Below are 55,448 nucleotides of genomic sequence, written 5' to 3'. Positions count from 1 at the left end.
CGGCGGCAAGTTCCTGCGCGGCAACGCCCTCTGCATGAACGTCGTCTACACCGACACCTGCCCGTTCCCGGAGAACCTGCCGCCCCCGCCCGCCGCCGGCCCGGGCGGCGGTTCCGGCAAGGGCTCCGGCGGGGGCTCCGCGGGCGGCGCGGCGGTGACCGGCGACAAGGCGAAGCTCACCCCGGCCCAGCAGCGGGTCTTCCAGGCGATGGTCAAGCTGGCGTTCCTCGGCGGCCAGAACGGGGGCGGATGATGGCGCGCGCGGATGGCGGGAGAAGCCGGGCGAAGGACGCGTTCACGCGGTCGTTCCGGGACCGCAGCCCGGTGGCGATCGCCGCGGTCACGATCCCGGCGCTGGCCGCACTGGTGATCGCGGCCTACGCCTACGGCACCCTCGGCCTGTTCCAGGGCGGCTACACCGTCAGCGGCGTCTTCGCCGGCACCGGCGGCCTGCAGAAGGGCGCCGAGGTCCAGCTCGCCGGCGTCAAGGTCGGCAAGGTCACCGGCATCCGCCCCGACTTCCGCGACGGCCACGTCGTCGTCACCTGGAAGGTCGACTCCGGGATCAGGCTGGGGCCGCGGATGCACGCCGACATCCGGCTGTCGAACCTGCTCGGCGGCCAGTACGTGCGGCTGTCGGGACCGGTCGCCCGGCCCTACCTGAAGACGCTGCCCGACGGCCGGCGCCGCATCCCGCTGGACCGCACCAGCATCCCTTACACACTGAGCAACACGCTCGGCTCCGCGTCGACCATCGCCGGGAAACTGGACGCGCGGTCGGTCGACCGGCTGCTCAGCGAGGCCGCCAAGGTGAAGCTGCCCTCCCGGCAGGAGACCGCGAAGATGCTCGCCGACCTGAGGAAGGTCAGCGCCGCGCTGAACGACTCCTTCCCGCAGGTCGCCGCCATCATCGCCAATAGCGGCAAGCTGAGCGGCGCGCTGGCGTCCAAGGACCGGCAGCTCACCCAGTTGCTCGACTACGGCGACGCGCTCCTGAAGGAACTGGCCGAGCGGCGCGACGACCTCGCCGCAGCGCTCGGCAGCGGCAGCCGGGTCGTCAAGACCCTCGACGACACCCTCGCCACGCACCAGAAGCAGCTGAACACGGTGCTCAACGACTTCCACCTCGCCGCGCAGACGATGGCCGGCGACAACCTGCCGTCCATGAACGTCGCGCTCGCCTGGTTCGGGCCCGCGTTCTACGGGCTCGGCACCGCCGGCAGCCGCGCCGGCCGGTGGATGGAGGGCGGATTCGTCGGGTTCGGCCCGGTCCAGCCCGGCGTGGTCGGCCCCCAGCCGAACTTCAACCCGCCCAACTACCCGCTCGTCCCGACGGGACAGGTCGGAGGATGAGGATGCGACCGCCGCCCCGTCCGCTCGCCGCCGCCCTGGCCGCCGCGCTCGGCGCCGCCCTCGGCGGCTGCTCGGTGCTGACGAGCCCGCTGTCGTCCACGCCGTCCTACCACGTCACCGCCTACTTCACCCGGGCCGTCTCCTTCTACCCCGGCTCCCGGGTGCAGGTCATGGGCGTCAACGTGGGGAAGGTCGACTCGGTCACCCCGCTGAACGGGCAGGTCCGCGTCGTCGCCTCGATCGACGGCGACGTGCCGCTGCCCGCGACGGCCACCGCCGCCATCGTGCCGCTCAGCCTCATCGGCGAGCGCACGCTGACGTTCAGCCCCGCCTGGCACCGCGGCCTGCCCCGGATGCGCGACGGCGCCGTCCTGCGGACCGACCGGACGCAGGTCCCGGTCGAGGTCAACGACGCCCTCAAGTCGTTCGGCCGGCTCCTCGACAACGTCGACCCCGCCAAGGCCGACACCGCGCTGGGCAACGCCGCCGGCACCCTCGATGGCAACGGCGCCGCCTTCAACCAGGCGTTCCAGCAGGCCGGGCAGCTGGTGAACAGCCTCGCCGGGCAGGACGAGCAGCTCCTCAAGGTCGCGCGGAACCTCGACCGGCTCGCCGGGATCGTCCGCGGCCGGGAGAAGACGCTCGGCAGGCTCGTCAGCGACTTCTCCAAGGCGTCCACGATGCTGGCGGACGAGCGGGCGAGCATCCGGACGCTGGTCGAGGCGATCGCCGACCTCGCCGAGCGCGGCGACGTGCTGATCAAGATGCACCAGGACACCCTGCCCGCCGACCTGCGGAAGACCGCGCAGGTCAGCCTCACCCTCAAGGGCAGCGCCGACACGCTCGGCGGGGTGCTGCAGGCGCTGCCGAACATCGGCTTCCAGTTCGTCAACGCCTACGAGCCGGAGAACCACGCGATCGTCCTGCGGGTCACCCTCGACAACTTCGCGCGCTCCTACCTGGCCGCGATCCTCAAGGAGCCCACGATCGACGAGAACGTGCCGTGCCCGCTCCCGCCCCCCTACTCCAACTGCCAGTAGGAGCCACCGTGCGACGAACCCTCCTGCGCACCGGGACGCTCGTGCTCTGCTCGGTGCTGGCCGGCTGCGCGGCGCTGTCCGGCTGCTCGGTCCAGACCCTGCACGCGCCGAAGGGGCCGCTCACCCTCACCGCCGACTTCACCGACGTGCAGAACCTCGTCGCCGGGCACAGCGTCAAGGTCGCCGACGTCGCCGTCGGCTCCGTCACGAAGATCACGCTGGTGGACGCCGGGACCGGCTACCGCTCCCGGGTCACCATGTCGATCAGGAAGGGCGTGCACATCCCCGCCGGGACGACCGCCAAGGTCACCACGACCTCGCTGCTCGGCGAGAACTACGTGCGGCTCCAGCCGCCGCCGGGCCGGGCGCTGAACCAGGGGCCCTTCCTCGCCGACCACGCCCGCCTCGCCCAGACCACCACCAGCCCCGGCTTCGAGGACATCGTCGGCAAGGCGGCCCCGCTCGTCGGCGCCCTGGCCGACGGCGACGCCCCCGGGCTGCTGCGCACCGCGAGCACCGCCTTCGCCGGCCGCGGCCCGCAGCTCAACGCCATGATCGCCAACGCCGACACGCTGCTGACGACCTTCGGCGCCCGCCGCGAGCAACTCGGACAGGCCGTCGACGATCTCGCGGACCTCGGCAGGAAGCTCGCCGCTCACGAGGGCTCCCTGAAGAGCCTGCCCGGACGGGTCGCCGACGCCACGAAGCTGCTCGCCGACGACCGGCAGAGGATCCTCACCGCCGTGCACGGGCTGTCCGACCTCGCCCGGACCGTCAACGACACCGTCCTCATCGGCCACACCGACCAGCTCCGCCGGCTGATCGAGCAGATGGGCCCCACCCTCCAGGTGCTCGCCTCCGACAAGACCAAGCTCGGCACGCTCATCAACCGCCTCCAGGAGTTCGTCACGCGCATGCCCCGGCAGGTCTACAACGGGCAGCTCCTCACCTATCCGGTGATGGACTTCAACGGCTCGGCCACCCGGGGCGCCGGCCGGACGCCGTCGTCGCTGGCCGACCTCGTCCGGCTGCTGGGACCGCAGCGGTGACCCGCCGGATCCGCGTCAACCTGGCGGTGTTCGCGCTGCTCGGCCTCATCCTGACGGTGTGGGCGGTGCGCAACGTCCTCGGCTTCGACCCGTTCTCCCGCCCGTACCGGCTCAGCGCGCAGTTCTCCGACTCGCGGGGCCTGCAGCCCGGCTTCGACGTGACCTACCTCGGCGTCGCCATCGGCAAGATCCACTCCGTGCGGCTGGACGGCGGGAAGGTCGTCGTCCGCCTCGCCATAGACAAGGGGGAGCGCGTCCCGCAGGGTGTCACCGCCACGGCCGCCCTCAAGTCCGCGATCGGCGAACCGTACGTGGACCTGGAGCCGGCGGCCGGCCGGGCGGGCGCGCCCCCGATGCGTCCCGGCGACGTCATCCCGCTGTCCAGGACGAGCGTCAGCGAGAGCTACGGCGACCTGTTCGCGTCGGTGACCAAGGCCGTCAACGGCCTCCACCCGGCCAACCTCAGGATCGTCACGCGGGAACTGGCGCAGGGCCTGGACGGGCGCGGGGACACCCTCCGGCTCACCGTCGACGGCGCCTCGCAGCTCGCCCGCACCTTCGCCGGCAACACCGCCACCCTCGACAGCCTGATCACCGACCTGGGCTCGCTGACCGGCGTGCTCGCCGGGAAGCGCGCCGACCTCGCCGCCGGGATCAGCGCCACCGCCGACCTCACCTCCTCGCTCGCCGACGTGAACGACTCGCTCGTCCGGATCCGCGAGACCACCCCCGACCTGCTGACGCGGACGGCCAAGGTGCTGCGCGAGTCCCGGCCGGCCGCGCAGTGCATGCTCGGCGCGCTGAACGACGCCCTGCCGGTGCTGCTGTCGCCCGGCAACGTGTCCGCCCTCTCCCGGGGGCTGCAGTGGTCGCCCCAGCTGGCGTCCGCGATGCGGGGCGTCATCACCTTCGTCAACGGCCTGCCCAACCTCAACATCAAGTTCATTCTCACGCTGACGCCGGAGAAGGGCGCCGTCGAGTACCGCAACCTCACCCCGCTGCCGTCGATCCCGCGCATCCCGTCCTGCCCCGGCGTGGACCTGCCCGCCCAGCAGAGCCCTCCGCTGAAGAAGGCGGAGACGACCGGCGCGAGCGGTGCCGGGACGGCCGCGAGCACACCGACCGCACCGGGCGCGGTGGCCGCCCGCAACGCCGCGAACACCGAGCACCACGGGCCGCCGGTGTGGCTGGTCTACGTGCCGCCCGTCGTGGCGGGCCTGGTCCTGCTGCGCGTCCTCATGAGCATGCTCGGACTGGCCTGGCGTCCGATCTGGAGAAGGAGAAGCCGATGAAGACCAAGGCCCCGGCCCCCGGCACGGTCGACGAGGACCTTCTGGAAGACGAGGATCTTCTGGAAGACGGCGAGGAATACGAGCGGGTCTACGTCGTCGTCAGGAAGAAGAGCGCCGCCGCCGATCCCGGAGATGAACGGACGACCAAAGCAGCGGCGGACGAGCCGACCGACGACGCCGAAGAAGCGCCCGCGGAGAAACCGCCGCCGCGCCGCTTCACGCGCAAGGCCGCGACCGCCCCGGCGGGCCGGATCCCCGACGTGCCGCCGAAGGTATGGGCCGCGTCCCTCGCGAGGGGACCGTTCGGCGGGAGAAGCCGCCGCAGGACCATCGCGATGCGCGTCCTGACGATCGTCCCCGCCCTCGCGCTGGTCGCGGTGAGCGCCCTCCTCTGCGTCGTCTGGCAGCAGAAAGGCGACCTGTCCGCCGACGCCCGGCGGCAGCGCGACCTGGCGGCCAGCGCACGGAAGGTCGCCGACGTCTTCTTCAACTGGGACTACCAGCACATGGCCCGGTCGTTCGCCGCGAAGTACCCGTTGCTCACCAAGGCCGCCGCCGACGCCATCCGCCCGACCGCCGACACCCTGACCAGCTACTTCACCACCAACAAGGTCAGCTCGCGCGCCACCGTCACCGGCGTCTACCCCGGCGCCGTCAAGCACGGCGCCGCCAACGTCATGGTGGTCATCAACACCAAGGTGACGACGGGCAAGTCCGTGCGGGCCAACAGCGGGGCCACCGTCGCCCTCAGCATGAAGCTCGTCTCCGGGAAATGGCTGGCTGGTAACATCACGCTGCTGAGCCAGGGTGTGGAGTCCGCCACCGACGAGAACGGCAAGCCGCTCTCCGGCGGGACCGGCTCCTCCGGGTCGCCGGGCGCTGTCCCCTCGGCGCGGCCGTCGCACTGATCGCGCGGCCGGCCGGTGCCCCGCGACGCCGCCCCCGGCCGGACGTCGGCTTCCTTACGGCTCCTATGGGAGCGTCCGCTGTGAAAGGCACTGATGCGCACGCACGGGTGGCGAGGCGACCCTCCCCGCGACGACGACGAGGCCCGGCGGCGGATCATCGAGGCGCTGATCCGGTGCGTGGACCGCCACGGCGCGCGCAAGACCGGGTTCACGCAGGTCGCCGAGGAGCTCGGCGTCACCCGCGCGACGGTGTACCGGTACTACCGCAACATCGACGAGCTGATGAAGGCGGCGGGGTTCGCCGCGGCCGCCGAGTTCGAGGCGCGGATCGCGGCCGAGATCGGGCCGCTGACCGACCCCGCCGAGATCCTCGTCGAGGTCTTCGCCCGGGCCGTGGAGCTGCTGCCCCGCGACCCGCACGTCGGCATGATCTTCGCGACCGGGCGCGCCACCAGCTTTGGTCCCGACATCCTCTCCGCCGGCGCCCTCGACGAGATGAAGGTCTTCCTGTCCCGGCTCGACATCGACTGGGCGGCCCTCGGCTACGACGACGAGGAGCTCACCGGCCTCTCCGAGTTCTTCATGCGGCTGCTCTACTCCTACCTCTCGGTGCCCGAGGCCACCGGGACCGATCCGCGCCCCTTCCTGCGCCGGTGGCTGTCGCCCGCCGTCCTCGCCCGGGCCGGCCGCACCGCCGCGCCCTGACCCGTCCCTCCGGACGGCGGCACCGTCCCGCGCCGCCGGCCGATCCCCGTTCACCGCATGCATTCCGGGTCGGCTCGGCAAAAGGTTCGCCAACGCGAGAGTCCGGCCGCCCGTGACGGTCACGAAAGAGGTGGGCCGCCAGAACGGAACACCGTGCCGGGACGCCTCCGCGTGATCGGAAGCGACTCGTGGAACGGCGCGGAAACAGGAGATGAGGCCGGTGGTACGGCATCGACTACCGCGGCCGCGCACCATCCGCGGACGGGACACGCTGATCACCGTGGTGGTCGCCGCACTGGTCTTCACGGTGCTCGCGATCGGAGCGGACGCCCTCATCCGCTCCCAGGAGAGCGACTTCGCGTTCACGCGGACGGAGTTGGCCACGCGGCGCGTGAGCGGCGCGGTGCGGCAGGGGGTGATGCAGAACCCGCTCCCCGCCGGCCCGTACGGAGTCCGGTTCCTTCAGGTGGTCGACGCGGACCGGCACGTCACCGCCGCGAGCAGGGCGGCCGCGGGGCGGCCGCCGATCAGCACGGTGGTCCCGCCCCCGGAGAACCGGCTCAAACGCCTGTACGTGTGTCCGGCGCGCGGCGGGGGATGCCTGTCCGTGGTGGCCGTCCGGGTCACCATGGCCCCCCGCTCGCCCGTCGTCTACGGCGCACGCCCCGTGCCGACGATCCTGGCGGGCCCCCACCTCGAACTGGTCCTCACCACCTGCGCGCTGCTCCTGGTCGCCATGGCGACCTACACGACCTGGCAGGTGGTCGGCCGGACGCTGCGTCCCGTCGGCGCGGTCCGCGGCCAGCTGGCCGAGATCAGCATCAGCGACCTGTCCCGCCGGGTGCCCGAGCCGCAGGGCGAGGACGAGGTCGCGCAACTCGCCCGCACCGCCAACCTCACCCTCGACCGGCTCGAGCGGTCCGTGCGCCGGCAGCAGCAGTTCGCGTCGGACGCCGCGCACGAGCTCCGCACGCCGATCGCCGCGCTCCGGCTCAACCTGGAGGAGATCGCCCTGCGTCCCGGCGACGCCGAGGCCGGCGAGGCGGCGCGGGCCGCGCTCCGGTCCACCGACCGCCTGGAGGGCATCGTCGCCGACCTGCTGCTGCTCGCGCAGATCGGCACGGCGGCCGACATCCCCGAGGACGTCGACTTCAGCGCCCTGGTCGACGGTGAGCTCCGCGCGCGCCGTCCCGCCTCCGGCGGCCCGGACGACCGGCGCCCGCCGGTCGCCGTCAAGGCCGAGCTCGCCCCCGGCCTCCACGTCAGAGGGGTCCGCGCCCAACTCGAACGCCTCGTGGGCAACCTGCTGGACAACGCCCTGCAGTACGCCGCGACGACCGTCGACGTGCGCCTGGGCCGGAGCGCCGGCGACGCCGTGCTGACCGTCGGCAACGACGGGCCCGAGATACCGCGCGCCGACCGCGAACGGGTCTTCGAACGATTCGCCCGCCTCGACACGGCCCGCAGCCGCGACGCCGGCGGAACCGGCCTCGGCCTGGCCATCGCCCGCGAGGTCGCGAACGCCCACCACGGCTCGCTCGCCATCGACGACGTGACGTCCGGGACGCGGTTCTCCCTTCACCTGCCCCTCCTGGACGGGCCGGACGCGCAGGCCCCCTCGGACGCGTCACCACGCTGACCTCCTCCGGCGACCCCTCCGACGCCGCCGGCACCGCCGCGACGCCCGGCGACGGCGAGCACCCGGGGGTACCTCGCGGGTGAGAACGGGGATTCCTGCGGAAATCCAACCGGGGCGGGCGCAAACCCGCCGGATCATCGGGCCGTCTCACAAGCCGACGTCTTCTACGACAAGGACTTACGGAATGGATCGCCGCCAGGTGCTGACCATGATCGTCGCTGGGACCGCGGGGGTGGCCGCCGCCGCCGCTCCGGAGCTGTGGCGCCCGGAGAAGCACCGGTCGGCGCACGCGGCCGCGGCCCGCCGGGCGCCCGCGCCGCCGCCCGATCCGGGGTTCGCGCCCGCCCGGTCCATGAGGGCGGTCACGAGTCCGGTCCATTCCCTGCGCGACCTGGCTCCGGCCGCGCCGCCGAACGCGGTGGCGCTGACGATCGACGACGGGCCGCACCCGTACTGGACGCCCAAGGTGCTGGACGTGCTCGCCGAGCGCGGCGTGCACGCGACCTTCAACATGATCGGCGAGCAGGTGCCGGAGAACGCCCGGCTGGTGCAGCGGATCGTGGCGGCGGGGCACCAGATCGCCGACCACACCCTCACCCACCCGATCAACCTCCCGAAGCTGCCCGCCCAGCCGGGTGACATCCTGCTCTGCCACGACGGCGGCGGCGACCGCTCCCAGACCGTCACGGCCCTCCGCACCGTCATCCCCGCCCTCAAGCAGCGCGGCCTGACCTTCGTCGCACTCTGACGAACGCGGTACACGCGAGCGGCTGGTCGCGTCCGTGCACGCGGACGCGCCGCTCGATCTCGGCGGCGATGAGCCCGCCCGCCTCTCGCAGATCCTCGGCTCGGCCCCGATCGTGGAGGGCCACCGTGAGGCTCGACCGCGCGATGCTCGTCTGGTGGGCGTCCGTGGCGCAGCGCTGACGTCACTTCGGCGCAGACGTTTGGACGGATCGCTCGGCCCTCGGCCGGCTCGCGCTGGAGGCGCGGGAGCTTCCGATCGCCGATGGGTCGTGACTTACCACCGACTCTGGCTAGTCGGCGCGAGCGAGGGCTTGTGCGACTGGTGGGGAATCCCTGTATGACCGGTCGAAGGTCGGGACGAGGCTGGAGGCGGAGCAGCAAGACCGCCAATGGTCACTTCACTCAGCAACATGCCGGCCGCCTTGCCTTCCCGGCGCGACGGCGCTGGGGAGGTGGTCACGAGGTCAGGTCAGGCGGGGGAACAGTTGGAGAGCGTTGGACGAGTCGATGGCCCGGTGGAGTTCGGTGTCGTGGGGGTCGTGGGCGTCTAGGCCGTCGGTGAAGTATTTGACGGCGAGGTCGGGTGCGAAGGGCCAGTCGGACCCGTACAGGACGTGGCCGGGGCGGGCGAAGGCGAGCAGGCTGGGCAGGGCGGTCGGGCTGCCGGACAGGGCGGTGTCGAAGTAGAAGGACGTCAGGTCTTCGAAGACCTCGCCGGGGTCGCGTCCCTGGCCGATGAAGGTGACGGCGATGCGGTGGGCGGCGTACGGCAGGAAACCGCCCGCATGGGAGAGGATGATCTTCAGGTTGGGGTGGCGGCGGGGGATGCCGTGCAGGACCAGGTTGGCGGCGGCGCGGGTGGTGTCGAGCAGGAAGTCGGCGGCGAACGGCGGCAGCCCGGGGACGGCGGGTGCGGGGAGTTCCGCCGGGTGGACGAACACGACGGCCGAGCGCCGGTCGAGTTCGGTCATGAGCGGCTCGAAGGCCGGGTCGCCGAGGTAGGTGCCTCGGGAGTTGGCGAGCAGGACCACGCCGTCGGCTCCGAGTTCGTCCAAAGCGCGGATGCTCTCCTGGACGGCGCCGTCGACATAGGGGAGGGGAATGGTGGCGAAGTAGCCGAAGCGGTCGGGGCGGTCCTTGACCAGTTCGGCGCCGATGTCGTTGATCTGGCGGGCCTTGTCGAGGGCGCGGGCGTCGTCGCCCAGGTGGGTTCCCGGTGTGGACAGCGACAATATGCCGGTGGAGATGGAGTGGTCGTCCATCATCGCGATGGCGCTGTCGGCGCTCCAGGCGGGCAGTTCCCGTCCGCCGGCCTGGCCGATGCCTTCCGAGCGGAGCCACTGCACGTACGGTTCGGGCAGGAGGTGCTGGTGAACGTCGATACGGCCCATGCTTACTCCTATATTCACGGTGGACGTCTTTTGGTTCGGGGCCGGGCGGCTCAGTCGTCCGGGATTCCCTTCCCGCTGAGTGCCGGGACGGTCTGCTCGCGGTGGGTGATCGATGACGCGGCCTGCTTGAACTGGGCGAGCTTGCCGATCACGGTCTGCCCGACGGGCGTGTGACCCCAGATGCTGATGCCCCGGTGGGTGCTCGGCTCCCACGTGTTCTCGTCGACGAGCAGGGGATTCCAGCCGACCTCCCATTCGAAACCCGACGGCGTCACCGCGTAGTAGGAGAGCTCGCGGTCATTGGTGTGCTGCCCGACCGACAGGGCCATCCGGAAGCCGAGTTCTTTGACGCGCTCGTATGAGCGGGTCATGTCGTCGAGTTCGGCGACCTGGATGTTGAGGTGCTGGATGCGGGTCCGGATCGGGTCCAGGCGCAGGCCGCGGGTCGCGGCGATGGCGATGGAGTGGTGGCGCCGGTTGAGGCGCAGGAACCGGATCTTGAGTTTGACCCCGCTGATGGTCTCGTCGATGGAGTCGGTGAGCCGGGCGTCGAAGAGCGTGGTGTAGTAGCCGCGCAGTTGGGCGGGTCTGGTCGAGGTGAGAGCGATGTGGCCCATGCCGTCCTGGCCGGTGACGAACCCTTGGGTGTGCAGAGCCGGTGGTTCCGTCGCCAGGCGCGGGCGGGTGAAGATCTCCTGGGTGATGCCTTTGGGGCCGGGGAAGCGCCAGAGGCGTTCGACGCCGCGCATGGCGGCCTCATCGGAGGTGCCTTCGGCGAGGGGGACGCCGCGGTCGCGGACCCGCGAGAGAAGGCGTTCGAACGCGATGTGGTCGTCGATATGCCAGCCGACCGCGGTGACGTCCTCGGCCGGTCCGCGTCGCAGCAGGAACCGGCATTGATGGTCGTCCAGGCGGAACCGCATGGCGGTGGCGTCGAGGGTGTCGGCGTGCATGCCGACGGCGTCGGCGCCGAAGCGATGCCAGTCGGTGAACCTGTCGGTCTCGATGACGATGTAGCCCAAGCGCACGCTGCCGAAGAGAGACTCAGCGTCGCTCATCGAGATACTCCCGCACGGTGTCGTTGAACAGTTCGGACTGCTCCCACTGGACCCAGTGGCCGGTGTTCGACACCACCCGCAGGTCGCAGTTGGGCATGGTGGTGGCCAGCGTGAGCCCTCCGCTCGGACGGTTCACCTTGTCCGCGGCGCCCCAGATGACGAGTGTGGGCGTCGTCAGCCCGGCCAGGTGGCGGTCGCGGGTGAAATCCATGCGCCACAGCGTCCGCAGCGCGGCGGGACCGGCCGGTCGCCGCAGCGGCGGATCGGCGACCACGTCGGGGTCGATGCTCGCCTGGTAACGGGCGTCGATCACCTCGTCCGGGACAGTGGAGCCGTCGTGGACGAGATACCGGCGGATGAACGTCGCGAGCTTGTCGCGTGAGGGGCCGTTCCCGCTGTAGTAGGAGAGCAGGCTTCGCAGTCCGGGGGTGGGGAGCGCTCGGGTGGTGCCGATGCCGCCCGGGCCCATGAGGACCATCCGGTCGACGCGGTCGGGGGTGTCCAGGGCGAGCCGCAGAGCTGCGGCTCCGCCATAGGAGTTGCCGACCAGATGGGCCGATCGGAGCCCGAGTTCGTCGAGCATGCCGCGCACGGCGTCGGCGAGGTGTCCGAAGGGGTCGCTCTGGTCGATGTGCTTGTCGGAGCGACCGTAGCCGGGCAGGTCCGGGACGATGACGCGGTGGTGCTCGGCCAGGGTGTCGATGTTGCGGACGTAGTTGGACACGCCGGACGCTCCGGGGCCTCCACCGTGCAGCAGCACGACGGCCGGTCCGCTTCCGGCCTCGGCGACGAAGACGTCCTGGCCGCCGGCGCGGATGGTCTTCTCGGACAACGGCGGGGTGGTCATGAGATCTGCTCCGGAAGCGCTTGGCTCGTTGTGAGGGATAGGGGAGGCGCCGCGAGGGTGCGGTGCGCGGCTGCGGCCGTGTAGACGATGCGGTCCGGGCGCAGCACGAGCGATACGGCTCGCGCGCGCTGCGCCCACTCGGTCAATGTCCCCTCGACGTCCACGACCGCGCCCGGACGGGGAGCGGAGCCCGCGGGCAGGACCCGAAGGACGACGTCTGCGGCGGCCCGCCACGTCTCGTCCGTCGACGGAGCGAAGTGGAGCATGGACCAGCCAGGTCCAAGGACGTCGTCGAGCCGCACCCTCGACCCGGTCTCGTCCAGGACCCACGGCTGGGGAACTTTGCGCCCCGGAGCAGACGTGCCGTCCGAGGGCTGGAAGAAGCCGCTGCGGTAGCGGCAGGCCGGGATCCACGCGGCGGCCTGGAGAGCACGGTTGATCCGCTTCAGTCTCCCCAGCCCGCGGAAGGCAGGGTCGCGCACGGTGGTGATCCAGGGGCGTCGTTCGGTGATGACGCGTCCGACCAGCACCGCGCGTCTGGTGATGCTCCGCACGTGCGGGGCGCGTTCGTCCTGGTAGCTGTCCAGGACCGAATCCGGCAGCGTCCCGGAGAGGACGGCGGCCAGCTTCCAGCACAGGTTCGCGGCGTCGCGGACTCCAGCGGCCATGCCCTGGCCGATCCATGGCGGCATGACGTGCGCGGCGTCACCGGCCAGGAAGATCCGGCCGATCCGCCAGCGGTCGGCGAAGCGGACATGGTGGCTGTAGATGACCGCGCGCAGGATCGAGACGTGCTCGCCGGTGATGCCCTGCCGGCCCAGCAACCGCCAGACGGCCTCGTCGGTCACCAGTTCCTTCTCGTCCTCGCCGGACAGGATCGGGAACTCCCAGCGGTGGTGCCCCAGGGGGGTGGGGCAGTCGACCGCGGGGCGGTCCGGGTCGCAGTGGAAGCGCAGCCGGTCGTACTCGGGCCACTCCTTGACGAGCTTGGTGTCGATGACCAGCCAGCGGTCCTCGTAGGTGCGCCCCTCGAAACCGACTCCGAGCTGCCCACGGGTGGGGCTGGAGCCGCCGTCGGCCGCGATGACGTAGGACGCGCGCAGTCGCGTTAGCCGATCCTTCCCCGGCGGAGCGATCAGCAGCTCGACGCCTTGGTCGTCCTGGCGCACCCGTAGGCACTCGTGTTCCAGCAGCACCTCCACGTTCGGATACCGCTCGACGCCCTCGCGCAGCGTCCGCTCCAGCGCCGGTTGGTAGATGAACATCTGCGGTGGATGCCCCTGGCCGCGCGGCGTGGGAACGGCGCTGATGAACGACCGGCCGTCGGCGTCGACGAAGTCGATCGGCTTGTCAGGCAGCATGTCGCGCTTCAACCGCTCGGCGAGCCCGGCCTGCTGCCAGACGCGCATCACCTCCTCGTCGGTGGAGATCGCCCTCGCGCGGCCGTAGACCGAAGCGTCGCGCTCCACGACCACGGCGGAGACGCCCAGCGCGCCGAGCAGGTTCGCGGCCGTCACGCCGGTGGGGCCGTAGCCGATCACGGCCACGTCGTATTGCGGGACTTCAGACACGTCGGTGCGCCTCTCCGGAACGATTGGTACAGTCAGGAACGATTGGTCCAGAGAGTAGGTGGCCTCGAAGGAGACGTCAACAACGGGCCGAGGGGCCTCTCGGTCTCCCGGACGCCCGCCGGCCGTCCGGTCCAGGTGCGGCGGGCTGAGAGACTGGGGGAAGGATCGATGCCCTGAGCGGAGGGCGGGTCGGAAAGGACGCGGATGGGCCCCAAGACCGAGCGGCGCCAGCAGCACGGCGAGCAGTCCCGGCAGCGCATCCTCGACGCGACCGTGGAGATCGCCGCCGAGCGCGGCTATGAGGGAACCAGCATCGCTCTGGTCAGCGAGCGGTCCGGACTGCCGCGCAGCTCGATCTACTGGCACTTCCGCGACAAGGACGACCTGCTCGCGGCGGTGATGGAGCGCAGCTACCACCTCTGGCGCGAGCGGCTGCTCAAAGCCGAGTCGGCGGGCACGCCCGGGCTGGACCGCGCCGGCCGGTTGCGCGAGATGACCGCCGCCGTCGCCGACAGCCTCCTCGATCAGCCCGAGTTCCTGCGGCTGGGCATGATGCTCACGCTGGAGCGGCGTCCCGTCGAGGCCAAGGCCCGCCAGCTGTTCATCGACATCCGCACCGAGGTCATGACGTTCGCCGTCCAGCGGTTCCAGGACATGCTCGCCGACGTTCCGGCAGCCGGGCGAGCGAGCGTCGCGGGGAAACTCGCCGCGTTCACGCTCGCCGCCGCCGACGGGCTTTTCCTGGCTTACCAGCTCGACCCGGACACCTTCGATCTGCGAGGCCAGTTCGAGGTGCTCGCCATCACGATCGACGCCGCCTGGGATCGACTGACCGCCTGAGGCGCCCGCTCGGCCAGGGCCTCGATGCGCTCGGCGCTGCTGGAGTACGGGCACACGTACGCCCAAGACATGAAGGCGTGCATCGAGCTGGAGCACACCACTTGGAAGATCAACGAAGGCAGCTCCGGATACGGCCCGTCCAACGCGGACGTCGGCGTCGCCCCGTTCTACTACCCGTGGACGGTCACGCTCGGCCTCAAGAACAGCTCCGGGACGGTGGTCAAAACCTGGGACACCTCCTGGGACCTGCGGACCGTCATGCCGCTGAAGATCCGGGCGTTCCCTGACTGGGGCGTCGGCTCCGACCCGACCTATCGCGACTTCGGCTACCCGCAGTACTTCCAGCCCGACGTCGGCCTCACCGGCGTCGCGAACGGTGACTACCAGCTCGTCATGCGGGTGAAGAACCCGCTGGAGGCGGTGAGCGCCAACGCCAAGAAGCTGCGGTTCGCCAACGCCGCCCAGAACGCCGACGGCTGGCTCGGCCTCGGCGCCATGACCGTCGGGGCCGGCTCGCCGTCCGCCGCGGTCGAGGCCGAGGACCCGGGCAACACCCTCGTGGGCGGGGCCGCCGTCGCGTCCTGCACCGGATGTTCGGGCGGTTCGAAGGTCGGCTACATCGGCAACGGCACCGCGACCACGGTCGCCTTCCCGGCCACCGGAGGCTGGGACACCGTCGCGACCACCACCGTGCCGGTCACCCTGACCGGCGGCGACAACACGATCACCATCGCCGGCCCTGACGGTTGGGCCCCCGACATCGACAAGATCACGATCACCTCGGGCTGAACCCCGCCGGCCGCCCCGGGCCGGTACCGGCCCGGGGGCCCGTAGTGAGGAGCGCCATGACCGACGACCTGCGCCTCGGCGTGATCGGAGCCGGCGGGCAGCGCGGCGCGCTCGCCGCCCCCCGCCCATCGCCCCGGCCGGGGATCGCGCATCACCGCCGTATGCGACACCGACCTCGCTCGGCTGCCCGAAAGCGCCCGGCGGCTCGGCGCGGACGACGCCGTCCTCATCACCGACCACCGCCGTCTCCTGGAACGCGACGACGTCGACGCCGTACTGATCGCCACCCCCGACGACACGCACGCCGCGATCGCCATCGACGCCCTGCACGCGGGCAAGGCCGTCTACCTGGAAAAACCCCTCGCCATCACCATCGATGACTGCGACGAGATACTGCGCGTCGCCGCGAAAACCGGGACGCGCCTGTACCTCGGCCACAACATGCGGCACATGGGCGTCGTCCGGCTGATGCGCGACATCATCCGCCGCGGCGACATCGGCGAGCCCAAGACGGTGTGGGTGCGGCACTTCGTGGGACGCGGCGGCCAGTACTACTTCAAGGACTGGCACGCCGAACGCCGCCGCACAACCGGGCTGCTCGTGCAGAAGGCCGCCCACGACATCGACGTCGTCCACTGGCTGGCGGGCGGGTACACCGAGCGCGTGAACGCCCTCGGCGACCTCGTGGTCTACGGCTCGTTGCCCCGCCGCTCCGCCGGTGAGCCCCCCTCCGAAGGCTGGCTTACCGCCTCGCCCTGGCCGCCCGCCTCCTCCACCGGTTTCCATCACCACATCGATGTCGAAGACGTCTCCGTCATGAACATGCGATTGGACAACGGAGTCATCGCCGCCTACCAGCAATGCCATTTCAGCCCCGATTACTGGCGCAACTACACCGTCATCGGCACTCACGGACGTCTGGAGAACTTCGGCGACGAGGAGGGCGCCGTCGTCAAGGTATGGAACAGCCGCCAGTCCGGCTATCGGCACGACCCGACATCACCTACACCGTCCCACCGGCCACGGGAGAGCACGGCGGAGCCGACGGCGCGACTATCGAGGAGTTCCTTCGCTTCGCGCGCAGCGGCGGGCCCACCGACACCTCACCCGTCGCCGCCCGAATGAGCGTCGCCACCGCCTACCTGGCCACCCTCTCGCTCCGCGAGAACGGCACGCCCCACACCGTCCCCCGCCTGGACCCCGACCTGACCGCCTACTTCACCAACCACCAAACCCCACCCTCTAGCAGCAGCCAAAGTGCGCCAATGCGCGGATAGGAAAGGATTTCTTGGAGGGGCGAACTTTTGTGCGCTTCCGGGACATCCTGATGCGCGTGGCGGGCCACTGGTTCGAGGGAAAGCGGGTCGGATTGATCACGTAGTGCGGGGCCAACTTCGCGAGGGCGGGGCCGCCGACTCCATCAACGCCTCCTCGGCGCGCAGCTGCGTGCGCAGGTAGCCGATCGGGACGCGGTCCGCGCCGATCATCGAGATCAGGACGACGTGGCGCACGCCCGCGCGCGCGGCGGCCCGGGCGAGGTTGCGGGTCGCCTCGTCGTCTCCCTTGGCGCGTGCGGGCGGCGGCTGAGCACCCGGACGTCGCGCCCGGCGTCCCGCAGCAGGGGTAGGACGTGCCCGCCGAGGGTGCCGGTGCCGCCGGTGAGCAGGATCTGCGCGCTCATGTCGTCCTCCTAGGCCGTTCTCATTGCGATCGACCAGTCAATCCGCTCACCGCCTGTCAACAACGCTCGTGGTCATCGCAGCTAGACCGCCCGTTGGCCGCCGAATCGCCGCGGGGCGGAGGCGGTCTGGCGCGGGAATGCGGCTTGGTTCGGCTGCGGGCTTCGCGGTTGCGGTGGCTGACCGCAGGTCCAGGCGCACTACGAGCCACTGAGTCCCGCATGAACCCACCAGGTGCGAAGAGGATTCACCGCTTCCGTTGACGTGTTGCTCGGTGGCCGCTTACTCTCTGGACCAATCGTTCCGGACTGGACCGATCGTTCCGCAGTTCCGGGTGGCCGAGGAGGGCACAGGATGACGGTGGTGGAGACGGCGCGGCGGCTCGCGCCGGAGCTGGCGGCGGCCGTGGACGAGGGGGACCGGCTGCGCCGGCTGCCGGACGCGACCTGGAAGCTGCTGGTCGATTCCGGGTTGGTGCGGGCGTTGCAGCCGGCGCGGTGGGGCGGCGGCGAGGTGCCGCTGGTCGAGTTCATGGACGCGGTGGTCGAGGTGTCGCGGGCCAACCCGTCGGCGGGCTGGGTGATGGGCGTGATGGGCGTGCATCCCTGGCAGCTCGCGCTGTTCGACGAGCGTGCGCAGCAGGAGATGTGGGGCGAGGACCCGACGCGGATCCACTCCTCGTCGTACATGCCGACCGGCAAGGCGACGCGCGTGGACGGCGGGTACCGGCTGGAGGGCCGCTGGTCGTTCTCCTCGGGCTGCGACCACGGCGACGGCGTGAATCTCGGCGCGATCGTCGACGTTCTCGATTTCGGTGAGGGCGTGAAGATCCCGGACTACCGGTCGCTGCTGGTGCTGCCCGGCGAGTACGAGATCGACGACAACTGGCACACGGCCGGGCTGCGCGGCACCGGCTCCAAGGACATCGTGGTGCGAGGAGTCTTCGTCCCGGATCACCGGGTGCAGTCGCATCTGGACTACGCGGCCTGGAACCCGCTGCCGGGGCAGGAGCGCAACAGCGGCCCGCTGTACCGGCTGTCGTGGTCGGCCGTGTTCAACCTGGTGCTGGCCGCGTCGGTGTTCGGCATGGCACGGGGCTTCCTGGACGCCTGGACCGAGGTGACCGCCGCCCGGGTCGTCCCGCCGAAGGTCGCGCAGCGCGACGACCCGCTGACCCAGATCCGGCTGGCCGAAGCCGAATGGACGTGGGACGCGGCGGTCTCGAAGCTGCGCCGGGCCGTGACGGAGATGCAGGCCATGGCCGAGCGGGGCGAGCACCCGTCCGACGACTACCTGGCGCGGATCCGCTGGGACGCCAACCACGGCTGCGAGGTGGTCGGCGCCGCGGTGCACGGCCTGTATCACGCGACCACGGGACGCACCGCCTACACCGATCATCCGCTGCACCGGCTCTTCCAGGACGTCCAGACGGCGCTGGGCCACGCCTACCTGACGCCCGAAGGGCACGCGCGCAACTACGCCGGCCACCTGCTGGGCGCTAGCCCGCAGGTCCCGACCGCCTGACCTCCCGAACAGGAGCGCCCACGATGATCCAGGCATTGAGCTACATCGGCTTCACCTCCCCGGCCGGCAAGGAATGGGAGACGTTCGGCCCGGAGATCCTCGGCACCGGGCTCGCCGAACCGGGCCCGGACGGCGCCGTGCGGCTGCGGGTCGACGACGCCGCGCACCGCATCAGCGTCCACCCCGGCGACCACGACGACCTGGCCTACCTCGGCTGGGCCGTCGACGGCCCGCGCGCCCTGGCCGAGGCGGCCGACCGCCTCGCCGGCGAGGGCGTCACCGTCGAGCGGGGCGACGCCGGCCTTGCCGCCGAACGCGCGGTGGTCGAGCTGGCGTGGTTCGAGGACCCGTTCGGGTTCCGGCACGAGCTGAGCTGGGGGCAGCGGACCGTCCCCGCGTCGTTCCGTCCCGGCCGTCCGATGTCGGGATTCGTCACCGGAGCGCAGGGCCTCGGGCACGCGGTCCTGGTCGTGCCGAGCCTGGCCGACGCCGAGGCGTTCTACTGCGAGGTGATGGGCTTCCGCCTGTCCGACCAGATCAACGGCCAGGGCATGACGATCCGCTTCTACCGCTGCAACACCCGGCACCACTCGCTGGCGCTGGCCGAGGTGCCCGGCGTCGTGGGCTACCACCATCTGATGCTGGAGACGGCGTCGCTGGACGACGTCGGCACCGCCTACGACGAGGTCCTCCAACGTGGGATCCCTTTGGCGATGACGCTGGGGCGGCACGTCAACGACCTGATGACCTCGTTCTACGTCCGCACCCCGTCCGGATTCGAGATCGAGTACGGCCACGGCGGGCTCCAGGTCGGCGACACCACCGCGGCCCCGCGCTCCTACGGCTCCTTCAGCATCTGGGGTCATCACCCGCCCGCCGAGCCGCTGCTGCCCGGCATCGTCCGACCCTTCCCCGGAGACGACCAGTGACGATCACGACTGCGGACGTTCGCGTCGGCGACCACCACTTCCGCGTCCACGAGACCGGCGACCCGTCCCGCGAGGCGGTGCTCTGGCTGCACGGCTCCGGCCCCGGCGCCACCGCGCTGTCCAACTGGGAGCGCGTCATCGGCGACAGTCCGGCGACCTGCACAACATCGCGCCCGACATCATCGGGTTCGGCGACTCCAGCCACCCCGACCCGGTCCCGCCCACCGCCGCCGACTTCACGCGGTTGCGCATCGACACCCTCATCGGGTTGCTGGACGAACTCGGCGTCCAGCGCGCCCACCTGGTCGGGAACTCCATGGGCGGCATCATCGGCCTCGGCATGGCCCTCCAGCACCCCGACCGGATCGGGCGGATCGTGCTGATGGGCAGCGGCGGCGCCCCCGTCCCGCCCACCGAGGACCTGCTCAAGCTCGTCACCTACTACGACGACCCCACCGCCGAGGCCCTCGCCGACCTCATGCGCGCGATGACCCACGACCCGTCCGTCCTGGGCGATAGCCTGGAGAAGATCGCCGAGAGCCGGATGGAACGCATCCAGCGCCCCGAGGTCCGCCGCTCCCACCTGGCGACCTTTGCCCACAACCTGCCCGGACTCTACGAGCCCGAGCGGCTCGCCACGCTGCGGAACCCGGTCCTGGTCGTCCACGGACGCGAGGACAAGATCATGCCCCTGGCGGCCGGGCACTACTTCGCCGAGCACATCCCCGACGCGCAGCTGTACGTCATGCCCAACGCCGGCCACTGGGCGCAGATCGAGCAGCCCGAACGGTTCGCGTACGTCGTCGGCGCGTTCCTCACCGGACGGATCTAGGAGAGCGACCGTGCACGCGGCAGACAAGGAGGCGGCCCAGCGCTCGTTCCGCGACGTGCTGGGCCGCTTCACCACCGGCGTCGTCCTGGTCACCGCCCGGACCGCCGGCGGCCCGGCCGGGATGGCGGCCAACTCCTTCACCTCGGTGTCCCTCGACCCGCCCCTGATCGCCCTGTGCGCCGCCCGCACCTCCACCACCTGGCCGTCCATCCGCGCCACCGGAGCCTTCGCCGTCACCATCCTCGGCGACGACCATGAAGACGTCTGCCGCACCTTCGCCGCCCGCGGCACCGACAGGTTCGCCGGACGCACCTGGACGCAGAGCCCGGCGGGCCATCCGCTGCTGCCCGACGGCCTCGGCTGGCTCGACTGCGAGATCGACACCGTGCACCCCGCGGGCGACCACGAACTCGTCATCGCCCGCGCCACCTGCTGGTCCGCGGCCCAGGACCGCGGCCCGCTCATCTTCCACTCCGGCCGCTACACCCGGCTGGCCTCCTGACCACCGCCCCAGACACTCGACGGCCAGCCGCCCCGGCCCAAGGCGTCCCCACCGCTTCGGGTTCGCCGGTGGCGGCGGGCGCTGCGATCACCAGGTCTCGCGCTGCGTCGATGCGCTCGTCTCTGCGATGCGGTCCGGCCTTACGTCCGGGTCACGACGGTCGGTCGCACCGGACGAGGCGGGTTCGCCGGTCTGGCGTCGCGGGATGAAGGCGAGCCCGGCGGCGAGGGCGGCCAGCGGGACTGCGGGCAGGACGTACCGGTAGTCGAAGTCGGCGGTGGCGGCCGGTACGACCAGTAGCGCGATCGACAGCAGCAGCGGCAGGAGCGCGCGCCGTCGCGGTCGGCGGCCCGGGACGATGCCCGCGGCCGCTGCCAGCAGCATCGCGCCGAGCAACGTGCCGGGTAGGTGGATCCACCGCTGGTAGGCACGTGCCCAGTCCGCGTACGGCCGCACGACGCGTACGTCTCCTCCTGCACGCGCGTACGACCTGGCGGCGCTCCGCTCCTGGGCGGTCAATGGACGTTCTTTCGCGGGGAACCGGTACTCCTGGAAGGTGAACGGCCGGGGATACGGTGTTCGCCGCCAAGCGAACGCCCGCAGGGTGTCGCGTGCGACGACCCGCGCATAGCCGAGCGGCTGGGCTTCGATGGCCGCGACCGCGAACCGGCCTGCCAGAGCGTCGCCTCCGACTCTTCCTCCGCGGATGTGATCAAAGGGTGTCTTCGGCCCCCACAGTGCCCAGTAGGCGCCCGAGACGTTCTTGGGGTGCCTGCGCGGACACAGCTTTTGCAGGGCCGGCTTCGGCTTGATGACGGAGCAGTCGGCGAAGTCCATCGTCCGCCCGTACAGGAACACGCCGCTGGTGCCGGTGATCGCGTACTTTCCGTGGGCCGAGTGGTACCACAGCGTGTACCCGCCGATTGGCAGGAGGCACCCGGCCGCGAGCGCGATGGCCGGAACGACCGCCGCCCGGATGCCGTGACGCCGCAGGAACAGCCACGCGATGACGACCGCGAGCAAGGGCAGCCCGACCGATCGGGTGATGGAGGCCAAGCCCAGAGCCAGGCCGGCCGCGGCCCCCATCGACCAGGTGACGTGCGGTTGCCACAGCAAGATCACGACCGCGGCGACCACCAGGAAGGCGAAGAGCGTGTCCGAGAGCAGCAGGTGCTCCAGTTCGATCTGGTAGGCGTCGAACAGGACCGGTACCGCCACCGCCGTACCGATCAGTCCAGGCAGCCATGCCCGTCGCGGCCAGGCGGCTCGCCCGTACCGCCAGACCAGCGCGTACACGCCGATCCCGATCGCCACCCCCATCACATGCTGGACGAGAACGACGCCGAGGAGGCTTCGCAGATGCTTGAGCGCCTCCAGCATCAGCGGGTAGCCGCTCGGCCTGGTGGTGTCGGGCGCCATCCGGACTGCGCTCCGTAGATACGGCACCGAGTCCCCGAACCACAGCGCGTCCGGATATCCGAGCATCGCCAGCGTGCGTGGGACCAGAGCCGCCAGTACCGCCCCGGCCATCAGGCCGTGCTCGCGTAGGAAGGCTCTCCCAGAGATGGTCTCCTGAAGGTGCTCGGTATTGGCTCGCATGGCACCGCGCCTGTAGATGATCTTCATCCGGGTCAGTCCCGGGTCGGCTCAAGGGCCGTTCGGGCACGCGGCCCTTCCAGGGCCGGCGGCAGCAGCGAGCCCACGACGAAGGTGCGTGCGGGCACCTGGGCCATCCCGGCCAGCGGATTGAGTACTGTGCGCACGGCCGGGATGAAACGGGCCAGCACGGTCGCCTTGCCATGGCCGTAACATCCCGGCAGCGTCTCGGCCCGTTCCGCTCCTTGCCGCAGGCGCCGGTTGCGGCTGTGGCTCAGCAGAACGCGGCCCGCTCGGTGGCCGGTCAGGTAGCCGGTCTGCGCGCCGAGCGGGGCGCCGGCCGCTGCTGCGGCGAGCACACCGGGCGGCGCGTCCAGCGGATCGAGGGCCAAGGGCACCTGTGGTCCTTCCTGCCTGCCCGGTCCGTGGAACCGCGTTCCTCGGGCCGTCCTCGGGTACGAGGTGCATGGCGCAGTCGGAGGTCACAACAGCATTCACCGTCGTACAGAAGTTCTACAAGACAGTAGAAGACGATGTCCGGGAACGCCAAACCCTGACGTGTGGCCGTCGAGCGTCTCGATGGCCGGCCGACCGCGATCATTGGGTGCCGACGGCGTCTTGGCCGTCTCCCGGGACGATGTAACAGCTGCTACATTCCCCGATGTGTCAGCCGAACCGCTACTCGAGCCGTGGGTGGCGCTGCTGGTACGGCTGCCTGCCGGACCATCGCGGCACCGGGTGGCCGTGTGGCGGGAACTGCGCCGGATCGGAGCGCTGTCGCTGGGACCGCACCGCCGACTGGACGGAGTTCCTCGACGACTGCGACAAGTACGAAGCCGAACTCGCCAAGGAGATCCGCACCGCCAAGTTCACCCTGGCGAAGCTGGAAGAGGAAGAGCGGAGCTTGGAGCGGCTGCGCCGCTGGCACCGTGACCTGACCGCACGGGACGTCTTCGGCTCGCCGCAGGCGTCCCAGGCCGCTGAGCGCCTCAAGCAGTGCGCCGCGGCCTGCGAAGACTACGCCGAGCGGGTGTTTGCCGTGCTTCACCAGAGCCCAGAGGGGGGCGGTTGACCGTGCCGTCCCCGGCGGCGGTGGGGCGCAGCGCACCGCGGCGCGCTATGTGGCCTCTATATGCCGCCGGGTTCACCACCGCCTTCGGGGCGCACGGGATCGCGGCCAGTCTCGGTGGCCGTTCAGCGGATGCGGTCACCTCGCTGATGGTGCTGGGCGGGCTGCTGGCCCTGTACGACGGTGCGGAAGTGCTACTCAAACCGCTGTTCGGCTCCTTGGCCGACCGCGTAGGCGCCCGTCCGGTGCTGGTAGGCGGACTGGTGGCGTTCGCGAGCGCTTCGACTCTCTATGCCGTCGCCGACAGCCCGGGGTGGTTGTGGGCGGCTCGCCTGGGCCAGGGGGCGGCCGCGTCGGCATTCTCGCCGGCCGCCTCCGCAATGGTCGCCCGGCTCAACCCGGCGGCCAAGCACGGCCGGGCTTTCGGTTCCTACGGCTTCTACAAATCGATCGGCTACACGCTGGGGCCCCTGCTGGGCGGGGCGCTGGTGTGGTTCGGGGACCTGCGCTTGTTGTTCGTGGTCCTGGCGGTGCTCGGCGCGGGAGTCGCCGCCTGGGCGGCGCTGGCCGTCCCGGCCGTGCCGCCGCTGCCCCGGGCGCGTCAGACGGTGCTCGATCTGGCTCGACGCCTGGCCGACCCGAGGTTCCTGGCACCGACCGCGGCACTGGCCGCGGCGACCGCCGCGCTGTCGGCCGGTGTGGGGTTCCTGCCCGTCTCGGGGCGCCACGCCGGGCTGGGCACCGTGGCCACCGGCGCCGCCGTGTCGGTGCTGGCGGCGTGTGCGGCCCTGGTCCAGCCGCGAGCCGGACGCGCCCTGGACTCGGGGCGCCTCACCGCCCGCGGCGGCATCACCGCAGGGCTGCTGGTCGCCGCGGTGGGACTCGTCTGCGCCATGGTTCCCGGCCTGGTCGGCGTGCTGTGCGGTGCCGCACTGATCGGCGCCGGAACCGGGCTGATCACCCCGCTGGGCTTCGCCGCCCTGGCCGCCGCCACCCCCGGCGAACGCATCGGCCAGACGATGGGGGCGGCCGAGTTGGGCCGTGAGTTTGGCGATGCGGGCGGTCCGCTCTTGGTCGCGGCCGTCGCCACCCTGGCCGGTCTGCCCTACGGCTACCTGGCCCTCGGCATCCTTTTGGCGGCCGGCGCCATCGGCGCGCTCAGCCGCCGCGGGACCGCCGCACCGTGAGCGAAGGCCGGATCCACGTGATCCGGCGGTCGCCGACGCGGCGGCGGGCACTGCCTCCGGGGCATCCGGCCTTGAAGTAGCATCTACTCGGCTGTAGATCTTCTATTTGCGGGTAGAAGTGCGGGCGACGAAGCGTCGATGGGCCGCGGAGGACACGGAGGATGGTGCTGACGACGATCACGGCCATTGCCTTGCCTGCCTCAGCCGCAAGGAGCACCGATGGGGCTCTTGGAGATTCCGCAGGCGGTTTCATGCCCGATGCGCCGTGGGTGCGTGATCTGCTTCGCGCCTATGGCACTTACGGGGTGCTGCTGTTCGTCGTGTTGTTGGTGATCGGGTGGTGGCTGGCGCGCCGCAGTGGTGACCCCGCTCAGCTGTCGGCGGTCGTGTGGACACCGATCGGAACTCTGGCGGCGCTGGGGCTGGTCAGGCCTTTCCTACAGGTGGCCGGCGAATCGCGCACCGGCCACGGAACGCACATGCTGGTGCTGGCACATCAGGCGGCAGCGCCCTCTTTCCCATCCGACCACGCCACCATGGCCGGCGCGCTCGCCACGGGGCTCCTGCTGATCCACCGGCGGCTGGGCTCGCTGGCCTGTGCGGCCGCTCTGGTCATGGTCATGGCAGGGGTGTACGTCGCCGCGTATCCGGTCTACGCGGTGCTGATCGGGGTCGTGCTCGGATCGATGTGCGTGCTGATCGGCTACTTCCTGTTCGATGACCTGCTGGTCCGCCTTCTGGAGCGCCTTGGTGAGAGCCCGCTGCGGTCGTGGGTGCGCGCGCGTCACAACGCAGCCGCCCACGGCGATGCCGGCGGTCCGGTGGGTGAGCAGCGCTCGTGATCGGCGGTGTGAACCGGACGACCCTCGGCCCGCCGATGTGGGCGGCTGGTCACCGTTCGAGCCGGCCGGGTGCGCCGCCGCATCGATCCTGGGAGTGGCGAGGGCCTACCGCTTTTCTGGTGGCCCGGCGGTCAGTGGGTCATCTGCTGTGATGGGCGGCGGCGAGCAGGGCGTGCAGGTCGTTGGCCGACTCCACGCTGCACGCCCCGGCCACGATCAGTACCGCCACGGCCACCGGCACGAGTACCAGCAGCGGCATCGCGGGGCCGTCAGGCGGCGGGGCGAGCAGTGCGGCGACCCGTTTCGGCAGCGGACCGGCCGTCCTGAGCGGATCGGTCCGGCGCCGCCACGGACCGACCACGCCCAGCGCGGCCCGCCGCAGGGCGGTGGCCGGGCCGTGGACCCTAGAGCCGGTCGTGGTGGCCAGCGCGGCCGTGCCGACCGCTTCGGCGGTCAGCCGGCGGTCGCCGCAGGCCCGGGCCGCGTCCTCGTCGGCCCACCGCTCGATGGTAAACGCCACCGCGGTGGCCGCCGGTCGCAGCAGCGGGTTGAGGGTGGCGGCGAACTGGACGGCGGCGGCGAACAGATAATGGTGGCACCGCAGGTGCGAGCGTTCGTGTTCCAGTAGTGCCTGCTGCTGCTCAGCGGACAGAGCGTCCAGCATCCCGGTCGACACCACGATCCGGCCGGGGACGCGGCCCGGCAGGCCTGGCAGCGCGAACGCGTCAGGTGACGGGTCGTCGACCACCACCAGCTCGCCGCCACCTGGCAGGCAGGCGGCCTCCCGCGCCGAGAGCAGCATGGTGCGCACGCACCGCCACAGCGTCCGCAGCCCGGCCCCGACCGCCACCGTCAGCAGCACACCCGCCATACCAGCGACCGGCCGCGCGGTGGGATCGGCGTCAGCGACCATGTCCACCGAAAGGTGCGCCAGCCACGCCACCGCCGGGACCTGTGCCACGGCCGTCGCCGACAGCAAGGCCAGCGCCAGGCTCCCGGCCGCCGCCAGCACCACTGCCGACACCGTCAACAGCCAGGTCGCCAGGCGCGGAGGCAGACGCTCACCCAGCGGCCGAGCGCCCAGGGTGACCGCGAGCGGCACAGCAGCGGCAGGTACACCACGATCCGCATAGATCACTCCCGCTCCGGTAGCTCGGACGAGCCGTCCTGCGGCAGTGCCTGCAGCAGGGTGCGCAGCAGCGCCGCGTCGCCCTCGGCGAGCTCCCCGACGAAACTCGTGAGAACCTGAGCGCGATCCGGGCCGTCGGCGAGCACCTGATGCATGCGGCGTGCCGTCAGCCCGGAAGGATCGGCGGCGGGCCGGTAGGCGAACGCACGCCCTACTGCGACCCGGGTCAGTACCCGCTTGTCGTGCAGCCGCGCGAGCGTCGTCACGATGGTGGAATACGCCAGGTCTTCGCCGAGCAGCCGCTTCACCTGCCCGGCCGTCAACGCCTCCGGCGCCCGCTGGAGCACCTCCAGCACCTCCGCCTCCAGGACACCGCTGGCACGCCGCCGCCTTCCCGGCCGCCCTGCCGGTTCCTCGCACTGGTCATGCTGCTGCCGGGAGGAGTCCGTGACGTCACCGCCCGCACCGCCCACGTCCGCGTTCACGGTTTGTCCACCACCCGTTCACCCTCTACAGTCTGGAACGGCTTCTACAAGCGAATAGAAGTCGCTGGTTTGAGTGTGTCACGCCCCGCACCGGTGCGCACCGCGAACCCGCGCCACGCACGAGGGGGCGTTTCACCTGATGGCAGCACTGACAGCGACAGTACCGGCAACGACCGTTCCGCTTCACACGCTCGACGGAGGGACTCTGGCCGGCCTCGACGGGCCATCGATCGACGGCGCGCAGTTCCGCGGCGTCACCGCTTTCGCCCAGCACACCACCTGGCTACAACCGGTCATGAAGCTCTACACCACCGCCGGCCTCGCCGCACTGTGCGCGCTGGCGCTCCTGGCCTGGTGGAGCGCACGGCACCGCGACGACCGTGCCGCGATGACCGCGATCGCCTGGACCGGGATCGGCACCCTGCTCTGCATCGGAACGGGGTTGATCCTCAAGCAGGTCTTCGCCGAGTCGAGGCCCTGCCTGGCCATCCACACCACGACTGTCCAGCCCTGCCCCGGCCCCTCCGACTACTCTTTCCCCTCCGACCACACCGTCGTCGCCGTTGCGCTGGCGGCGGGAATCTGGCTCGCGCACCGGCGGCTGGGCGTCCTCGCCGCCGCTCTCGCCGCGATCGAGGGATTCTCCCGCGTCTACCTCGGCCAGCACTACCCGCACGACGTTCTCGCCGCCGCGGTGCTCAGCGTCCTCATCATCGCCGCCGGTTGGCTGATGGTCCGCAGGCCCTTGGCCGCACTGCTGCGCGCGCTGGCCCGCACTCCGCTCCGCCCGCTGATCGCCCGTACCGGCTGATCCTCCGTCCCGGCTGCACAGCGGGGCGGACGAGGGCGGCCCGGGCTCGGCAGGCGGGGCGCTACGGGGCGTCTGCGCGGACAGCGCGGCCAGCAACTCAGTCGGGGAGCGCCTCGCGAACTCCAGACACACGCTCCAGACCGGTTCGCCCCAGCACCGCGGCAACCCGGGGACCGTGCTGGGCCGTGATCTTGCGGAGTCGTCAGCGGTAGCCGGCCTTGCGCTTCATCGTGTCCTCCCCTGCGGCCCGGCCCGCCGAGGGAGCCAGGGCGGCGTTGACCGTGGTGTCCATGGCGTTGCAGGGTGCGGATGCGAAAGTCCGACGACACTCAGGTGTGGATCGAGGTCGCTGAGGCATGCTCGTGACCGGCCCGCTTGCTGGACGAACACAGTCCCAGCCGTTCTCGATCCTCCAGGGTTTGGCGCTGGCATTCATGGGGGCGGTTTCACGATCGGCGGTCGCAGGTTTCACGGTTCGGGATTACTGGGTCTTACTTCTGGTGACGCTGCTGGCAGTGACCTGCCGACCGTGCCAAATTAAGGCCCCGGCGTGAGAGCGGTCCGGTGAGGTGGAGTCGCTCTGTTGATGGTCGGCCGGGTGTATCAGGACGCACCGTCGACACTGCGGCAGGCGAGGCGAGCAGGCGGCACCCGCTGCGCCTGTTAGGTCCATCTCGAGTGCTGGGGTGACGTTCGTAGGGGGTTGTGGCGCTGGTGTAGGTGAAGGCCATGAAACCCCGTCGTGGCCTTGCTTCAGGCGGCCCAGCGGACTGCGGTGGCCTGTGGCACCGCCCCACCCCCGTCGCCCCCGAATGGGGGTGGGGCCCCACAGCTTCGATGCGTCCACTCGGCCACAGAGGCGGGGAGTTGCTGTGCAACCTGGTCCGGGCCGTGTCCGGGCCGTCCGCCCGGCCGCGGTCGTCGAGTTCGGCATGTCCCGTGGTGATGACGTGTCCGGTGCCGTTGTCCCGCACGGCCGCGGCTAGGTACAGCGCGGAGATCCCGAAGGCCGACCTGGCGCGCATGAAGCCGACCGGTGTCCGCCCGCAACTACGGCAGGGCCCGTGGCTTCGGGCGAACACCGGCCGGCTGACGCTTCCTAGGCGCTGCGGCGCAGCGTGAACCAGAAGGTCGGCACCGAGTTGGTGCCCGGTGTGACGTCGAGTAGTTCCCAGCCGGTGAACCTGGCGCGGAGCTCGTCGGCTGTGACGCCCGCCGCCCACGAGGTGACCTCGGGGAGGGGATTGCCGAGCGGCTCCGGGCCGTACCCGAACATCAGCAACCGTGCTCCGGGCGCTGCGCGGTGGGTGAGCCCGGCGGCGTAGGCATCGCGGCGGTGCAGCGGGACCCCGCAGTAGCAGCTCAGGTCGAAGAACAGGTCGAAGGGGCCCGGCACGTCCAGCTCGTCGAGGCGGGTGGCGTCTCCGTGCAGGAGACGTACCGCCGCTCCCGCCGCCGCGGCCTTCTTTCTGGCTTCATCGACGGCTCGGTCGATGAAGTCGACGGCCGTCACCTCCCAGCCGTGCCGTGCGAGGTAGGTGGCGTTGGTCCCCGTGCCGCAGCCGAGTTCCAGGGCGCGGCCGGGCGGCAGCGCGCTGTGCCCTTCCACCACGGCGATCAGCTCGGGCGGCGTCACGCCGGTGTCCCACGGTGGCTTGCCGGCGCGGTAGAAGCGCTCCAGCGCGCGGTGGACGGACTCCTCCTCAGGGTCTCGCTGCGTTGAGGGTCGGTCCCGTTCGGGCTTCTGGGTGGCGTTGGGATGGGCCATCGTCTCCTCCAAGAACCTAGAGTTGAACTCTAGTGACGTGCTCTAGAGATATACTCGCAACGTGGATCGAGTCAAGCGACCGGACAAGAGGGCCGAGCGCTCACGCCGCACCCGTGAAAAGGTCGTCGAGGCGGCTCGCGAGCTGTTCATCGCGCAGGGGTACGGGGCGACGAGCCTGCAGGAGGTCGCGGACCGGGCGGGCGTGGCCGTTCAGACGGTCTACTTCGTCTTCGGCAACAAGCGCACGCTGTTCAAGGACGTCGTCGACTCGGCCATCGCCGGTGACACCGAACCGGTGGCCACCATGGACCGGGAATGGTTCCGTGCCGCATGCGCCGCGCCCACCGCAGCCGACCAACTGCGCGCGCACGTCCGCGGTAGCAGCGAGATCCTGGACCGGGTGGCCCCGATCATGCCGCTGATCGCGGCTGCCGCGGCCACCGATCCGCAGATCGCCGCGCAGTGGCCCGACGGCCCCGATCCGCGCTACACCGTGCAGCACGCCGCGGCCCAGTCGCTGGCTAGCAAGCCCGGAGCCCGCCCCGACGTCTCCGTCGAGACGGCCGCTGACCTGCTGTTCGGGCTGCTCAGCCCGCAGCTGTACCTGCTGTTCGTCCACGACCGCAACTGGTCGCGAAAAGAGTGGGAAGAGTGGGCCTACGCCACTTTGACCGCCCAGCTCTGTACTGCCCCTCCGGCAGGTCCGGGTTGCTCGGAGAACCGTGACCAGGACGACCATGCTCCCGAACCCCGTGATTCCTCGCCCGGCTCCGCCGCCGCCAGAACACCCGGCGCAGTGCCTCACATGCCGGGCTGAACCCCGCCCGCTCGGTCCGGGCCCGAACGCCGCATGACCCGGACGCCGGCGGGTGGGGTGGAGCGCACGGTCGTCAGTGACGGGGTCCGCTTGGTGGTTCACGACTTCGGGGGGTCTGGTGCTCCGGTTGTGCTGCTCCATGGGCTGGCCGGTCATTCCGGTGAGTGGGATGCCACGGTCGAGTGGATGAGGGAGCAGTACCGCGTCGTGGCCGTCGACCAGCGCGGGCATGGGGCGAGTGAACGTCGCCCGGCGGATGTGTCCCGGGCTGCCTACGTCGGGGACGTGGTCACCGTCGTCGGTGAACTCGGGCTGGAGAACGCGATCCTGGTCGGCCAATCCTTGGGCGGACATACGGCGATGCTCGTGGCGGCTGCGCACCCCGATTTGGTCCGGGCGCTCGTGCTGGTCGAGGCAGGGCCCGGTGACCCCAGTCCGGACACTCCGGGTGAAATCGAGAACTGGCTGGCGTCCTGGCCCGTGCCGTTCGCATCACGGGCCGCAGCGGCTGAGTTCTTTGGAGGCGGCCCCGCTGGCGCTGGTTGGGCGGCTGGCCTGGAGGAACGCAAGGACGGGTGGTGGCCCCGATTCGAGCCCGAGCTTATGGTGGCATCCGTGCTGGAGCTGTCCCAGCGATCTTTCTGGGAAGAGTGGCATCAGGTGCGATGCCCAACGCTGGTGGTGCTGGCCGAGGCCGGGATCTTCTCCTCCGAGCAAGCGCGTGAGATGACGCGCTCGCGGCCCGGCACCGTCATGACGAACGTGCCCGGAGCGGGCCACGACGTGCACCTGGAGAACCCGGAGATGGTGCGGGCCGCGATCACAGATTTCTTGGGGGCGTTGTGAGCGCGGAATCGGCGGTCGGACCGCGAGAAACGCTCGCGCTTGCCGATGGCTTCAAGAACCTGTATGTGACCGGTGAGGGGCGGGAACGGCGACTGCCCTGGGAGTGGCTTCCCCGATCTGGTGGAGGAGCTGCCCAACGCCCGCGTTCGTCATCGCAACCCCGACGGGACCCGTGGACCCGTGGCCCTGTTCGAAGAAAGGCAGGTGACGGGGATGGTCGTCACAGGAGCTGCTGCGGCCGTCGCACTACTGGTAACTGCGCTCTTCGGTGAATGATTTCTACTTAGCGGGCAATGATTCTCATCCACTGAGTCGACTGTCGAACTCAGCGGATAACGTTCTCCCGCCCCTACGGCGGCGGGGGAGAAACAGGGCCCCTCGGCAGGTCGTTGACGTCGGTGGTGCGGCGCTCGGCCTCGGCAAGGTCGATGCCGCCGCCGGTAACCGGTGACTTGGGGGCTATTCGAGTCGCGCACTATCCCTCGAAGGAGAAAGCTCGCCCCCAACTCGTGCGGGCCATGGTCGCCGGGATCGCGTCCGGCCTCGGCCCGGATCACCGCCACGCTCGTCCACGCGAACGGTCCCAGTCCGGCGGGCGTCGGTGCCTCTTCCAGGCGGCGTGCCCAGCCGCTACGTGGGCACGCCCTGCTCATCAGCCAGGGGCCTTTTCCAAGAGGCTCAAGTCCGAAGACGCCGCGACCTTTGGGTCCCCTCTCCTGTGCCAGGGTCATACGCATGACTCTGGATCAGAGATGGGTTGCGGTCCTGTCGGCCGGCATCGGGCTGGTCGGGGCGTTGGGGGCTCGCTGCTGGGGGCCAGGGCCGCGATCAAGGGCGCCCGTTACGCTGCCGCGCTGACGGCGGACGCCGCACGGCAGCAGGTCACCGCCCAGGCAGAGATCGAACACCGGCACTGGGTACGGCAGGAGCGGCAGAAGGCGTACCGGGAAGTATTGGATGCGTATGCCGAACTGTCTCCCGTGATCTGGAAATTCCACGAATCCTTGATCGGCGGCTGGGCCCCGACGAGTGATGATCTGCTCGACCTGGACGCCGAGTTCGGCGCGCTCTACGGCGCGTGCACCAGACTGGCACTGCTCGGACCCCAAGAAGCGACAGCGGCCGGGGAGGTTCTGCGGCGAGCACTGCAAGACGTGGAGGCCGCCTTTCAGCGGTTCGAGGAACCCGGCCCTGCCGGCGAGGACCGCGATCGGCTTCTCACGGTCATGCGCGCGTCCGTCGTCACTCTCCGGACCAGGTACCTCGAATTCATGAAGGAAAGCCAACGGATCCTGCTGTCAGGCGCCGACTGACCGCGTTCTGCGAGACCCCGCTCTACCTGATCTCCGCGGCTCGCTAGCGCTTCCCGTGCGTGGTCGGGTCGGTCTGCCTGGCGATCGCCAGCGCATGGTAGGCGGTGGACCGGCCGATCTGTGGCCTGCGGGCGGCCTTGGTCACCGACACTCCCTCGTCCACCAGGTCGTGCAGCATGTCCAGCTCGGCCGGCCCAGCACGTGGGGGCGGCCGATGCGCTGCTTGCCCGGCAGCATCCGGCCTTCGGCCTCGCGGCGCTGCGCGGTGGCGATGCCCTCGCCCTGCCGTTCAGCGCGCAACTCCAGTTCGTACTCGGCGGCCGCGGCCAGGACCGCGAACATGAACCGGCTCTCCTTGGCGTCCAAGTCGAAGTTCTCGGTCAGGCTGGATGACGGCGCCGAACCGCCGCGATCAACCGCCGGTGATCACCCCGTGCAGCGACCTACACGGCCGACGATGAGCACCGACACCGTCAACCCCGACAGCGCCCGCGCCCACCTGGTCAACCACCTCACCGAGGCCGGTGACCTGCGCACACCCGCCATCCAGGCCGCGCTCCGGACCGTGCCCCGGCACCTGTTCGTGCCAAGCGTCCCGCTCGCGGACGCCTACGCCGACCGGGTCCTGGTCACCAGACGCGACGTCGACGGGACGGCGCTCAGCTCAGCGAGCCAGCCCAGCATCGTCGCGAACATGCTGGAGCAGGCTCAGCCCTCGCCCGGCGCGCGAGTCCTGGAGATCGGCGCGGGCACCGGCTACAACGCCGCGCTGCTGCGCCACCTGGTCGGCCCGGACGGGCACGTCACCACGATCGACGTGCTCGCCGACGTCGCCGATGACGCCCGCCGCAACCTCACCGCCGCCGGATACGACGACGTCGACGCGCTCACCGGCGACGGCGCGGCCGGCGCCCCCGACGCCGCCCCCTTCGACCTGATCGTGGTCACGACCGGAGCGTGGGACATCCCCGCCGCCTGGTGGGCGCAGTTCGCCCCGACCGGACGCATCGTGGTGCCGCTGCGCTGGCGCGGCCTCACCCAATCCCTCGCCCTGGACCACGCCCCCGCCCAGGCCGACCGGCCCGCGCACCTCACCAGCCGCTCGATGTACCTGTGCGGCTTCATCCCGATGTCGGGCGCCTCCGACGGCGGGACCAGTCCACCGACGTGATCTGGCTGCGCATGTCCACAGCCGAGCCCGGCACCTGCCGCATCAACGCGCCCACCGCCGCGGTCGACAGCGGCCTCGTCACGCCGGCCACCCGCATCAACCCCGCCGTCGCCGAGGGCGACTCGGAACCCCTGCCCGTGGCCCGTCTCCGGCCCCTCGCTGCGCCGCCGCAGCCGCGCGGCTATCCGGCCGCGCCGGCATGCTGCGGCCGGATCCGGGTGGGCGGTTGCGTGAACCACGCGACGTGAACGGGACGTCTGAGCGGCAGGGGCGAGATTGCGCCGGGCGGCGCAGCAGGCGAGCCGGGCGTCCCCGCCAGCGGTTCGGCAGCACAGCAGGAATAGGCCGCCGGGCTGTGGAAGATCCGGTACGCGTTGACCGTCGCGAGCATCACCGCAGCGACCGGACTTGTCGTGGCCATGACTGCCGTGCTGGCGGTGCTGGAGGGTGGCGACGGACCTCCGTCTCACCTGCGCCGATGAGGAAGGCGGCGATTGCCCACCTGATGAGGTGCGACTGGCCGTCCACTCTCCCGTGGTCTGGAGAATCCGACAGGGGCCGGATGAGGGGCTCTAGAGCATAGGCGACGGCGGCGCGGAATCTGGCCGAGAGGCCGGCGGCCTGCTTTCCCGGGATCCCGATACCGCCGCCGAATACTTCGTTTTCTGGCAGTTGATCAGGGCGTTGTCGAGCGGGCGAGCACTGTCAACTCTGTGACCAATCCACGGGTGATCGGTGCCTGCATGGCATGCCGGTCCGCGGCGCGAAGCAGTGCCCCGCCGATGGCGTCCAGCTCCAGTGGGCGAGCGGCTTCGGCGTCGCGTTGCATGGAGGATCTGGTCTCCGGTGGGAAGTCGTCGTATGCCCGCATCACCGCATCGGTGTTGATCTCGGGCGCGAACGTGCGACCGATCGTTGTGGTCTCTTCGACCAGCTCGAGCAGTTCTTGTCTCCGCGCCGAGCGCAGCTCGCCTATGGATAGTCCGTGTCGTGTTGTCAGCAGAGCCATCGGGGCGAGAAAGCTCATCTTGCGCCATAGTGTGGCGGTCTGGTCGGGCTGCACTTTGGTGCGCACGCCGGCTGCGTTGAGCATCGCGGCCGTGGCGTCGAGGCGCTGGGAGGGTACGGCATCGCCGGCCAGGTCGATGTCGGTGAACGGGCTGCCGTGTTCGATGACGCCGGGAGCGATCCGGGTGGATTCGACGCGGATGACGGCTGGCGCCACCAGTTCCGGGCGGTACCGCCGGCACAGCAGTTCCGGATGTTCGACACCGTTGAGAAGCGGGACGATCAGACCGTTGTCGACGGCTGCCGGCGGGACCCGCCGCAAGGCGGCCTCCAGCGCGGTCTGCTTGCAGGTGATCAGGCACAGGTCGACTGGTTCGGTGAGCTCGGTAACGGCCTCGACCGCCGCGGTGAAGTCACCGAACTGGGCACTGCGCACGCTGATCCCAGTGCGGGGCAGCGTGGCCGCGGTCGGCTCGCCGGCCAGACAAATTACTCGGTGTCCGGCGCGGGCGAGAACTGCGGCGAGCAGGCCGCCCACGCCGCCCGGGCCGAGCACGGCCACGGTGAAGGATGCTGAGTCGTTCATCGCGCTCCTTGTTGTGATTGATGGGAAACTGGCGGTTCAAAAGCGATTCATTGAGGCCCTATCTGCGCGCTGGCGGTCATACTCGATCGCAGGCGCAGGCTTCCGCTCAGGGCCGGTCGCGCCGGTAGGTGGGCCGAAGGACGCCACGAGCGATGGTGTGCGCGGTCAGGACAGAACCGGCGTATCCGGCGCTGGCGTCAGCGGCCAAACCGAGGTCGTCGATGTCCACGGCATGAACCGCGAACACATACCGGTGTGCGGGGTCCGTGCTCGGTGGGGCGGCGCCTCCATAGGCGTGAACGCCGAAGTCGTTGCGGAGATGCAGTGCGCGTGTCGGCAGGTGCGCGCCGTCACCCCGGCCGGCGTTGGCGGGCAGCCGGGCGCACGTGGCGGGCAGCCCGAGCAGAATCCAGTGCCAGAAGCCGCTGCCGGTGGGGGCATCCGGGTCGTAGCAGGTGACTGCGTAGCCGTGCACGCCTTCTGGTGCACCGGCCCAGGTCAGTTCCGGGCTCTTGTTGCCACCGCCAAGGCTGTGGTGGATGTGCGGCTCCGCGAGTGGCTGCCCGTCGGTGATGTCGGGGCTGTGCATGGTCAGGGCGGCGACCGGCGGGAGGAGGTCGTAGGGGTCGGGTGCCTGAGGGCGGCCGGAGTCATATGTGCTGACCTCGACGAGGTTCTCGTCCGGATCCCGGAGATAGATGCTGGTCATGGGTCCAGTGGCTCCCGTGCGCGCGACCGGCCCCAGTTCGATGGCGACGGCCAGGGCGTGCAGATGTTCCTGGATGCAGGTCAGGGGGATGGCACTGACCAGGCACAGGTCGGCTGAGCCGGGAGTCGGGTGCGCGGCTTTGGGCTCCAGTTCCCGTCCGGCCTGGTGGAGGTTGAGCTTCTGTCCGCCGAAGGTGAGAGCCTGCCTGCCCTGGCCGAAGGTCACGGGTCTCATCCCCAGCACGGTGCTGTACCACTTGATGGTGGCCGGGATGTCACGGACGGTCAGTACGAAGTGGTCGGCACGGACGATGCGCATCGAGCCTCTTTCCCAGAACCTGCCTGCAGGGCCTTGGTGGCGGTCGTGTGAGCGGACGTTGGAGCGGCACGCGGTCGGCCAGTGCCCTGGCCAGCGCCGATGTTTCCGCGGCGGCCCCCACTCCGGCGACCACCGCGGTTGCCGCGAACACAGCTCCCAGTAACAGACCAAGCCCTGTCGAGCCGACATTCAGATCAGCCTGCAGCTGGACGCTGATGCTCGACGGACCCTGCTGCACCACTGATGCGGCGATCTGGGCGGCCAAGACCGTCGGGACGACGGCACTGGACACCGGCGGAGAGTGCTCGACATCTGGGAGCCGAGTCCATCGGAGCGCGCACCCCCTGCCAACCTTGCTCACGTCACGAGTTATACTCGTGACGTGGAAGCCGATGCAACCTGGCACAGGGACACCCCCGTCGAGGAACTGCGGTTCAACTTCCGTTCCGGCCGTCTGTGTCTGGCCTTTGTCGCCACGGTCGGCGAACGGTGGCGCGGCAATTACGAGCGCCTACGGGAACCGGCCGACCTGACGCGGTGGTATCGCGAGTGCGGACTGCTCGACGAACCGGTCGCGGTCACGCCGACCGGCCTGGACGCGGCCCGCGCGCTGCGCGAGGCGATCTACCGCGTCGCCCATGCGGTGATGGCCGGACGACCGGCCGCCGCCCAAGACGAGGCCACCATCACCGCCGCGGCCGCCGCCCCCGCCCTGATCCCTGTGCTCCACAAGGGAACCGGTCAGCTGACGCTGCCGGCCGACGGCGGCGAACAGGCGGCGCTGAGCACCGTCGCCCGCGACGCCATCGACCTGTTCACCGGCACCGCCGCCGGTCGCATCCGCGAATGCGCCAGCCCTGAGTGCGCCCTGCTGTTCGTCGACACCAGCCGCCCTGGACGCCGCCGCTGGTGCTCCAGCGCCGCTTGCGGAAGCAAGGACCGATCGGCGGCATACCGCCGACGACAAGCTGGGCACGGTTCCTGAACTTGGGGTTCGGCAGCCTGGTGACGTACACGCGTGAGGTGGTGGAGCATTGAGGACTTCCCTGGCCGGGGGAGCGCACCAAGCGGTCCACGGATCTGGTCACTCCGGACACCGCGCCGGTGCACGTTGTGTCCGGCCCGGCTGTTCCCCCAGCCCAGCCACGGCCTCCCAAGGCCACAACGGCGTCTTCCACGTGACGCGGGACCGGAAAGCGCCAAGCACGTGACGACAATGACCACGGCATTGAGCGACGTGCGACCCATCGGGGAGCAGTTGCGTGCATGGCGGCGGCTACGGAAGCTGAGCCAGCTGAAACTGGCGTGTGAGGTGGACATGTCGGCCCGGCACTTGAGCTTCGTGGAGACGGGCCGGTCGGTGCCGAGCCGCGACATGGTGCTGCGGCTTGCCGAGTACCTGGACGTGCCGCTGCGCGACCGGAACCTCATGCTGCTCGCGGCCGGGTACGCGCCGGTGTTCCACATCCCGCTGCGCGACCCCAACCTGCTGCTAATCGCGGCCGGGTACGCCGCAGTGTTCGACGAGACGCCGAGTTCGCCGATGCGGCCGGGGCGAGACGGCTGTTAGCTCAGTGACTCCAAGGGCCTTCCTCCGCGTCCCCCTCATCTGGAAGAGAGTGCGTCGAGCACCACGCACGTTAGTGGAGGTGTCTCATGCCTCGTCCGTTAGCGACGCATGGTCCAGCGCTTGAGACCCGCAGGCATCGCGGCACCACCGGTGCACGACACCCAGCCATGCCGCTTTCGCCCGGACGACGCTTCTACCATGGCGAGCCGGACGCGTCGGGACTCGATGGCACGATCGAGTCAGCCGCTCCTCAGGCCCGCGCACCAGGTGATCAATCATGATGAGCGCATCAGCGTCGAGATCAACGATCGGGATGCGTTGATCGGCAGCTTCTCCCGCAGCAGCGCGATCGCCGCCTCCCGGCCCTCCCCGTAGCCCCAGACGTGGTCGAGGACGAAGTCCTCGTTGAGCATCTCGCCCAGCGCGTCGAAGTCGCGCGAGTCGAAGCACCACTCGAAGCGGGCGACCAGGTTCAGGCAGGCCATCTGGTCATCGGCGCCCAGTCCGGTCTGGACCTTCTCCAGCCGAGCGAAGCAGCTGCTTGGGGTGTGGAAATCAAGGTTTTCTACCTTTCGGCGCTGGGATTCGGTGATTCGACCGCGCTACCCGTGGCGGCACGGCAATTTCCTTGAAGCTGGGCGGGGGAATGCAGGCGAGCGGGATATCGGGGAAGGGAGTGCTGTGAAGACGGCCAGGGCGGGTCGCTCAGGGGGCGGCGCCGACCTGGACGTTTCTCACCCGCGCCCGGTAGCGAGGCTCAGGGCTCCGTTGACCTCGATCACCTGGCCGGTCATGAACCCGTTCGTAGCAGCCAGTAGCACGGCCTGGGCCACGTCCTCGGCTTGCCCGACCCTGCCGACCGGCAGGGCCGCGGCGTGCTCGGTGAACATCTCCTCGCGCTGCCGGGCAGGCATCTTGTCCCACCATGGTGTGGCGATGATGCCGGGGGAGACCGCGTTGATCCGTAGTGGTGCCAGCTCGGTCGCCAGTGGCCGCACCATCGCCTCCAGCGCCCCGTTGATCGCCGCCAGACCGGCCGTACCCGGCAACGCCGCCCGCGCGGAGGACGCCGTGACGAAGGTGACCGAGCCGGTCGGGGCCAACGACGCCAGTGCTGCCTGAAGGGTCTTGAGGTGGGCCCAGAACTTGCCTTCGAAACCCTCGCGCAGGGCCTGCAGGTCGAGGCTGGGGAACGGGCCGGCACCTGAACCGCTGCTGAGGGCTAGCACCATTTGGTCGTAGATGGTGTCTTCGGCGAAGAATGCCGCCAAGGCGTCCACCGAACCGCCGTCCAGGCACCGCGCGGTGATCCTTTCGCCGATGGCCGAGGCTGTCTCGGCCAGGCGTTCCTGGTCGCGACCGGTGATCACGACCTCGGCGCCCTGCTGGACGAACAAGGCAGCGCTGGCCGCCCCGATCCCTGAGCTGCCCCCCATGACCAGCACGCGCTGATCGCTCAATGACGCGGGTAGCGGGCTTTTGGGCCGCCCGGAGCCTGGAACTTCTCGATTCAAAGGCATGATCTGATCGCAGAGGACATGCATCTTCTCCGGGAGGCACTGGCCGAGCTCCTCGCACTGGAGGAGGACATGGAGGTCGTGGCTCAGGTGGACTCCGGGACAGGGGTCGTGCCGGAGGCGGAGCGGTACCGGCCCGATGTGTCGGTCGTCGACATCGACCTGCCCGAGATGGACGGCCTGGCGGCGGCCGCGCTGCTTTCCGAGCGGGTGCCCGGCTGCCGGGTGCTGATCCTCACCGCGCTGAGTCGTCCGGATCATCTGCGACGGGCGCTGGAGGCGGGCGTCGCGGGGTTCGTGCGCAAGGACGTCCGGCCGGACGAGTTGACGGCGGCGGTCCGCACGGTCGCCGGGGGCGGCACCATGATCGATCCGGTGCTGGCATCGACGGCGCTGCCGGCTCCACAGAGCCCCCTCACCCAGCGGGAGACCGAGGTGCTGCGCATGTCGTCGGCCGGCGCGCAACCGCTGGAGATCGCCGAGTGGCTGTTCCTGCCCTACGGGACGGTGCGCAATCATCTGACCTCAGCGGTCGGCAAGCTCGGTGCCCGCAACCGGATCGACGCCGTCCGCATCGCCACCGAGGCCGGCTGGATCTGACCGGAACTCGGCCACCACCTCGAAACCGCCTTCCGAGCGCGGCCCTGCCGACAGCCGCCCGCCGGTGCGGGCGGCCAGGCTTTCCAGTCCCACGCCCCCGGCGTCCGACGTGCGGGGCTCACCTGTGCCGTCGTTGACGATCCGCAGCAACGCGGCGCCGTCCGAGCCGGTGACCGTGATGGAGCAGGTGCGCGCCCGGCTGTGCCGCAGGACGTTGGTGACGCCTTCACGGAGCACGGCGGCCAAGGCGGTGCCGGTCTCGTCCGGTAGCGTTCCTATCTCCACCTCGGTGTGGACGGCGATGCCCGCGGCTTTCAGCGCCTCGACCGCCGCATCGATCTCATGGCGCAGCTCGAGCCGGACCCGGCCGCCGGCGATTGAGCCGAGCTCGGCGTGCGCCCGTTCCAGGACCTCGACCAGCGTCGCGAGCTCGGCGGCGGCTCGTGCCGGATCATGGTCCAGGAGCCGTAGGGCCAGCTCCCCGCGCAGCGCGACCGCTGACAGGCTGAAACCCAGGACGTCGTGCAGGTCGCGGCCGATCCGGAGGCGTTCGGCGGCGACGGCTGCCTCCGCCAACTCCTGCCGGGCGCGCCCGAGGAGGACGACCAGGTCACCCAGCCGGGACAGACCGTAGAACAGCCACGCCAAGATGATGGGTGAAAGCACGTTCGTCACCATGTCCGCCGGGGAGGCCACCGGAGGCGGGGTGATGCACACCACGACCTGCAAGGCCAGGACGGCCGCGGCGATCGCCCACGATCTCGGTGGGCGGACCCAGGTCAGCGCGGCACCGGCGAACAGCCCCCACATGCCGCTGACCACCAGCAGCGTGCCCGCCGCGTAGCTCCCGGGCCAGGCCACCGGGACCAGCAACAGGCCCAGCGCGATGAGTCGCCCGCGCGACGGCCGCGACAGCAGCAACGCCACGGCCACCGCGAGCAGCGGGACGAGCAGGTACAGCCAACGCGGGTCTCCGGCGACGGTGAAGACGTTCATCACCGGCCTCACCGCCTGGATGAGCACCACCGAGGCGAGGACGGCGCGGACGAACCTCGGCGACCCGACCGGGGGCCGCGTGTCCTGGCCATCCGCGGTGCGGAAGACACCGGCCATCGAACGCACCTCGGCCAGTGTCCGTCTGGCCGTCTCGGTCGCCTCCCGGATCCGGACGCGGGCGTCCTCGGGCGGCGCCTCGGCCGCCGCCGCGAGCCTCCCGGTGATCGACCGCAGCCCGGTGCCGACGGTCCGGTGCAACTCCGCGTCGAGCCGCAGCCGTTCCCTGGACGTCTCGACCCTGGCCAGCTCGTCCCGCGTGGCGTGCAGGTCCGCCACCAGCCGGCTGACGGTGTGGAGGCTGAACACGATCAGCGCGTCCGTCGCCAGGGCCAGCGGCCGCCAAGCCCACACATTGACCGGTTGCCCCGCCAGCAGGCCGGTGACGGCCGTCGCGGCGACAACGGCACCGAGCAGCGGCCACGACGCCCGCGCCGGAAGCGCGACCAGCACACCGGCCCCGATCGTCCACGGCAGCCATCCCCACTCCATGCCGACCATGGCGAACGGCATCAGCGCCAGCGCCACCAAGGCCACCAGCAACCCGAGGCGGACACCCAGCCGGAACCGCCCGGCCAGCAACGCCACCAGCGGCGGGTAGGGAGCCGCCGCCAAGAACAGCGCTTCCGCACCCATGCCACCTCTGGCCGCATCGAACGCCCGGATGCAGAAAAGCAGCGCCAGCGCGGTCCACGACATCGCACGCGCGACCCGCGGCGGGAGATCCTCAACGCTCGACTCCACACATCCCCCAAAGCCAAGCAAGATCTTCCCACGCGCCTCCGCCGGCCCCGAAACGCGATCCACGTCCCTGAGACGGGAGCACAACGAAGGTCGGGGTGTGTCCAGCCAGTTGGACGGACGACGCGATCACGCAATGCTGCCGGTGGGCAACGAAACCGGTCTGCGCATCTCAGAACTCACCGACTCACCTCGGAGGCGTGCGCCTGGGCACGGGCCCTCATCGGTTGTCCGGGAAAGGACGCAAACGGGTGCATCACTCCGCTGACCACCAGCACCGTCGTCCTGCTCACGTCCTGGCGCGATGAACGCATCGGCACACCTGGCCATCGATTCTGCACCCGCCAGGCTCCGCCGTTCAACGACCGTGCCGCCGGCGGGGACTACTCAAACACACGGTGACCGCGCCACCGCATGTTCATGCGCAAGAGTCTCGTCGATGCGGCATTCGGAGCCATTTCGACAGCGCCGTTGACGCCACCGCATTGTGCGCACTCGGCGGCCAAGGCGATTTCAAGGCCGCCCGTATGGGGCATTCGTTGCCTAGTATCTGGATCGTCGGTGACTATGTAGTGTGACGCTTGGCATGTCGTCGGGAACTCACCGCCGGCTCGCCGTCCGCTACGAACGCTCGGCCGACCCGTTCGCCGCGTTCCTCACCCTCGCCGCCACGCTCACCTGCTGGAAGAGGCTTGCCACGTGACGCTCTTGCGTAGGAAGGCCTCAAGCTGTTCGGCGAAGCCCGGTGCTGCGGCGACGAAGTGACCAGCGCCCGGATGCACGCTGCGCTCGCCACCGAGCACATCCGCCAGAGCGTCGCAGATCCGCTCGAGCGCGGCCGCGTGGTCTCCGGACGCGACGAGCACCGGGACGCCGGCGTCACGGATCGCGTCGAGCTGTGGGTGTGCCTGACTGGTCGGCCGACCACCCTGCGCCCGCCGAACGCCGGTGACCACGTTCTCGGGGAGCGGGCCGTCACCGACGGGCGCGCCCGTGAGATGGAGGAACTCGCGCAACTCGGCCGGGTCCATGTCCATCCCGTGGGTGAGGACCGCATCGCCGATGCGCTCGAGCCGCGCCACCTCGGGATCGTCAGGGACAAGGTAGTGCAGCGGCGGCTCGATCAGGGTGAGCGAGCGCACGCTGCCCGGCGCGGCGGCGGCCGCGATCAACGCCCCGAGGGCGCCGTAGGAGTGGGCGACAACGTGCGGGCGGCCGACGAGCAGCGGCGCCAAGTCCAGGGCGTCCACCTCGAAGTCCTGAGACTCCTGCGGTGGTGGACTCGGCGGATAGCCACGGCGATGGACATATGCCAGCGTCCACCGATCGGCCAGCGGAGCCAAAGCGCCCCACGTCGTCCGCGGGCCGGCACCGCCATGCACAAGCAAGACCTCAGGCCCAAAACCATCACGCACCACCACGATCTCGCCCACGCGGCGAGCATAGCGACGCACCGTGAGACACGGCCCAAGGAGCAGCACCTTCACAGCACCACATGAGACACGCTCTAAGTTCTGCTCGGGGACTCCGGACGAGGTCGCGAGGCCGGATCGTCATGGAGGCGACGGCGCGGATCTCATCAGTCAACTCGAACGCCGCGTCACCGAACAACGACCAGACCGATGGATCAGGGCCTTTGGGACGCGCACTGGGACGCTCCCGGACCCGGCAGCCGCGGACCGGGACCGGCGAAAGTTGTACTCACCTCCTCGCGGGCCCAGGCGGCCCCGCATCCGGGTAATGTCTGTGGCCAAGTGATTGTTCTTTGGGGGTTGTTCGTGGCTGATGCGCTGTCGGCTTTTGCTGTGGTGGCGCTGCTGTTCGCTCTCACGCCGGGGCCAGACATCTTCCTGGTGCTCAAGCACTCTTCGAAGGGAGGGAGCCGTCATGGGGTCGCGGTGGCGATCGGAGCCGCGTCAGGCTCCCTGGTCTGGGGTGTGGCCGCGGCGGTCGGGCTCGCGGCTGTCATCGAACAATCCGCATTGGTCTATAACTTCATCCGGTATGTTGGCGCCGCCTATCTTCTCTTCCTCGGCATTTCGACGATCTGGGCAGCGCGCCACGGCAATAGCACCGCAGATGCGGAACAGGAGCCCGTGGCCAGGGAACCGCTTCGCAATAGGAGCCGGGCCGCTGCGTTTCGTACGGGCGTGCTGGCCAACCTGTTGAACCCGAAGATGGGCATCTTCTACGTCGCCATCCTGCCGCAGTTCGTTCCCTCCGGCGCGGATGTGCTTACCACCTCGGTGTTGCTGACCCTGATCGAATTGGTGATGTCCGCCGTCGTGCTGGCAGCCGTCGCGCTGGTGGCGGCTCGCGCCGCCGCGCTGCTGGCCGGAACCCGGTTGCGGCAATGGCTGGACCGCATCGTCGGCGCCGTCCTGGTCGCTCTGGGGATCGGAGTCGCCTCGCAAGCCTAGAAACCGCGCGGTGCTCTGACTGCGAGCGAGGCGTGGAGGCCTTCCCCGTTGACCACGGCCCTCCGGTTTCGCCGTCTGCGATGTCAGCGGGGCTGCAGAATGGGTCCGGGCCTCGATGAGCTGCCGACGACAGGGGTGACGGCTGACCTGGCCGGAGGTCTCGTTCTGGGGAGACGCAGCAGCCAGATCTAGTAGTTGCAACGTGATCATGCCGGTGCAAGACGTTGATCTGTGGTGTTCTGGTCCGCTGAGTCGCCACCATCGGTTTTGCCTGCCACGGCCGCGCATGTCGCAGCAGCGGCGGGCGTTGCGATGCGATAGGTCCAGGTAAAGACGGGCGCACTGGTCGGCCCGGCATTCCTTGGCGCGGCGAGCGCGGGTTCGTCGAGCACCAGCTCGGCACGCTCACGGTGTTTCCGTCGAACAGGGGAGCTCCAGAGCGGGCCTGGGGATGGTCGTGAGCGTCCCGCCGACCACTTCCGAGGCGTTCGTCGGGAGGCCACCGGGAGACGTTGTGTCTTTCTCTACGCCTCACGGTGACCATTCTCCGGCGCCTGGCTTGGCGCGGCGTGCGGCTACTGGAGGCTCTGGCCGCCGTCGATCGCGGTCACCGCTCCGGTGATGGCGCCGTTGCCGAACAGGTGCACGACGAGCGCGGCGACGTCGTCGGGGCCGACGACGCGGCGGATGGGCAGCGATCGGGCGAGTTCGGCCGTACGCGCGGCGAACCGGTCGCCGAGCGCTCCTCGGGTGAGCGGCGTGTCGACGAATCCGCAGGCGACACTGTTGACGCGAATGCCCTGTTGTCCGAGTTCGAGCGCCAGATTGTTGGTGATCACCTCGACCCCGTGCCCTACGACCGCGGCAGGCAGGGCGCCCATCGCGGCCGGCCGGCGGTTCTGGGTGCTGGTGACGAAGACAAATGATCCGCCGGCCTCCATGCTGGCCGCACCGTGCCGGGCCACGCTGAGCAACGAGCCGAGCTGGGTGTCCCAGTAGCGCCGTACCTGGGCGAGGTCGAGCTTTTCGAAGGGACCGAACATCGGCATGCCGGCGCTGAGCAGCACGTGGTCGACCGCGCCGAAAGCGGCGAAGACATCCGCCACCTGATCGTCCCGAGTGACGTCGACGGTGGCGACCTCGACGCCGTCGCCGAGGTCGGTCGCGGCCTCCTTCAGGCGCGTCATGTCGCGGGCCGCGATGGTGACGCGGGCGCCGGCGTCGAGAGCGCTGCGGGCGGTGGCTTTGCCGATGCCGGAACTTCCGCCGATGACGACGACGTGGCGTCCCAGCAGGTTCGGATCACTTGTCACGGTCATTCTCCTTGGTGGTGACGGCGGCCGCTCGGCTCGCCGGAGTGAGAAAGGGAAGGTACGGCCAGGGACGTGACGGCTGCGATTAAGGCGAACGCGGCGGCCAAGCCGAAGGCGAATGCGTATCCCGACGTGAACGCCCGGGACGGAGCAGCGGCGTGAGGAGTCACGGCGCCGGTCGCGGCGACGGTGGACAAGACGGCGAGCCCGATACAGGCACCTATCTGCCGAGTGCTGTTGAGCACCCCGGAGGCGAGTCCTGCGTCCTCGCGGGGAACGCCCGACATCGCGGCGAGTGCGAGCGGCGTCATGGCCAGCCCGACACCGAGCGTGACGAGCATGCCGGGGACGAGCAGGGTGCGCCAGAACGTACCGTCTCCGGTCAGGCGGGACAGCCAGGCCAGCCCCGCGGCGGACAACAGTGCCCCGCCCACGAGCAGTGGCCGCGCTCCGCCGCGCAGGACGATGCGGGAACCGGCCTGCGCGCCGACGAACATCGCCACCGATTGCGGGACGAAGCCCAACCCGGCCATCAACGGCGAGTACGCCAGAACGTTCTGCATGTATAGGGATTGGAAGAAGAAACTCGCGAAGACGGCCGCGCTGAGCCAGAACATCACCAGGTTGGCGCCACCGATCGCGCGCGTCCGCAACAGCTGGAGCGGCACCAGCGGCGCACGCGCGACCCGCCCTTCATAGAAGACGAACAGCGCCAACAAGACGACGCCCGCGGCCAGGGCGGCCAGTGTGGACGGCGTCGGCCGGCTGTCGGTGGTGACCAGGCCGTAGACGATCGTCGCCAGCCCAGCGGTGACCAGGATCGCGCCGGTCACGTCGAGACGCGGTCGCCGTTCCGACTTCCGCGACGCGTCCTTGCCGAGTATCGCCAAGGCCGCGACCAGCGCGCCGGCACCGATCGGCCCGTTGACGAACAGGATCCACCGCCAGCTGAGCAGGCCGGTGAGCACGCCGCCGAGGACCGATCCGGCCACCGCACCGGTGCCCGCCACACCGCTCCACACTCCTATCGCCCGAGTGCGGCGCGGACCTTCGGGGAACGTCGTCGTCAGCAGCGTCAGCGTCACCGGGGACAGCACCGCGCCGCCCAGCCCCTGCACGGCGCGTGCGGTCACCAGGCTCGTCCGGTCCGCGGCGAACCCGCCGGCCAGGCTGGCCGCGGTGAACAGGGCGAGTGCGAACAGCAGCGTGCGCCGCCGTCCGAGCACGTCCGCCAGGCGCCCTCCCAGCAGCAGGAACCCCGCGTAGGTGAGGGTGTAGGCGTTCAGCACCCACGAGAGCCCGGCCTGGTCGAACCCGAGGCTCTGCCGGATCGAGGGCAGCGCGACGTTCACGATCGACACGTCCAGCAGGACCATGAACTGCGCCGAGCACAGCAGCAGGAGCACCGCCCAGTCCGGGCCCTGCCGCCGTCCACCGACCCCGGGATGGGCTCCGGCGGTTGTCGCGGTCTCGCTCATGGCTCACCTCGTCATCACGTCCACGGAGCGCCGGCGCAACAGTAGACAACTCAGATCATCTTAAGTCAAGACGATCTCGGGCGTGTATTATCCGTGCATGGGCTTCAGTGATCCGGATGACGGACCGGCGTCGGCCCGTCGGCGCACGGACCTGCACTGGCTTGTCCTGCGCCTGTACCAAGGACTCGGCGCGGTCGAGAACGACGTGGTCCGTCGGCACGGGCTGAGCCTGTGGGGTTACGAGGTACTCACGGCCGTCGCCGACGCACCCCAACGCAGCCAACTCACGCTGGCCCGCGCCCTGGGCATCGACAAGAGCAAGATGGTGCTCGTCCTCGACGAACTCCAAGCCGCCGGGTTCATCACCCGGCACCCCGATCCCGCCGACCGCCGCGTCCGCGTCGTCGAAGCGACCGCCGCCGGCCTCGACGTGAGGTCCGCGGTCGCCGCCGATCTCCGTGAGATCGAGGACGCGCTGCTCGCCGACCTTCCCGACAGCGACCGCCGCACCCTGCTCGCCGGTCTGCGGCACGTCGTCAACGGCCCCCTCGACAACCTCCGCAGGACCCGCCCCGACCAGAACTGTCACTGATCCGGCTTGGGGGAGGTCAGTGGGGAGTGGTGGCGATGGTGAGGCCGAGGCCGATCAGTGCGATGCCGCCCGCGGCGCCGATCATCGATGTGCGGCGGTCGGAGACGGCGAGCCAGGTCCGGGCGGCCGATGCGCTCAAGGCCCAGGCGGTGTCGCAGATCAGGCCGATTCCGGCTGGGACCAGGCCGAGGACCATCATTTGCAGTGGGATGCGTCCGGCACTGTGATCGACGAACTGCGGCAGGAACGCGGCGAAGAAGACCAGGCCTTTGGGGTTGGTGGCGCCGACGATCAGGCCGTCGAAGACGGTGGCAAGGGCGCCACGCCGTTCGTCCTTATCGTCTGCCAGGGCGGTGCGCATTTGGTCGCGGTGGCGGAACGCCTGGACACCGAGGTAGGTGAGGTAGACGGCGCCGGCCATTTTCACCGCCGTGAACGCGGAGGCCGAGCCTTGGACGAGGGAGCCCAGGCCGAGGGCGACGACCAGGACGAGGGCATAGCAGCCCAGGAGGTTGCCCACGACGGTGGCGAGCGCGGTACGGCGACCGTGGGCGAGCGCGCGGCCGACGACGAACAGGACGCTCGGACCGGGGATCGCGATCACCACGAGGGACATCGCGGCGAACTCGAGGAGGCTTTCGCGGGTCACCATGAGCCAGTTCTTCCTCATCACTGCCACGCTGCTGATGGGACGGCGGCGCGGCACGTGCTTGCTCTACGCGGAGCGGGCCGGCACCGGCGCCGCCCGAGGCGGACTACCGGGAGAAGGACGTCACGCGGGCACGGGGGAGGCGGGCCAGCACGGTGGACTCGATTTGGAGAGTGCGGTCAGCAGAGCCGGCCCCGCAGTAGACGGGGCGGGGCGGTTCCGCGACGGCAGTGTCGATGAGGCACGGCACTGCCGGACGGTGACTGACTGGAGGTATGCCACCCGGAATCAGGCCCTCCACGGCGAGCAGGCTGGCGTCCGCCATGCGCAGCTGGGAGCGGCCGACATCGAGGGCACGCGCGAGGCGGGCGAAGTCCACCTGGTCCTCCGCGCGCAGGGCTGCGAGGACGAGCGGGATGTTCCGGGTGGTGAAGGCAAGCGTCTTGACGGCCTGCGACAAGGGAAAAGGCAACGTCTGGCGCTCAGCGGCGCTGTGCGCGGGGGCGTGCTCGTGGACGGTGTACGCGCAGCCTTCCGCGTCCAGCACGGCTTGCCAAGAAGCATCGGGCGTATTCATTGGGCGACCTGCGGCTTTCGGGTCGGGGAAGGAGAGTGACCTGCGGCGAGGAGGCCGTGGTCCGCTGCCGAGCCTGACCGACGCGGCTAGAACCGATCAACTGATTGTGGAATCCTGCAATCGTGATCACGATGCGGTTCACCGAGACGGCCGAGGAGGACATCGCCTTCTCCGTCTCACCGCTGCTCGAAGCCGTCCATTCCTGGCACGTGCTGACCGACCCAGGCCACCACGCCCTGCACATACCGTGGGTGCGGCGCTGCCGCCGGCTGCCCACCGCCCTGCGTCGGCGGATTCGCGAACAGGGCTTTGCGGTGGTCGATTACATTCCGGCGTTCTTCGAAAGCCGGGCGGGCGATCACGACGCCGATTTCGCGGACCAGCTCGCCGCCATACGGGCGCTGCCGCCTACCCTGCTGGCCACTGAACTCGCCCAGACCCTCATCGACACCACCCGCTACACCGGGCACCACCTCATCGAGGACCCCGCCGTCCGCGACGCGGTCCTCGCCGAACTCCAACAGGCCGACCCCGGCCGGGCGGCACGGCTGAGCGACATCCTCACCGACCCTCGCCCCGTCCTGGAAGATGTGCTCGCCGTACTGGAGGACTACTGGAGCACCGCTTTCGCCGTCGAGTGGGAACGCGTCGAGCCTTCCCTGTACGAGTCGATCGCGCGGACGGGAAGCCGGATAGCCCACCAGGGCCTGTTTCCGATGCTCCGCTCCCTGGTCCCGCAGATCCGTATCGACCCCGCCCGGCGAACGCTCCGGCTCGACCGACCGCACGACCACGACATCGAGGTCACCCGCGGCCGCCCCGTGACATTCACCGCCAGCCACTATGTCTGGCCCCACGTCCGTGTCACCTGCGACCAGCCATGGCCCCAGCGGATCACCTACCCCGCCCTGCCTCTCGCCCCTGCCTCGGCCGCCCGCCCCATCAGTCAGGAAGACACCCTCACCACCTTGCGGGCCCTGGCCGCAGCACCACGCCTGCAGATCCTCGCCCACCTCGCCACCCAAGGCCGCAGCACCCAGGAACTCGCCACCCTCCTGAGCCTGTCCCCGTCGGTGATCTCCCGCCACCTCCACCAGCTCACACAGGCAGGACTCACCACCACCCGACGCGAGGGCTATTACGTCCTCTACTCCCTCAACACCACCCGCCTCGACCAGATCGCCACCGCCCTCACCGCCCTCACTCCTGGGCCCGAAGAGTGAACAAACGGCCGGCCGACATCGGAGCCGCAGGCCACAACTTCACTCCATCGGCCAGACCCAGCATGCCGGGAACGTGGCCGGCCAGGACCGCTAGGACGTCTTCGATCTCCGAGAAGTGACCGAGCCGCTGGAAGGACTCCAGCCACACCACCAACGTGCCCACCCCGGATACCACCACGCGCCCGCCGCATTTCAGCTTCGGTCGGCGTGAACGCCTCCGCCGACTCCCGCCCGTCACCCCTCGCGGTGCCTTTCGGCGCCCAAAATCCTTCTTACCGCGGCCGCAACCCGCGGAGGGCGAGGTCGGCGACGCTATCCGTGAACGCCTCGTCGTGCGGCCCGGGCGCGACCAGCAGGCGGTAGTACAACTGGGCATAGATGAGATCGATGGCACGGTACGGATCGATGTCGGGGGCGACTTGTCCCTTTTCTTGCGCGTGGCGGATCCGCGCGGCCATCCGGTCCCTAGCGGGACCGATGAGGCGGTCTCTCAGTTCGATGGCGAGGTCCTTGTCGTGCTGCGCCTCGCCGATGAGCCAGGCGAGCACGGGGCGCGAGTCGCCTATCGCGCCGAGCCATGAGTCCTTGAGTATCTGCTTCAGGTCGCCCTCGAAGTCGTCGCTCTGCGCTGATTGCAGGTCCTCGTAAGACAGGTCCTCGAGCCGCTGTGCCCAGGCATCCAAGACGACTGAACCCTTGGAGGGCCACCAGCGGTAGATCGTCCGTTTGCCGACGCCCGCGCGCGCCGCGATGCCCTCGATGCTGACCTTCGCCAGGCCGCTCTCGCTGGCCATGGCCAGAGCGGCCTCGAGGATCGCGGCGGTCGTCTCGGGATTGCGCCGGGCGGGATCGGGCGCGTGCGACGGGCTCATATCACCTCATCCTCAGTGGCTGCTCAAGCTACCGCATTGGGGAGACGATCCGGTCCGTGTTGGCATCGCCTCGGTGCTCCGCTCTATAGTCTGGGATACGATACGGTCCGTATCGCGATACGGACCGTATCGTATCTCCGCCCAAGGTGGGCGGAACGACCCCTCTGGCAGGAGATCTCATGCGCAATGAGCTGTACGACTACAGTCCGATCACCGAACGCGCGCCCATCACCTGGCCCGGAGGGGCCCGAGTGGCGTTCTACGTAGGGCTCAACGTCGAGCACTTCGTGCTGGGCAAGCCGTCCACCAGCATCAACCAGGCGACCGCCGCGCTCGTGCCCGACCCCCTGAACCACGGTTGGCGTGACTACGGCCCGCGGGTGGCGATCTGGCGGATGATCGAGGCGTTCGACCGCCATGGCGTGCGCCCGAGCGTGCTGCTCAATTCGGACGTCGCCGAGCAGTACCCGCAGATCATCGAGGCCGGCAAGGCCCGGGACTGGGCCTGGCTCGCGCACGGCAAGAACAACTCCACCGTGCAGTCCGAGGTGGAGCCACAGGAACGGGCGTACCTGACCGACGTCGTCGAGACCATAGAGAAGGCGACCGGACGCCGCCCCCGCGGTTGGCTGGGACCGGCTCTGAGCGAGACGTTCCAGACCCCGGCGCTGCTGGCCGAACTCGGCTTGGACTACGTGCTGGACTGGACCAGCGACGACCAGCCGTACCACCTGAACGTGCCCGGCATGATGAGCGTCCCGTACAGCCTCGAGCTCAACGACCTGGGTCTGTTCACCGCCCATTCCATCAGCGGTCCCGACTTCGTGCAGATCGTCAAGGATCAGCTCGACCAGCTGTACGCCGACTCCGAGCACAGCGGGCGGGTCATGGCCCTGGCCCTGCATCCCTTCGTCACCGGGCAGGCGTTCCGCCTGAAGTACCTCGACCAGGCGCTGGAGTACGTCGTCAACCACCCCGGCGTGTGGAACACCACCAGCGACGAGATCGCCGCGCACTACGCCGCCACCGCCGGCCGACCGGCCTAACGCACGCCACGGCGCCGCAACCCGCAAACCCACGGACCACGGTCTCCCGCGAGCTTGCCTTGCCTCCCCAGAATCGGGGCATGAGCGGCAGACGGGACACCCCGGTCACGCCGTCCGCCGCCTGCAGCAAGAGCGACGGATCGGCCGGGATGGCGGCGCCGTGGCCCTCACCGTCCTGTCCGACCTGTCAGGCATGGAGCGCGACCGCACTCTGGAGATCACGAGTCCGCGCGCTCCCGCAGCGAAAGCACTAGCGGAGCCACCGTCACCGATGGGGACGACACCGCGGCGGGCCGGACGCCCACGCGCCGCGCCGGGCGCCACCGTCAAGGACGGCTTCGACCTCGTGGCATCGGACAGGGGAGTCCGGTGCTCGGCACCGCCGGAGCCCCCTGCGCTTGCCATCAAGCCGCACGTGCCCGAGTTCGGCCCAATCGGCGAGGTGCGCCAGCCCGCTGGGCCATCGAGATCATGCGCGAGGATCATTGAACCGGCGGCGTCAGTTCGTACCCGCGGCCGAGCACACCGCGTCGTCGAGCGCTGCCTGGCCCATGCCAGACCCCGAGGAGCTTTCTGCCATGGCCAAGAACCCGTTTTCCTTTCCCGAGTACGTCGAACTCTCGGGGCAGGATCTTGTTCTGCGTGACTGGACCGAGGCAGATCTGCCCGCGATGCCAGGTCTGTTCGACCACCCCGACATCGCGTACTGGACGCCCTTCGTCTCCCCTTTCGACGCGGCAGCCGCGCGTGCCCGGTTGGATCGGGCCAGGCAGTTGCGCAGGGAGGGCAGCGCCATCCTCCTGGCCATCACCGCCGACGGAGGCGCACCGATGGGCGAGGTGATGCTGCGGCGCGCTCCGGAAGGGACGGAGCTCGGCTACGCGGTCAGCCCGGCCTTCCGTGGCCAGGGCCTGGCAGCGCCCGCGGTCCGGGTCATGGCCTCGTACGCCTTCGAGTACCTGGGGGCCGAACAGGTGATTCTGGAGTTAGAGGCGGAGAACGCGGCCAGTGTCGCCGTGGCCGCGAGGGCGGGTTTCCGGCTGCTCGACATGCCGCTCATCACTGGCGAGGAAAAGGGACGTCCCTATGCTTTGCAGACCTGGGGTCTGGACCGGCCCTGACACACAAGGATAGGGCGGAGCCGCCTGCCGGTACCGGCAAGCCCAGCGCCGGTCGATGGACATCGAGACCTGATCGCGAGCGCCTCCGGGAAGGAGCGATCGGCACGCGGTGCGATCACGACCCGGCCCCAGCCACAGCCGGACATAACTCATGCAGCGGCCACGAAGGTTCCACCACGTCCCGCCACGCCCCACTGGGTCGCGGCGCGGCCGCAGCATTGCCAGCGTTTGGCTTCGGACGCGGGCGTGTGCACGACGTTGGGCGTGTCCGCCGCCGGCCGTCAAGGCCGACAAGACCACCGCCGTCCGCACCGCCTACCCGAACGGCCGATCCATCGCGTCAACGCCGCGCCCCGCGATGATCGCTGACGTGCGTAGTAAGCGGGACGCACCTTTGGAGGAACGTGCGCAGCGGATGGAAAACGCCGCCGCGAGGTATTGGGGGGTTGCGTTCAGCCAGTGCGGTGATAAGCTGGCCCGCTGTTCTTCGATAGGGTGTACAAACTCGACGCGATGGATGAACTGAGTGACTACGACTTCCAAGGTGCCGGCTCTCCGGGCAGGACGAGCGTAGGCAATGGAATCTCCACGCATTTCCGTGAGAGTGATTGGATCATCAAGCGCCCGGGAGGCGATGCCAGTGAATGACCAGCTACGCATCCGAATGAAGGGCCACCTCGGGGGGCAGCTCTCCAGGTTTCGGGACCAGGTGGGGCTGAGTCCGCGTGGTCGCCTTGATGATGACTGGGATGAGGAATTCGGGCAGCGAGAGTTGCGATCCAAAGAACAGGGTCATGTGAAGCTGATGCTCTGGCGTTACGCCGACGATGACTGGATGATTGCGCTCACCTACGAGCGGGATCCGCTACCCGTGGACGAGGCTGAAGCCTTGCGGCGAAATATTCTGGACGCCGTGACCGCAGTCGGGCTGAAGGTAACAGCCCAGTTCCCCTCGCAGACTTCGCAGTGAGCAGCGGAAATGAGGATAGAGGAATTTTACGTTTCGATGCTTTCGCCTTCGGCGATTAAGGAAGGCATTTTGTGTGCGGGTGGCTCTTGGTGTCCCGTTAGCGATACAAGGGTTTGACTGGTGCCGTTGTCGGTCGGGGGGCAGGCCTATCCGCGGATCGTCCGAACAAATATTTTGTGACGCGGTTCTGTTCGGATTACTTTGCTGTTCCTGGGGATGGCGTCCAAAAACGCACTATGGTCCGCTGGCTCTGGTAGATCGCTCCTTCGTACTGTTCCATCGGGATGGACCACTCGCGGATGACGATGGGGTGGACGGTGCGGGGTGCAGGATGACGCTTCCGGGGCGGCGTTTGCGGGTGAACCAAACGATGGCCTTATCGTGACGCTCGCGTCCGGCTTTGGTGGTTGTGAGGTGGCTGGGCCGGCTGTGGCCTGGGGTTGCGGCGAAGGTGGTGGGGGTGAGCTGGGGGCTTGCCAGCAGTCTTCTGCGATCCAGTGGCCGATGGGGTCGAGGTTGTGTTGGGGCTGGTAGTCCGGGACGCCGATTCGGTCGCCGATGGCGGCGCAGAAGAGGCTGAGTTGGTCGTCGTCTCCGGCTGCGAGTTCGCGCCAGGTGGGTGAGGCGATCAGTTCGGCGATGTTGATCGCGTCGGGGTAGATGGCGGCGAACAGTTTCGCGGCGGTGAAGGTGTTCTGCTCGGTTTCCGGTGGGATGCAGATCATGGTGCGCATGGTCCAGATGGCGCGTTTCAGGACGAGCCCGAGTGGGGCGTTGCCGGGGTCGAGGGCGACGTTGAGGCCGTGCTCCCACAGGTGGCGCAGATCATGAAGGCGGTGAGGACGGCGTCGTAGGTGGCGGCCCATCCGTGGCGGCGGACCAGGCGGAGGTGCCGTCGCTGGGCGGCGAGCGGGGAAGTCCTCCAGTAACGGTCCGGGACGGTTGATGTCGGGCGGTCCGATCCAGTAGCGGTGCCGGGTGCAGGCGTAGCGGTGGTGGGGAAGATCCGGAACACCGGTCCGCTCGCCGGCTGGCCGGGACGGGTGCCGTGGAGCGCCGCACGACCAGTTCCGGGCGGAACAGCAGTTCGGTGCGGGGTGAGCGTGCGCCTCGGATCTCGTCCAGTACTGTGCTGACCGCTGCCATCGACATCTCCCGGACGGCTTGGCGGATCGTGGTCAGCGGCGGGTCGAGGTAGGCGGTGAGCAGGGAGTCGTCCATGCCGGTCACGGACACGTCTTCGGGCACTCGCAGGCCGCGCGCGCGGGCCGCGCGGATCGCGCCGAGCGCCATGATGTCGTTGCCGCCGCAGATCGCGGTGCATCCGGCGTCCAGCAGCTTGGCCGCGGCGGCCTG

Annotated in this window: 59 protein-coding genes and 1 pseudogene (1 of these 60 running past the window's edge); 35 read left to right on the top strand and 25 right to left on the bottom strand. The window is 70.0% G+C overall.

Translation table 11 applies throughout. The annotated features are described in order from the left end of the window. From ABZ914_RS03425 to ABZ914_RS03385, 9 genes are all read left to right on the top strand, one after another. Positions 1–253, top strand: the end of a protein-coding gene (locus ABZ914_RS03425) for an MCE family protein (protein WP_500191366.1). It extends 926 nt beyond the left edge of the window; 253 of the gene's 1,179 nt are visible here — the last part of the coding sequence; the start codon falls outside the window, past its left edge; the stop codon is at positions 251–253. 71 nt (positions 254–324) lie between these two features. Next, positions 325–1,353 (top strand): MCE family protein, encoded by a 1,029-nt coding sequence (locus ABZ914_RS03420; RefSeq protein WP_500191365.1) that lies wholly within the window; start codon positions 325–327, stop codon positions 1,351–1,353. Continuing rightward, the gene (locus ABZ914_RS03415; protein WP_500191363.1) at positions 1,350–2,393 is read left to right on the top strand and encodes an MCE family protein; all 1,044 of its coding nucleotides are present in this window, start codon (positions 1,350–1,352) and stop codon (positions 2,391–2,393) included. The genes ABZ914_RS03420 and ABZ914_RS03415 overlap by 4 nt, the downstream gene beginning before the upstream one ends. Before the next feature lie 8 nt (positions 2,394–2,401). Continuing rightward, the gene (locus ABZ914_RS03410; RefSeq protein ID WP_500191362.1) at positions 2,402–3,442 is read left to right on the top strand and encodes an MCE family protein; all 1,041 of its coding nucleotides are present in this window, start codon (positions 2,402–2,404) and stop codon (positions 3,440–3,442) included. Further along, positions 3,439–4,734 carry an MCE family protein gene (locus ABZ914_RS03405; RefSeq protein ID WP_500191360.1) on the top strand — a complete coding sequence of 432 codons (1,296 nt, stop codon included), beginning with the start codon at positions 3,439–3,441 and terminating at the stop codon, positions 4,732–4,734. Before ABZ914_RS03410 ends, ABZ914_RS03405 begins: the two co-directional genes overlap by 4 nt. Continuing rightward, positions 4,731–5,642 (top strand): hypothetical protein, encoded by a 912-nt coding sequence (locus ABZ914_RS03400; protein WP_500191359.1) that lies wholly within the window; start codon positions 4,731–4,733, stop codon positions 5,640–5,642. Before ABZ914_RS03405 ends, ABZ914_RS03400 begins: the two co-directional genes overlap by 4 nt. Positions 5,643–5,735: 93 nt before the next feature. Further along, complete coding sequence (locus ABZ914_RS03395) at positions 5,736–6,347, top strand: TetR/AcrR family transcriptional regulator (protein WP_500191358.1); 612 nt, start codon at positions 5,736–5,738, stop codon at positions 6,345–6,347. Positions 6,348–6,627: 280 nt separating this feature from the next. Then, positions 6,628–7,986, top strand: coding sequence for a sensor histidine kinase (locus tag ABZ914_RS03390; RefSeq protein ID WP_500191357.1), 1,359 nt, complete (start codon positions 6,628–6,630; stop codon positions 7,984–7,986). Positions 7,987–8,170: 184 nt separating this feature from the next. Further along, positions 8,171–8,734 (top strand): polysaccharide deacetylase family protein, encoded by a 564-nt coding sequence (locus ABZ914_RS03385; protein ID WP_500191355.1) that lies wholly within the window; start codon positions 8,171–8,173, stop codon positions 8,732–8,734. A gap of 463 nt (positions 8,735–9,197) precedes the next feature. Here the strand turns inward: ABZ914_RS03385 and ABZ914_RS03380 are convergent, their stop codons facing one another. The 4 genes from ABZ914_RS03380 to mhpA are packed head-to-tail and all read right to left on the bottom strand — an operon-like array spanning position 9,198 to position 13,600. Continuing rightward, a complete protein-coding gene (locus ABZ914_RS03380) occupies positions 9,198–10,124 on the bottom strand; it encodes an amidohydrolase family protein (RefSeq protein ID WP_500191354.1) in 927 nt (308 codons plus the stop codon). A 50-nt stretch (positions 10,125–10,174) separates the two neighbouring features. After that, entirely contained in the window at positions 10,175–11,182 is a 1,008-nt protein-coding gene (locus ABZ914_RS03375) for a VOC family protein (protein ID WP_500191353.1), read from the bottom strand. Then, positions 11,169–12,029, bottom strand: coding sequence for an alpha/beta fold hydrolase (locus tag ABZ914_RS03370; RefSeq protein ID WP_500191351.1), 861 nt, complete (start codon positions 12,027–12,029; stop codon positions 11,169–11,171). The genes ABZ914_RS03375 and ABZ914_RS03370 overlap by 14 nt, the downstream gene beginning before the upstream one ends. Then, positions 12,026–13,600: a bifunctional 3-(3-hydroxy-phenyl)propionate/3-hydroxycinnamic acid hydroxylase MhpA gene (mhpA, locus tag ABZ914_RS03365; protein WP_500191350.1), complete on the bottom strand. Its 1,575-nt coding sequence runs from the start codon at positions 13,598–13,600 to the stop codon at positions 12,026–12,028. Before mhpA ends, ABZ914_RS03370 begins: the two co-directional genes overlap by 4 nt. Positions 13,601–13,804: 204 nt before the next feature. Here mhpA and ABZ914_RS03360 point away from each other — a divergent pair, with 204 nt between their 5' ends. The 4 genes and pseudogenes from ABZ914_RS03360 (at position 13,805) to ABZ914_RS03345 (ending at position 16,354) form a co-directional block, all read left to right on the top strand. After that, a complete protein-coding gene (locus tag ABZ914_RS03360; RefSeq protein WP_500191348.1) occupies positions 13,805–14,440 on the top strand; it encodes a TetR/AcrR family transcriptional regulator in 636 nt (211 codons plus the stop codon). Positions 14,441–14,464: 24 nt separating this feature from the next. Further along, positions 14,465–15,229: a hypothetical protein gene (locus ABZ914_RS03355; protein WP_500191347.1), complete on the top strand. Its 765-nt coding sequence runs from the start codon at positions 14,465–14,467 to the stop codon at positions 15,227–15,229. 150 nt (positions 15,230–15,379) lie between these two features. Next, a pseudogene (locus ABZ914_RS03350) lies at positions 15,380–15,607 on the top strand (Gfo/Idh/MocA family protein); the annotation flags it as partial. 72 nt (positions 15,608–15,679) lie between these two features. Beyond that, positions 15,680–16,354 (top strand): Gfo/Idh/MocA family protein, encoded by a 675-nt coding sequence (locus ABZ914_RS03345; RefSeq protein ID WP_500191346.1) that lies wholly within the window; start codon positions 15,680–15,682, stop codon positions 16,352–16,354. A 248-nt stretch (positions 16,355–16,602) separates the two neighbouring features. Here the strand turns inward: ABZ914_RS03345 and ABZ914_RS03340 are convergent, their stop codons facing one another. Then, on the bottom strand, positions 16,603–16,740 hold the full coding sequence (locus tag ABZ914_RS03340; RefSeq protein WP_500191344.1) for a hypothetical protein: 138 nt from the start codon (positions 16,738–16,740) through the stop codon (positions 16,603–16,605). Next, positions 16,722–16,910 carry an NAD-dependent epimerase/dehydratase family protein gene (locus ABZ914_RS03335; protein ID WP_500191342.1) on the bottom strand — a complete coding sequence of 63 codons (189 nt, stop codon included), beginning with the start codon at positions 16,908–16,910 and terminating at the stop codon, positions 16,722–16,724. Before ABZ914_RS03335 ends, ABZ914_RS03340 begins: the two co-directional genes overlap by 19 nt. 352 nt (positions 16,911–17,262) lie before the next feature. Here ABZ914_RS03335 and ABZ914_RS03330 point away from each other — a divergent pair, with 352 nt between their 5' ends. From ABZ914_RS03330 to ABZ914_RS03315, 4 genes are read left to right on the top strand one after another with little or no spacing between them, the layout of a single operon-like run. Continuing rightward, positions 17,263–18,432 (top strand): acyl-CoA dehydrogenase family protein, encoded by a 1,170-nt coding sequence (locus ABZ914_RS03330; RefSeq protein WP_500191341.1) that lies wholly within the window; start codon positions 17,263–17,265, stop codon positions 18,430–18,432. A 23-nt stretch (positions 18,433–18,455) separates the two neighbouring features. Beyond that, positions 18,456–19,361 (top strand): VOC family protein, encoded by a 906-nt coding sequence (locus tag ABZ914_RS03325; protein WP_500191340.1) that lies wholly within the window; start codon positions 18,456–18,458, stop codon positions 19,359–19,361. Then, the gene (locus tag ABZ914_RS03320; protein WP_500191381.1) at positions 19,297–20,193 is read left to right on the top strand and encodes an alpha/beta fold hydrolase; all 897 of its coding nucleotides are present in this window, start codon (positions 19,297–19,299) and stop codon (positions 20,191–20,193) included. The genes ABZ914_RS03325 and ABZ914_RS03320 overlap by 65 nt, the downstream gene beginning before the upstream one ends. A 10-nt stretch (positions 20,194–20,203) precedes the next feature. Then, entirely contained in the window at positions 20,204–20,695 is a 492-nt protein-coding gene (locus ABZ914_RS03315) for a flavin reductase family protein (RefSeq protein WP_500191338.1), read from the top strand. A gap of 87 nt (positions 20,696–20,782) precedes the next feature. On the opposite strand, the gene ABZ914_RS03310 is transcribed toward ABZ914_RS03315, so the two are convergent. Together ABZ914_RS03310 and ABZ914_RS03305 are read right to left on the bottom strand one after the other, a co-directional pair. Continuing rightward, complete coding sequence (locus ABZ914_RS03310; protein ID WP_500191336.1) at positions 20,783–22,321, bottom strand: hypothetical protein; 1,539 nt, start codon at positions 22,319–22,321, stop codon at positions 20,783–20,785. Positions 22,322–22,326: 5 nt separating this feature from the next. Next, entirely contained in the window at positions 22,327–22,689 is a 363-nt protein-coding gene (locus tag ABZ914_RS03305) for a DedA family protein (RefSeq protein ID WP_500191335.1), read from the bottom strand. A 263-nt stretch (positions 22,690–22,952) separates the two neighbouring features. Here ABZ914_RS03305 and ABZ914_RS03300 point away from each other — a divergent pair, with 263 nt between their 5' ends. The 3 genes from ABZ914_RS03300 to ABZ914_RS03290 all read left to right on the top strand — a co-directional run bounded on the left by ABZ914_RS03300 (position 22,953) and on the right by ABZ914_RS03290 (position 25,389). Beyond that, complete coding sequence (locus ABZ914_RS03300) at positions 22,953–23,363, top strand: Chromate resistance protein ChrB (protein WP_500191334.1); 411 nt, start codon at positions 22,953–22,955, stop codon at positions 23,361–23,363. Positions 23,364–23,365: 2 nt separating this feature from the next. Continuing rightward, positions 23,366–24,547 carry an MFS transporter gene (locus ABZ914_RS03295; protein ID WP_500191380.1) on the top strand — a complete coding sequence of 394 codons (1,182 nt, stop codon included), beginning with the start codon at positions 23,366–23,368 and terminating at the stop codon, positions 24,545–24,547. A 161-nt stretch (positions 24,548–24,708) separates the two neighbouring features. Continuing rightward, positions 24,709–25,389 carry a hypothetical protein gene (locus tag ABZ914_RS03290; RefSeq protein WP_500191332.1) on the top strand — a complete coding sequence of 227 codons (681 nt, stop codon included), beginning with the start codon at positions 24,709–24,711 and terminating at the stop codon, positions 25,387–25,389. Between the two features lie 139 nt (positions 25,390–25,528). On the opposite strand, the gene ABZ914_RS03285 is transcribed toward ABZ914_RS03290, so the two are convergent. Together ABZ914_RS03285 and ABZ914_RS03280 are read right to left on the bottom strand one after the other, a co-directional pair. Continuing rightward, the gene (locus tag ABZ914_RS03285; protein ID WP_500191331.1) at positions 25,529–26,413 is read right to left on the bottom strand and encodes a M56 family metallopeptidase; all 885 of its coding nucleotides are present in this window, start codon (positions 26,411–26,413) and stop codon (positions 25,529–25,531) included. 110 nt (positions 26,414–26,523) lie between these two features. Further along, positions 26,524–27,003 (bottom strand): BlaI/MecI/CopY family transcriptional regulator, encoded by a 480-nt coding sequence (locus ABZ914_RS03280; RefSeq protein WP_500191330.1) that lies wholly within the window; start codon positions 27,001–27,003, stop codon positions 26,524–26,526. A 139-nt stretch (positions 27,004–27,142) separates the two neighbouring features. Between ABZ914_RS03280 and ABZ914_RS03275 the strand changes: the two genes are divergently transcribed. Further along, on the top strand, positions 27,143–27,814 hold the full coding sequence (locus tag ABZ914_RS03275; protein ID WP_500191328.1) for a phosphatase PAP2 family protein: 672 nt from the start codon (positions 27,143–27,145) through the stop codon (positions 27,812–27,814). A 1,099-nt stretch (positions 27,815–28,913) separates the two neighbouring features. On the opposite strand, the gene ABZ914_RS03270 is transcribed toward ABZ914_RS03275, so the two are convergent. Beyond that, positions 28,914–29,582 carry a class I SAM-dependent methyltransferase gene (locus ABZ914_RS03270; RefSeq protein ID WP_500191326.1) on the bottom strand — a complete coding sequence of 223 codons (669 nt, stop codon included), beginning with the start codon at positions 29,580–29,582 and terminating at the stop codon, positions 28,914–28,916. 61 nt (positions 29,583–29,643) lie between these two features. On the opposite strand from ABZ914_RS03270, the gene ABZ914_RS03265 reads away from it, so the two are divergent. The 3 genes from ABZ914_RS03265 (at position 29,644) to ABZ914_RS03255 (ending at position 32,558) form a co-directional block, all read left to right on the top strand. Next, positions 29,644–30,399, top strand: coding sequence for a TetR/AcrR family transcriptional regulator (locus ABZ914_RS03265; protein ID WP_500191325.1), 756 nt, complete (start codon positions 29,644–29,646; stop codon positions 30,397–30,399). Positions 30,400–30,432: 33 nt separating this feature from the next. Then, positions 30,433–31,245 (top strand): alpha/beta fold hydrolase, encoded by an 813-nt coding sequence (locus ABZ914_RS03260; protein WP_500191324.1) that lies wholly within the window; start codon positions 30,433–30,435, stop codon positions 31,243–31,245. Between the two features lie 752 nt (positions 31,246–31,997). Then, positions 31,998–32,558 (top strand): hypothetical protein, encoded by a 561-nt coding sequence (locus tag ABZ914_RS03255; protein ID WP_500191323.1) that lies wholly within the window; start codon positions 31,998–32,000, stop codon positions 32,556–32,558. A gap of 141 nt (positions 32,559–32,699) precedes the next feature. Here ABZ914_RS03255 and ABZ914_RS03250 read toward each other — a convergent pair whose 3' ends face one another. Beyond that, positions 32,700–32,942 (bottom strand): recombinase family protein, encoded by a 243-nt coding sequence (locus ABZ914_RS03250; RefSeq protein WP_500191378.1) that lies wholly within the window; start codon positions 32,940–32,942, stop codon positions 32,700–32,702. A gap of 73 nt (positions 32,943–33,015) precedes the next feature. On the opposite strand from ABZ914_RS03250, the gene ABZ914_RS03245 reads away from it, so the two are divergent. Together ABZ914_RS03245 and ABZ914_RS03240 are read left to right on the top strand one after the other, a co-directional pair. Then, positions 33,016–33,729, top strand: coding sequence for a methyltransferase domain-containing protein (locus tag ABZ914_RS03245; RefSeq protein WP_500191321.1), 714 nt, complete (start codon positions 33,016–33,018; stop codon positions 33,727–33,729). Then, positions 33,726–33,977, top strand: coding sequence for a hypothetical protein (locus tag ABZ914_RS03240; RefSeq protein ID WP_500191320.1), 252 nt, complete (start codon positions 33,726–33,728; stop codon positions 33,975–33,977). The genes ABZ914_RS03245 and ABZ914_RS03240 overlap by 4 nt, the downstream gene beginning before the upstream one ends. 428 nt (positions 33,978–34,405) lie before the next feature. On the opposite strand, the gene ABZ914_RS03235 is transcribed toward ABZ914_RS03240, so the two are convergent. Next, positions 34,406–35,323, bottom strand: a complete 918-nt coding sequence (locus ABZ914_RS03235) for a ketopantoate reductase family protein (protein ID WP_500191319.1) — start codon at positions 35,321–35,323, stop codon at positions 34,406–34,408. Positions 35,324–35,429: 106 nt separating this feature from the next. Further along, positions 35,430–36,350: a YbhB/YbcL family Raf kinase inhibitor-like protein gene (locus ABZ914_RS03230; RefSeq protein WP_500191318.1), complete on the bottom strand. Its 921-nt coding sequence runs from the start codon at positions 36,348–36,350 to the stop codon at positions 35,430–35,432. Positions 36,351–36,732: 382 nt separating this feature from the next. Between ABZ914_RS03230 and ABZ914_RS03225 the strand changes: the two genes are divergently transcribed. Both ABZ914_RS03225 and ABZ914_RS03220 read left to right on the top strand, forming a co-directional pair. Beyond that, positions 36,733–37,335 carry a CGNR zinc finger domain-containing protein gene (locus ABZ914_RS03225; protein WP_500191317.1) on the top strand — a complete coding sequence of 201 codons (603 nt, stop codon included), beginning with the start codon at positions 36,733–36,735 and terminating at the stop codon, positions 37,333–37,335. 252 nt (positions 37,336–37,587) lie between these two features. Further along, positions 37,588–37,920: a helix-turn-helix domain-containing protein gene (locus ABZ914_RS03220; protein ID WP_500191377.1), complete on the top strand. Its 333-nt coding sequence runs from the start codon at positions 37,588–37,590 to the stop codon at positions 37,918–37,920. A 275-nt stretch (positions 37,921–38,195) separates the two neighbouring features. On the opposite strand, the gene ABZ914_RS03215 is transcribed toward ABZ914_RS03220, so the two are convergent. Both ABZ914_RS03215 and ABZ914_RS03210 read right to left on the bottom strand, forming a co-directional pair. Continuing rightward, complete coding sequence (locus tag ABZ914_RS03215; RefSeq protein WP_500191316.1) at positions 38,196–38,405, bottom strand: nuclear transport factor 2 family protein; 210 nt, start codon at positions 38,403–38,405, stop codon at positions 38,196–38,198. Between the two features lie 249 nt (positions 38,406–38,654). Then, on the bottom strand, positions 38,655–39,380 hold the full coding sequence (locus tag ABZ914_RS03210) for an SDR family oxidoreductase (protein WP_500191314.1): 726 nt from the start codon (positions 39,378–39,380) through the stop codon (positions 38,655–38,657). Positions 39,381–39,443: 63 nt separating this feature from the next. Here ABZ914_RS03210 and ABZ914_RS03205 point away from each other — a divergent pair, with 63 nt between their 5' ends. Continuing rightward, positions 39,444–40,037, top strand: coding sequence for a response regulator transcription factor (locus ABZ914_RS03205; RefSeq protein WP_500191376.1), 594 nt, complete (start codon positions 39,444–39,446; stop codon positions 40,035–40,037). On the opposite strand, the gene ABZ914_RS03200 is transcribed toward ABZ914_RS03205, so the two are convergent. Further along, positions 39,963–41,726: a sensor histidine kinase gene (locus ABZ914_RS03200; protein ID WP_500191313.1), complete on the bottom strand. Its 1,764-nt coding sequence runs from the start codon at positions 41,724–41,726 to the stop codon at positions 39,963–39,965. The two genes, ABZ914_RS03205 and ABZ914_RS03200, sit on opposite strands and share 75 nt — an antisense overlap. Before the next feature lie 779 nt (positions 41,727–42,505). Further along, a complete protein-coding gene (locus ABZ914_RS03195) occupies positions 42,506–43,264 on the bottom strand; it encodes an alpha/beta fold hydrolase (RefSeq protein WP_500191311.1) in 759 nt (252 codons plus the stop codon). Between the two features lie 345 nt (positions 43,265–43,609). Here ABZ914_RS03195 and ABZ914_RS03190 point away from each other — a divergent pair, with 345 nt between their 5' ends. After that, positions 43,610–44,251 (top strand): LysE family translocator, encoded by a 642-nt coding sequence (locus ABZ914_RS03190; RefSeq protein ID WP_500191310.1) that lies wholly within the window; start codon positions 43,610–43,612, stop codon positions 44,249–44,251. Between the two features lie 575 nt (positions 44,252–44,826). On the opposite strand, the gene ABZ914_RS03185 is transcribed toward ABZ914_RS03190, so the two are convergent. Both ABZ914_RS03185 and ABZ914_RS03180 read right to left on the bottom strand, forming a co-directional pair. Continuing rightward, positions 44,827–45,564: an SDR family oxidoreductase gene (locus ABZ914_RS03185; RefSeq protein WP_500191308.1), complete on the bottom strand. Its 738-nt coding sequence runs from the start codon at positions 45,562–45,564 to the stop codon at positions 44,827–44,829. A gap of 2 nt (positions 45,565–45,566) precedes the next feature. Continuing rightward, positions 45,567–47,042, bottom strand: a complete 1,476-nt coding sequence (locus ABZ914_RS03180) for an MFS transporter (RefSeq protein ID WP_500191306.1) — start codon at positions 47,040–47,042, stop codon at positions 45,567–45,569. Between the two features lie 97 nt (positions 47,043–47,139). Between ABZ914_RS03180 and ABZ914_RS03175 the strand changes: the two genes are divergently transcribed. Next, complete coding sequence (locus ABZ914_RS03175; protein ID WP_500191305.1) at positions 47,140–47,634, top strand: MarR family winged helix-turn-helix transcriptional regulator; 495 nt, start codon at positions 47,140–47,142, stop codon at positions 47,632–47,634. A gap of 16 nt (positions 47,635–47,650) precedes the next feature. Here the strand turns inward: ABZ914_RS03175 and ABZ914_RS03170 are convergent, their stop codons facing one another. Together ABZ914_RS03170 and ABZ914_RS03165 are read right to left on the bottom strand one after the other, a co-directional pair. Next, positions 47,651–48,304: a LysE family translocator gene (locus ABZ914_RS03170; RefSeq protein WP_500191303.1), complete on the bottom strand. Its 654-nt coding sequence runs from the start codon at positions 48,302–48,304 to the stop codon at positions 47,651–47,653. A gap of 85 nt (positions 48,305–48,389) precedes the next feature. Next, complete coding sequence (locus tag ABZ914_RS03165; RefSeq protein WP_500191302.1) at positions 48,390–48,860, bottom strand: aminoacyl-tRNA deacylase; 471 nt, start codon at positions 48,858–48,860, stop codon at positions 48,390–48,392. A gap of 131 nt (positions 48,861–48,991) precedes the next feature. Here ABZ914_RS03165 and ABZ914_RS03160 point away from each other — a divergent pair, with 131 nt between their 5' ends. Then, positions 48,992–50,083 (top strand): ArsR/SmtB family transcription factor, encoded by a 1,092-nt coding sequence (locus ABZ914_RS03160; RefSeq protein WP_500191375.1) that lies wholly within the window; start codon positions 48,992–48,994, stop codon positions 50,081–50,083. A 272-nt stretch (positions 50,084–50,355) separates the two neighbouring features. Here ABZ914_RS03160 and ABZ914_RS03155 read toward each other — a convergent pair whose 3' ends face one another. Next, positions 50,356–50,955, bottom strand: a complete 600-nt coding sequence (locus ABZ914_RS03155; RefSeq protein WP_500191301.1) for a TetR/AcrR family transcriptional regulator — start codon at positions 50,953–50,955, stop codon at positions 50,356–50,358. A 179-nt stretch (positions 50,956–51,134) separates the two neighbouring features. Between ABZ914_RS03155 and ABZ914_RS03150 the strand changes: the two genes are divergently transcribed. The 3 genes from ABZ914_RS03150 to ABZ914_RS03140 all read left to right on the top strand — a co-directional run bounded on the left by ABZ914_RS03150 (position 51,135) and on the right by ABZ914_RS03140 (position 54,092). Next, a complete protein-coding gene (locus ABZ914_RS03150) occupies positions 51,135–52,001 on the top strand; it encodes a polysaccharide deacetylase family protein (protein ID WP_500191300.1) in 867 nt (288 codons plus the stop codon). Between the two features lie 578 nt (positions 52,002–52,579). Further along, complete coding sequence (locus ABZ914_RS03145; protein ID WP_500191298.1) at positions 52,580–53,122, top strand: GNAT family N-acetyltransferase; 543 nt, start codon at positions 52,580–52,582, stop codon at positions 53,120–53,122. 640 nt (positions 53,123–53,762) lie between these two features. Beyond that, positions 53,763–54,092 (top strand): hypothetical protein, encoded by a 330-nt coding sequence (locus ABZ914_RS03140; protein WP_500191297.1) that lies wholly within the window; start codon positions 53,763–53,765, stop codon positions 54,090–54,092. 146 nt (positions 54,093–54,238) lie between these two features. On the opposite strand, the gene ABZ914_RS03135 is transcribed toward ABZ914_RS03140, so the two are convergent. Next, a complete protein-coding gene (locus tag ABZ914_RS03135; RefSeq protein WP_500191295.1) occupies positions 54,239–54,826 on the bottom strand; it encodes a hypothetical protein in 588 nt (195 codons plus the stop codon). Positions 54,827–54,917: 91 nt separating this feature from the next. Then, positions 54,918–55,448 (bottom strand): substrate-binding domain-containing protein (locus ABZ914_RS03130; protein WP_500191294.1); only part of this gene is annotated, 531 nt, incomplete at its 5' end.

Origin of the sequence: Spirillospora sp. NPDC046719 (assembly GCF_040645715.1) — a bacterium.
Taxonomy (GTDB): domain Bacteria; phylum Actinomycetota; class Actinomycetes; order Streptosporangiales; family Streptosporangiaceae; genus Spirillospora.
This window is presented reverse-complemented; position numbering and strand designations above follow the sequence as displayed.

Excerpts from the sequence above, each read along its gene's own strand:
- ABZ914_RS03415 (WP_500191363.1), top strand. The coding sequence starts at position 1,350 with ATGAGGATGCGACCGCCGCCCCGTCCGCTCGCCGCCGCCCTGGCCGCC.
- ABZ914_RS03400 (WP_500191359.1), top strand. The coding sequence starts at position 4,731 with ATGAAGACCAAGGCCCCGGCCCCCGGCACGGTCGACGAGGACCTTCTG.
- ABZ914_RS03395 (WP_500191358.1), top strand. The coding sequence starts at position 5,736 with ATGCGCACGCACGGGTGGCGAGGCGACCCTCCCCGCGACGACGACGAG.
- ABZ914_RS03385 (WP_500191355.1), top strand. The coding sequence starts at position 8,171 with ATGGATCGCCGCCAGGTGCTGACCATGATCGTCGCTGGGACCGCGGGG.
- ABZ914_RS03380 (WP_500191354.1), bottom strand. The coding sequence starts at position 10,124 with ATGGGCCGTATCGACGTTCACCAGCACCTCCTGCCCGAACCGTACGTG.
- ABZ914_RS03375 (WP_500191353.1), bottom strand. The coding sequence starts at position 11,182 with ATGAGCGACGCTGAGTCTCTCTTCGGCAGCGTGCGCTTGGGCTACATC.
- ABZ914_RS03370 (WP_500191351.1), bottom strand. The coding sequence starts at position 12,029 with ATGACCACCCCGCCGTTGTCCGAGAAGACCATCCGCGCCGGCGGCCAG.
- ABZ914_RS03360 (WP_500191348.1), top strand. The coding sequence starts at position 13,805 with ATGGGCCCCAAGACCGAGCGGCGCCAGCAGCACGGCGAGCAGTCCCGG.
- ABZ914_RS03355 (WP_500191347.1), top strand. The coding sequence starts at position 14,465 with ATGCGCTCGGCGCTGCTGGAGTACGGGCACACGTACGCCCAAGACATG.
- ABZ914_RS03345 (WP_500191346.1), top strand. The coding sequence starts at position 15,680 with ATGGGCGTCGTCCGGCTGATGCGCGACATCATCCGCCGCGGCGACATC.
- ABZ914_RS03335 (WP_500191342.1), bottom strand. The coding sequence starts at position 16,910 with ATGAGCGCGCAGATCCTGCTCACCGGCGGCACCGGCACCCTCGGCGGG.
- ABZ914_RS03330 (WP_500191341.1), top strand. The coding sequence starts at position 17,263 with ATGACGGTGGTGGAGACGGCGCGGCGGCTCGCGCCGGAGCTGGCGGCG.
- ABZ914_RS03325 (WP_500191340.1), top strand. The coding sequence starts at position 18,456 with ATGATCCAGGCATTGAGCTACATCGGCTTCACCTCCCCGGCCGGCAAG.
- ABZ914_RS03310 (WP_500191336.1), bottom strand. The coding sequence starts at position 22,321 with ATGAAGATCATCTACAGGCGCGGTGCCATGCGAGCCAATACCGAGCAC.
- ABZ914_RS03300 (WP_500191334.1), top strand. The coding sequence starts at position 22,953 with ATGTGTCAGCCGAACCGCTACTCGAGCCGTGGGTGGCGCTGCTGGTAC.
- ABZ914_RS03290 (WP_500191332.1), top strand. The coding sequence starts at position 24,709 with ATGGTGCTGACGACGATCACGGCCATTGCCTTGCCTGCCTCAGCCGCA.
- ABZ914_RS03275 (WP_500191328.1), top strand. The coding sequence starts at position 27,143 with ATGGCAGCACTGACAGCGACAGTACCGGCAACGACCGTTCCGCTTCAC.
- ABZ914_RS03270 (WP_500191326.1), bottom strand. The coding sequence starts at position 29,582 with ATGGCCCATCCCAACGCCACCCAGAAGCCCGAACGGGACCGACCCTCA.
- ABZ914_RS03260 (WP_500191324.1), top strand. The coding sequence starts at position 30,433 with ATGACCCGGACGCCGGCGGGTGGGGTGGAGCGCACGGTCGTCAGTGAC.
- ABZ914_RS03255 (WP_500191323.1), top strand. The coding sequence starts at position 31,998 with ATGGGTTGCGGTCCTGTCGGCCGGCATCGGGCTGGTCGGGGCGTTGGG.
- ABZ914_RS03245 (WP_500191321.1), top strand. The coding sequence starts at position 33,016 with ATGAGCACCGACACCGTCAACCCCGACAGCGCCCGCGCCCACCTGGTC.
- ABZ914_RS03235 (WP_500191319.1), bottom strand. The coding sequence starts at position 35,323 with ATGAACGACTCAGCATCCTTCACCGTGGCCGTGCTCGGCCCGGGCGGC.
- ABZ914_RS03230 (WP_500191318.1), bottom strand. The coding sequence starts at position 36,350 with ATGCGCATCGTCCGTGCCGACCACTTCGTACTGACCGTCCGTGACATC.
- ABZ914_RS03215 (WP_500191316.1), bottom strand. The coding sequence starts at position 38,405 with ATGGCCTGCCTGAACCTGGTCGCCCGCTTCGAGTGGTGCTTCGACTCG.
- ABZ914_RS03200 (WP_500191313.1), bottom strand. The coding sequence starts at position 41,726 with ATGGGTGCGGAAGCGCTGTTCTTGGCGGCGGCTCCCTACCCGCCGCTG.
- ABZ914_RS03180 (WP_500191306.1), bottom strand. The coding sequence starts at position 47,042 with ATGAGCGAGACCGCGACAACCGCCGGAGCCCATCCCGGGGTCGGTGGA.
- ABZ914_RS03175 (WP_500191305.1), top strand. The coding sequence starts at position 47,140 with ATGGGCTTCAGTGATCCGGATGACGGACCGGCGTCGGCCCGTCGGCGC.
- ABZ914_RS03170 (WP_500191303.1), bottom strand. The coding sequence starts at position 48,304 with ATGAGGAAGAACTGGCTCATGGTGACCCGCGAAAGCCTCCTCGAGTTC.
- ABZ914_RS03165 (WP_500191302.1), bottom strand. The coding sequence starts at position 48,860 with ATGAATACGCCCGATGCTTCTTGGCAAGCCGTGCTGGACGCGGAAGGC.
- ABZ914_RS03160 (WP_500191375.1), top strand. The coding sequence starts at position 48,992 with ATGCGGTTCACCGAGACGGCCGAGGAGGACATCGCCTTCTCCGTCTCA.
- ABZ914_RS03155 (WP_500191301.1), bottom strand. The coding sequence starts at position 50,955 with ATGAGCCCGTCGCACGCGCCCGATCCCGCCCGGCGCAATCCCGAGACG.
- ABZ914_RS03150 (WP_500191300.1), top strand. The coding sequence starts at position 51,135 with ATGCGCAATGAGCTGTACGACTACAGTCCGATCACCGAACGCGCGCCC.
- ABZ914_RS03145 (WP_500191298.1), top strand. The coding sequence starts at position 52,580 with ATGGCCAAGAACCCGTTTTCCTTTCCCGAGTACGTCGAACTCTCGGGG.
- ABZ914_RS03135 (WP_500191295.1), bottom strand. The coding sequence starts at position 54,826 with ATGCGCACCATGATCTGCATCCCACCGGAAACCGAGCAGAACACCTTC.